53 protein-coding genes, 1 tRNA gene and 1 other RNA gene (1 of these 55 only partly in view) are annotated in these 56394 nt (G+C 64.8%); 25 read left to right on the forward strand and 30 right to left on the reverse strand.

What is annotated here, in order from left to right; all coding sequences use genetic code 11:
• A partial coding sequence (locus tag KXJ60_RS19735) for a UvrD-helicase domain-containing protein (RefSeq protein WP_291131761.1) occupies positions 1-2954 on the forward strand: 2954 nt, incomplete at its 5' end.
• Positions 2951-4237 (forward strand): TIGR03862 family flavoprotein, encoded by a 1287-nt coding sequence (locus tag KXJ60_RS19740; protein ID WP_291131763.1) that lies wholly within the window; start codon positions 2951-2953, stop codon positions 4235-4237. The genes KXJ60_RS19735 and KXJ60_RS19740, both read left to right, overlap by 4 nt.
• On the opposite strand, the gene KXJ60_RS19745 is transcribed toward KXJ60_RS19740, so the two are convergent.
• Complete coding sequence (locus tag KXJ60_RS19745; RefSeq protein WP_291131765.1) at positions 4207-4557, reverse strand: DOPA 4,5-dioxygenase family protein; 351 nt, start codon at positions 4555-4557, stop codon at positions 4207-4209. The genes KXJ60_RS19740 and KXJ60_RS19745 overlap by 31 nt on opposite strands.
• A 15-nt stretch (positions 4558-4572) precedes the next feature.
• Positions 4573-4669: signal recognition particle sRNA small type (gene ffs, locus KXJ60_RS19750), an RNA gene on the reverse strand.
• A gap of 75 nt (positions 4670-4744) precedes the next feature.
• Between ffs and dnaX the strand changes: the two genes are divergently transcribed.
• From dnaX to KXJ60_RS19775, 5 genes are all read left to right on the forward strand, one after another.
• The gene (gene dnaX / locus KXJ60_RS19755; RefSeq protein ID WP_291131767.1) at positions 4745-6658 is read left to right on the forward strand and encodes a DNA polymerase III subunit gamma/tau; all 1914 of its coding nucleotides are present in this window, start codon (positions 4745-4747) and stop codon (positions 6656-6658) included.
• Positions 6659-6694: 36 nt separating this feature from the next.
• Complete coding sequence (locus KXJ60_RS19760; RefSeq protein WP_066266019.1) at positions 6695-7027, forward strand: YbaB/EbfC family nucleoid-associated protein; 333 nt, start codon at positions 6695-6697, stop codon at positions 7025-7027.
• Positions 7028-7057: 30 nt separating this feature from the next.
• Positions 7058-7669, forward strand: coding sequence for a recombination mediator RecR (gene recR / locus KXJ60_RS19765; protein WP_291131769.1), 612 nt, complete (start codon positions 7058-7060; stop codon positions 7667-7669).
• A gap of 29 nt (positions 7670-7698) precedes the next feature.
• A complete protein-coding gene (locus KXJ60_RS19770; protein WP_291131771.1) occupies positions 7699-8103 on the forward strand; it encodes an MAPEG family protein in 405 nt (134 codons plus the stop codon).
• 200 nt (positions 8104-8303) lie between these two features.
• A complete protein-coding gene (locus tag KXJ60_RS19775) occupies positions 8304-9314 on the forward strand; it encodes an ABC transporter substrate-binding protein (RefSeq protein ID WP_291131773.1) in 1011 nt (336 codons plus the stop codon).
• Positions 9315-9328: 14 nt separating this feature from the next.
• On the opposite strand, the gene KXJ60_RS19780 is transcribed toward KXJ60_RS19775, so the two are convergent.
• Together KXJ60_RS19780 and gloB are read right to left on the reverse strand one after the other, a co-directional pair.
• The gene (locus KXJ60_RS19780) at positions 9329-10978 is read right to left on the reverse strand and encodes a transglycosylase SLT domain-containing protein (RefSeq protein WP_291131775.1); all 1650 of its coding nucleotides are present in this window, start codon (positions 10976-10978) and stop codon (positions 9329-9331) included.
• The gene (gene gloB, locus KXJ60_RS19785; RefSeq protein ID WP_291131777.1) at positions 10975-11748 is read right to left on the reverse strand and encodes a hydroxyacylglutathione hydrolase; all 774 of its coding nucleotides are present in this window, start codon (positions 11746-11748) and stop codon (positions 10975-10977) included. Before gloB ends, KXJ60_RS19780 begins: the two co-directional genes overlap by 4 nt.
• Positions 11749-11850: 102 nt before the next feature.
• On the opposite strand from gloB, the gene KXJ60_RS19790 reads away from it, so the two are divergent.
• The 4 genes from KXJ60_RS19790 to KXJ60_RS19805 all read left to right on the forward strand — a co-directional run bounded on the left by KXJ60_RS19790 (position 11851) and on the right by KXJ60_RS19805 (position 17536).
• Positions 11851-12639 carry a methyltransferase domain-containing protein gene (locus tag KXJ60_RS19790; protein ID WP_291131779.1) on the forward strand — a complete coding sequence of 263 codons (789 nt, stop codon included), beginning with the start codon at positions 11851-11853 and terminating at the stop codon, positions 12637-12639.
• Positions 12640-12678: 39 nt separating this feature from the next.
• On the forward strand, positions 12679-13113 hold the full coding sequence (gene rnhA, locus KXJ60_RS19795) for a ribonuclease HI (protein WP_291131781.1): 435 nt from the start codon (positions 12679-12681) through the stop codon (positions 13111-13113).
• Positions 13114-13252: 139 nt separating this feature from the next.
• Complete coding sequence (locus KXJ60_RS19800; protein ID WP_291131783.1) at positions 13253-14428, forward strand: efflux RND transporter periplasmic adaptor subunit; 1176 nt, start codon at positions 13253-13255, stop codon at positions 14426-14428.
• Between the two features lie 33 nt (positions 14429-14461).
• Positions 14462-17536, forward strand: coding sequence for an efflux RND transporter permease subunit (locus tag KXJ60_RS19805; protein ID WP_291131785.1), 3075 nt, complete (start codon positions 14462-14464; stop codon positions 17534-17536).
• Between the two features lie 67 nt (positions 17537-17603).
• Here KXJ60_RS19805 and glp read toward each other — a convergent pair whose 3' ends face one another.
• The 4 genes from glp to KXJ60_RS19825 all read right to left on the reverse strand — a co-directional run bounded on the left by glp (position 17604) and on the right by KXJ60_RS19825 (position 21581).
• Positions 17604-18881 carry a gephyrin-like molybdotransferase Glp gene (glp, locus tag KXJ60_RS19810; protein WP_291131787.1) on the reverse strand — a complete coding sequence of 426 codons (1278 nt, stop codon included), beginning with the start codon at positions 18879-18881 and terminating at the stop codon, positions 17604-17606.
• 20 nt (positions 18882-18901) lie between these two features.
• Entirely contained in the window at positions 18902-19525 is a 624-nt protein-coding gene (mobA, locus tag KXJ60_RS19815) for a molybdenum cofactor guanylyltransferase MobA (protein WP_291131789.1), read from the reverse strand.
• A gap of 10 nt (positions 19526-19535) precedes the next feature.
• Positions 19536-20651: a GTP 3',8-cyclase MoaA gene (gene moaA, locus KXJ60_RS19820; protein WP_291131791.1), complete on the reverse strand. Its 1116-nt coding sequence runs from the start codon at positions 20649-20651 to the stop codon at positions 19536-19538.
• A gap of 99 nt (positions 20652-20750) precedes the next feature.
• Positions 20751-21581, reverse strand: a complete 831-nt coding sequence (locus KXJ60_RS19825; RefSeq protein WP_291131793.1) for a metal-dependent hydrolase — start codon at positions 21579-21581, stop codon at positions 20751-20753.
• A gap of 110 nt (positions 21582-21691) precedes the next feature.
• Between KXJ60_RS19825 and KXJ60_RS19830 the strand changes: the two genes are divergently transcribed.
• Complete coding sequence (locus KXJ60_RS19830) at positions 21692-22333, forward strand: TetR/AcrR family transcriptional regulator (RefSeq protein ID WP_291131795.1); 642 nt, start codon at positions 21692-21694, stop codon at positions 22331-22333.
• Between the two features lie 15 nt (positions 22334-22348).
• Here KXJ60_RS19830 and KXJ60_RS19835 read toward each other — a convergent pair whose 3' ends face one another.
• Positions 22349-24412 carry a sodium-translocating pyrophosphatase gene (locus tag KXJ60_RS19835; protein WP_291131797.1) on the reverse strand — a complete coding sequence of 688 codons (2064 nt, stop codon included), beginning with the start codon at positions 24410-24412 and terminating at the stop codon, positions 22349-22351.
• Between the two features lie 303 nt (positions 24413-24715).
• Between KXJ60_RS19835 and ppa the strand changes: the two genes are divergently transcribed.
• Positions 24716-25252: an inorganic diphosphatase gene (gene ppa, locus KXJ60_RS19840; protein WP_291131799.1), complete on the forward strand. Its 537-nt coding sequence runs from the start codon at positions 24716-24718 to the stop codon at positions 25250-25252.
• 12 nt (positions 25253-25264) lie between these two features.
• On the opposite strand, the gene KXJ60_RS19845 is transcribed toward ppa, so the two are convergent.
• Positions 25265-26434, reverse strand: coding sequence for a GNAT family N-acetyltransferase (locus tag KXJ60_RS19845; protein WP_291131800.1), 1170 nt, complete (start codon positions 26432-26434; stop codon positions 25265-25267).
• A gap of 56 nt (positions 26435-26490) precedes the next feature.
• Here KXJ60_RS19845 and KXJ60_RS19850 point away from each other — a divergent pair, with 56 nt between their 5' ends.
• Positions 26491-28170, forward strand: a complete 1680-nt coding sequence (locus KXJ60_RS19850) for an NAD+ synthase (protein WP_291131801.1) — start codon at positions 26491-26493, stop codon at positions 28168-28170.
• Here the strand turns inward: KXJ60_RS19850 and KXJ60_RS19855 are convergent.
• Positions 28167-29189 carry an asparaginase gene (locus tag KXJ60_RS19855; RefSeq protein ID WP_291131802.1) on the reverse strand — a complete coding sequence of 341 codons (1023 nt, stop codon included), beginning with the start codon at positions 29187-29189 and terminating at the stop codon, positions 28167-28169. The two genes, KXJ60_RS19850 and KXJ60_RS19855, sit on opposite strands and share 4 nt — an antisense overlap.
• 98 nt (positions 29190-29287) lie before the next feature.
• Here KXJ60_RS19855 and KXJ60_RS19860 point away from each other — a divergent pair, with 98 nt between their 5' ends.
• On the forward strand, positions 29288-29626 hold the full coding sequence (locus tag KXJ60_RS19860; RefSeq protein WP_291131803.1) for a P-II family nitrogen regulator: 339 nt from the start codon (positions 29288-29290) through the stop codon (positions 29624-29626).
• Positions 29627-29644: 18 nt separating this feature from the next.
• Here the strand turns inward: KXJ60_RS19860 and KXJ60_RS19865 are convergent, their stop codons facing one another.
• The 3 genes from KXJ60_RS19865 to KXJ60_RS19875 are packed head-to-tail and all read right to left on the reverse strand — an operon-like array spanning position 29645 to position 31158.
• Positions 29645-30232: a TIGR00730 family Rossman fold protein gene (locus tag KXJ60_RS19865; protein ID WP_291131804.1), complete on the reverse strand. Its 588-nt coding sequence runs from the start codon at positions 30230-30232 to the stop codon at positions 29645-29647.
• 18 nt (positions 30233-30250) lie between these two features.
• Positions 30251-30649, reverse strand: a complete 399-nt coding sequence (locus tag KXJ60_RS19870) for a diacylglycerol kinase (RefSeq protein WP_291131805.1) — start codon at positions 30647-30649, stop codon at positions 30251-30253.
• Positions 30646-31158 carry an RDD family protein gene (locus KXJ60_RS19875; RefSeq protein WP_291131962.1) on the reverse strand — a complete coding sequence of 171 codons (513 nt, stop codon included), beginning with the start codon at positions 31156-31158 and terminating at the stop codon, positions 30646-30648. Before KXJ60_RS19875 ends, KXJ60_RS19870 begins: the two co-directional genes overlap by 4 nt.
• Positions 31159-31488: 330 nt before the next feature.
• Between KXJ60_RS19875 and KXJ60_RS19880 the strand changes: the two genes are divergently transcribed.
• The 7 genes from KXJ60_RS19880 (at position 31489) to KXJ60_RS19910 (ending at position 40824) form a co-directional block, all read left to right on the forward strand.
• Positions 31489-33264 (forward strand): acetolactate synthase 3 catalytic subunit, encoded by a 1776-nt coding sequence (locus tag KXJ60_RS19880; protein ID WP_291131806.1) that lies wholly within the window; start codon positions 31489-31491, stop codon positions 33262-33264.
• A gap of 112 nt (positions 33265-33376) precedes the next feature.
• Positions 33377-33868, forward strand: coding sequence for an acetolactate synthase small subunit (ilvN, locus tag KXJ60_RS19885; protein ID WP_291131807.1), 492 nt, complete (start codon positions 33377-33379; stop codon positions 33866-33868).
• 142 nt (positions 33869-34010) lie between these two features.
• Entirely contained in the window at positions 34011-35027 is a 1017-nt protein-coding gene (ilvC, locus tag KXJ60_RS19890) for a ketol-acid reductoisomerase (RefSeq protein WP_291131808.1), read from the forward strand.
• Between the two features lie 169 nt (positions 35028-35196).
• A complete protein-coding gene (gene pssA / locus KXJ60_RS19895) occupies positions 35197-36006 on the forward strand; it encodes a CDP-diacylglycerol--serine O-phosphatidyltransferase (protein ID WP_291131809.1) in 810 nt (269 codons plus the stop codon).
• 196 nt (positions 36007-36202) lie between these two features.
• Positions 36203-37891, forward strand: a complete 1689-nt coding sequence (leuA, locus tag KXJ60_RS19900) for a 2-isopropylmalate synthase (protein ID WP_291131811.1) — start codon at positions 36203-36205, stop codon at positions 37889-37891.
• A 39-nt stretch (positions 37892-37930) separates the two neighbouring features.
• A complete protein-coding gene (locus KXJ60_RS19905; protein WP_291131813.1) occupies positions 37931-39472 on the forward strand; it encodes a 2-isopropylmalate synthase in 1542 nt (513 codons plus the stop codon).
• 242 nt (positions 39473-39714) lie between these two features.
• Complete coding sequence (locus KXJ60_RS19910; protein WP_291131964.1) at positions 39715-40824, forward strand: serine hydrolase; 1110 nt, start codon at positions 39715-39717, stop codon at positions 40822-40824.
• A 66-nt stretch (positions 40825-40890) separates the two neighbouring features.
• Here the strand turns inward: KXJ60_RS19910 and KXJ60_RS19915 are convergent, their stop codons facing one another.
• The 13 genes from KXJ60_RS19915 to KXJ60_RS19975 form a co-directional block, all read right to left on the reverse strand.
• The gene (locus KXJ60_RS19915; RefSeq protein ID WP_291131814.1) at positions 40891-41691 is read right to left on the reverse strand and encodes an IclR family transcriptional regulator; all 801 of its coding nucleotides are present in this window, start codon (positions 41689-41691) and stop codon (positions 40891-40893) included.
• An 88-nt stretch (positions 41692-41779) separates the two neighbouring features.
• A complete protein-coding gene (locus tag KXJ60_RS19920; protein WP_291131816.1) occupies positions 41780-42529 on the reverse strand; it encodes an arginyltransferase in 750 nt (249 codons plus the stop codon).
• Positions 42526-43296 (reverse strand): leucyl/phenylalanyl-tRNA--protein transferase, encoded by a 771-nt coding sequence (aat, locus tag KXJ60_RS19925; RefSeq protein ID WP_291131817.1) that lies wholly within the window; start codon positions 43294-43296, stop codon positions 42526-42528. The genes KXJ60_RS19920 and aat overlap by 4 nt, the downstream gene beginning before the upstream one ends.
• Before the next feature lie 30 nt (positions 43297-43326).
• Positions 43327-43680 carry a VanZ family protein gene (locus tag KXJ60_RS19930; protein ID WP_291131819.1) on the reverse strand — a complete coding sequence of 118 codons (354 nt, stop codon included), beginning with the start codon at positions 43678-43680 and terminating at the stop codon, positions 43327-43329.
• Positions 43681-43739: 59 nt separating this feature from the next.
• A tRNA-Asn gene (locus KXJ60_RS19935) sits at positions 43740-43815 on the reverse strand.
• A 96-nt stretch (positions 43816-43911) separates the two neighbouring features.
• Positions 43912-44970 carry an NAD(P)/FAD-dependent oxidoreductase gene (locus tag KXJ60_RS19940; protein ID WP_291131821.1) on the reverse strand — a complete coding sequence of 353 codons (1059 nt, stop codon included), beginning with the start codon at positions 44968-44970 and terminating at the stop codon, positions 43912-43914.
• Between the two features lie 60 nt (positions 44971-45030).
• A complete protein-coding gene (gene fdxA, locus KXJ60_RS19945) occupies positions 45031-45360 on the reverse strand; it encodes a ferredoxin FdxA (protein ID WP_291131822.1) in 330 nt (109 codons plus the stop codon).
• A gap of 102 nt (positions 45361-45462) precedes the next feature.
• Positions 45463-46788 carry a GTP-binding protein gene (locus tag KXJ60_RS19950; RefSeq protein ID WP_291131824.1) on the reverse strand — a complete coding sequence of 442 codons (1326 nt, stop codon included), beginning with the start codon at positions 46786-46788 and terminating at the stop codon, positions 45463-45465.
• Between the two features lie 25 nt (positions 46789-46813).
• Complete coding sequence (cysD, locus tag KXJ60_RS19955; protein ID WP_291131825.1) at positions 46814-47773, reverse strand: sulfate adenylyltransferase subunit CysD; 960 nt, start codon at positions 47771-47773, stop codon at positions 46814-46816.
• Positions 47770-48519 (reverse strand): phosphoadenylyl-sulfate reductase, encoded by a 750-nt coding sequence (locus tag KXJ60_RS19960; protein ID WP_291131827.1) that lies wholly within the window; start codon positions 48517-48519, stop codon positions 47770-47772. The genes cysD and KXJ60_RS19960 overlap by 4 nt, the downstream gene beginning before the upstream one ends.
• Before the next feature lie 13 nt (positions 48520-48532).
• Entirely contained in the window at positions 48533-48925 is a 393-nt protein-coding gene (locus KXJ60_RS19965) for a DUF934 domain-containing protein (protein ID WP_291131829.1), read from the reverse strand.
• A gap of 10 nt (positions 48926-48935) precedes the next feature.
• On the reverse strand, positions 48936-50711 hold the full coding sequence (locus KXJ60_RS19970; protein ID WP_291131831.1) for a nitrite/sulfite reductase: 1776 nt from the start codon (positions 50709-50711) through the stop codon (positions 48936-48938).
• Between the two features lie 22 nt (positions 50712-50733).
• Positions 50734-51528, reverse strand: coding sequence for a sulfite exporter TauE/SafE family protein (locus KXJ60_RS19975; RefSeq protein WP_291131833.1), 795 nt, complete (start codon positions 51526-51528; stop codon positions 50734-50736).
• Positions 51529-51693: 165 nt separating this feature from the next.
• Between KXJ60_RS19975 and KXJ60_RS19980 the strand changes: the two genes are divergently transcribed.
• Positions 51694-52506 carry a hypothetical protein gene (locus KXJ60_RS19980; protein ID WP_291131835.1) on the forward strand — a complete coding sequence of 271 codons (813 nt, stop codon included), beginning with the start codon at positions 51694-51696 and terminating at the stop codon, positions 52504-52506.
• Here KXJ60_RS19980 and KXJ60_RS19985 read toward each other — a convergent pair.
• Positions 52503-53672 carry an FAD-dependent oxidoreductase gene (locus tag KXJ60_RS19985; protein WP_291131837.1) on the reverse strand — a complete coding sequence of 390 codons (1170 nt, stop codon included), beginning with the start codon at positions 53670-53672 and terminating at the stop codon, positions 52503-52505. The genes KXJ60_RS19980 and KXJ60_RS19985 overlap by 4 nt on opposite strands.
• 35 nt (positions 53673-53707) lie before the next feature.
• Positions 53708-53986 (reverse strand): oxidative damage protection protein, encoded by a 279-nt coding sequence (locus KXJ60_RS19990; protein ID WP_291131839.1) that lies wholly within the window; start codon positions 53984-53986, stop codon positions 53708-53710.
• 273 nt (positions 53987-54259) lie between these two features.
• On the opposite strand from KXJ60_RS19990, the gene KXJ60_RS19995 reads away from it, so the two are divergent.
• Both KXJ60_RS19995 and KXJ60_RS20000 read left to right on the forward strand, forming a co-directional pair.
• The gene (locus KXJ60_RS19995; protein ID WP_291131841.1) at positions 54260-55030 is read left to right on the forward strand and encodes a ferredoxin--NADP reductase; all 771 of its coding nucleotides are present in this window, start codon (positions 54260-54262) and stop codon (positions 55028-55030) included.
• 116 nt (positions 55031-55146) lie between these two features.
• Positions 55147-55638 carry a disulfide bond formation protein B gene (locus KXJ60_RS20000; protein WP_291131965.1) on the forward strand — a complete coding sequence of 164 codons (492 nt, stop codon included), beginning with the start codon at positions 55147-55149 and terminating at the stop codon, positions 55636-55638.
• Between the two features lie 24 nt (positions 55639-55662).
• Here the strand turns inward: KXJ60_RS20000 and argA are convergent, their stop codons facing one another.
• Positions 55663-56394, reverse strand: the 3' portion of a protein-coding gene (argA, locus tag KXJ60_RS20005; protein WP_291131843.1) for an amino-acid N-acetyltransferase. 609 nt of this gene lie beyond the right edge of the window; only the last 732 of its 1341 coding nucleotides appear in the window; the start codon falls outside the window, past its right edge; the stop codon is at positions 55663-55665.

The following is a 56394-nucleotide window of genomic DNA, read 5'->3' on the forward strand; positions in this document are numbered from 1 at the left end:
GGTTTGCCGCGCTGCTGCGCGGCGCGCCTTTGTCGGTGCTGCAGGAGTTGCAGCTGCCGGTGCAGTACGAACTGCTTGAAGACGATGCGCAGGCGATCGCGCAAGTCTGGCCGCGTTTTTATGCGGCGTTGGCGCGCGACCCTGCGGCTCGGCAGGACTTCATGGACAGTGTGGCGGTGCATGGCCGCCACCAGACCCTGGAAGCGCTCAAGAAGGCGTTGCAAAAGCGGGTGGAATTCGCGCTGGCCGATGCGGTCGGCGTGGTGGGGGCTTCGGTGGAGCCGTTTGCCGAGCGCTACCCCGCATTGGGAGATCTCGCGTTACCAGAGCTCGCACTGCTGGAGCCCCTGGCGCGCAGCCGGTGGCAGGCAAGGGCACAGGCGCTCGGGGTCGAGGCCAACAAGACGCCCAAGGACAGCGCGGCGAAGGTGATTGACGCCTTCGAACTGCCCGACGAGCCCGCCTTCATGGCGCGGCGCCTGGCGATGCTGCGCAAGGCGTTTCTGGTGGCGGATGAAGATCGGCTGAACAGCCGCCTGGCCAAGTACGAGGCGGCGCAAGCCGCCGAGGCCGAGCTCATCGAGCTGTGTGGTGCCGTGCGCCAGCACAAGGCCTGGAGCCATCACCAGCGCATGTCGCGGCTTGCTCGCGTGCTGCTCGCCAGTTTCGCGGCCTTCAAGCGTGAACGCGGCTGGGTCGACATGAACGACGTGGAGGGCGCCGCGCGCCGCCTGCTGGGCGACGCGGAACTGTCGGGCTGGTTGCAGCAGCGGCTTGATGCGCGGCTGCGCCATGTGCTCATTGATGAGTTCCAGGACACCAACCCGCTGCAGTGGCAGGCGCTGTACGGCTGGCTGTCGGCCTACGCCGGCGCTGGCCCCGGGGAGGCTCCCTGCGTGTTTCTCGTGGGTGACCCCAAGCAGTCCATCTACCGTTTTCGCCGCGCCGAGCCCCAGGTGTTCAAGGCCGCGCAGGCGTTTGTGGTGGAGGGCCTGGCCGGTGCACTGCTCAGTTGCGATCACACCCGCCGTTGCGCGCCTGCGGTGGTGGACGCGCTCAACGCTGCCATGGGCGAGGCCGTGCAGGCCGGTGAGTACAGCAGCGACTACCGCGCCCACACCACCGAGAGCACAGCCGCTGGTGACGTGCTCCGCCTGCCCCGGCTGCCGCGCAGCCTGCGCGAACCCGCTGCCGCAGGCGCTGACGGTCTGGTGTGGCGCGACAGCCTGACCACGCCACGCGTGTTGCCTGAAGACAGCATGTCCGCGCTGGAGGCGCGGCAGGCGGCCGACTGGGTGGCCGCCGAGATCGCCGATGGGCGCGTGCGGCCACAAGACATCATGGTGCTGGCGCGCCGCCGCGAACGTCTGGCCTGGATGCACGAGGCCTTGCGCGAGCGCGGCATCGCCAGCGAGCAGCCCGAAAAGCTGGAACTCGGCGAAGCGCCTGCGGTGCAGGACATGGTGGCGCTGCTCGACGCGCTGGTGTCCACCCGCCACGACCTGAGCCTCGCCCGTGCCCTCAAGTCGCCGCTGTGGGCATGGAGCGATGACGACCTGGCCCAGCTGGCCCGTCTGCGCCTGCGCGCGACGCCACCCAAAGGCGAGGGCGGTACCACCGCGCCGTTGAGGCCGTCGTGGTGGGACGTGCTGCAGGGCCTGGCCGATGCATCGGACGAGGCACTGGCTGCCTCCACCCAGTCGTCCGCGCAAGCCCATCGGTGGCGCGACACGGCGCAGCGCCTCGCCCTTTATCGCCAATGGCTGCTCAACCTGCCGCCGCACGATGCACTCTCGGCCATCTACGACCATGGCGACGTGCTGGCGCGGTATGCCCAGGCGGTTCCGGCCAGCCAGCGCGGCGCCGTGCTGGCTCAGCTGCGCGATCTGCTCACGCAATCGCTCGCTCAAGACGGCGGGCGTTTCCTCACGCCTTACCGGTTTGTGCGCGCCCTGCGGGCCGGTGGCATCAAGGCCACCCCCGTACAGACGCCAGGCGCCATCCGGCTGCTCACCATTCACGGCGCCAAGGGGCTTGAAGCCCACACCGTGCTGATGCTCGACACCGATACCGGCGCCTCCAGGCCCGAGAGCATGGGTGTGCTGGTGGACTGGCCGGGCGAAGCGCCGTTGCCGCGCCGTTTCGTGTTTCTGGCGAGCGAGAAATCGCCACCGGCCTGCGCGGTCGACGTGCTGGCGCAGGAGCAGCAGGCGCGGTCGCTCGAAGAGCTCAATGCCCTTTATGTGGCTCTCACCCGCGCCGAGCGTCGGCTGGTGATCTCCAGCTTCGAGCCGCATCAGCGCAGCGCCACAACCTGGTACGAACGCCTGCAGCCGCTGGCCACCGGGGTCGATGCCCCCGAGCCGGCGCACGACGTGGCGGGCGTCACCGTTCGGCACGCCGATGCGTTCACCCTGCCCAGCCTGCCCGCCGTGGCGCCCGAGTGCCTGCCAGGGGTTGTCGGTATGGACGCCACGCTGGAAGCCGACGCCATTACGCGCATCGGCCTGGCATTGCACCGCTTGCTGCAGTGGTATCCCACGCAGGCGCAAGCTTTCGAATGGACTGCGGAACACCTGCAGGCTGTGGCCCGTGAATTTGCGCTGGACGCTGCGCAGGCGCGTGAAGCCCTGGCCATGGCACGGCGCATCGTGGCCGGTGAAGCTGCGTGGGCCTGGGATGCTTCTGTGCTGAACCACTGGGGCAACGAGGTCGAGCTGTTCCACCAGGGCGAGTTGCTGCGGCTCGACCGCCTCGTGCGCCGCCGCCAGAGCGGCGAGTGGTGGGTGCTGGACTACAAAAGCGCCGCACACCCCGAGCGCCAGCCCGCGCTGCTCGCCCAGATGCAGGGCTATCGCGAGGCCATGGCCCAGGCGCGCCCCGGCGAGCCCGTGAGGCTGGCCTTCATCAATGCACAGGGCCGGCTCATCGAGCTGGTCGAGTCGCCCTCATGACCGACATCTCTTCCATGGCCTCTGACGTGGCCGTCATTGGCGGCGGCCCCGCTGGCCTCATGGCCGCCGAAGTGCTGAGCCGCGCTGGCCTGGCCGTGCATCTTTTCGACGCCATGCCCTCGGTGGGACGCAAATTTCTGCTGGCCGGCAAGGGCGGCATGAACCTGACCCATGCAGAGCCACTGCCCGCATTCGTGGCCCGCTACGGCACGCAGGCCGAGCGCTTGCGCCCGATGCTGGACACCTTTGGCCCACAGGCCGTTCGCGACTGGGCCGCTGGCTTGGGCATCGACACCTTCGTCGGCAGCTCGCAGCGTGTGTTTCCCACCGACATGAAAGCCGCGCCCTTGCTGCGCGCGTGGTTGCATCGGCTGCGCCACCCCGAGGGCTCGGGCGTGCCGGTGAGCTTTCACATGCGCCACCGCTGGATGGGCTGGCGTGGCGATGCCTTGACGTTCGAGACGCCCCAGGGCGTGTCGCAGGTGCGCGCCCGCGCCACCGTGCTCGCTCTCGGCGGCGTGAGCTGGTCACGCCTGGGATCTGATGGCGCGTGGGTGCCGAAGCTGCAAGCCGAAGGCATCGACGTGGCGCCGCTGCAGCCCAGCAACTGCGGCTTTGATGTGGATGGCGGCTGGAGCCCGTTCTTTCAGGAGCGATTTGCGGGGCAGCCTTTCAAGTCGGTGGCCGTTCGCGCCACCGACAGCCTGGGCCACACCTTTGGGCGCAAGGGCGAGTTCGTGGCCACCGCCACTGGTGTCGAAGGCAGCTTGATCTACGCGGTGTCGGCCTTGCTGCGCGACGAAATTGCGCGCCACGGCAAAGCCACCTTCGAGTTGGACTTGCTGCCCGACCGCAGCGCCGCACGCGTGCTGGCCGATGTGGCCCATCCCCGCGGCTCGCGCAGCCTCTCCAGCCACCTCAAGAGCCGCCTGGGGCTCGACGGCATCCGCATGGCCATCGTCAACGAACGTCTGGACAAGGCCACGCTGCACGACCCCGTGCGCCTGGCCGCAGCCATCAAGGCCTTGCCCATCACGCTGGTGGCGGCCAGACCGATTGACGAAGCCATCAGCACGGCTGGCGGCGTGCGCTGGGAGAGCCTGGACGAAGGTTTGATGGTGAAACGCCGCCCCGGCCTTTTCATTGCAGGCGAGATGCTGGACTGGGAAGCGCCCACGGGGGGCTATCTGCTCACCGCCTGCCTGGCCAGTGGTGTGGCAGCGGCCCACGGCACCCGCCGCTGGCTGGCTTCTCAGCCGAGCGCGTTCAGGTCGAGCGTGTAAGAGCGACCCAGCCACAGTGCACTGTCGCGGTGGTCGCTGAGCTCATCGCCCGTGTTGGGGTGGATGAACACATCCAGCGCACCGTGGTTGAGCGAGAGCCAGCTCACCACATAGGCAAATTCGCCGGCATCGAAAGCGAGCTGGTACGTCCAGGCGGGATGCGGGCCCACCGGCTTTTCATGGAAGCGCCCCATCTCGATGCGCCCACCCAGCTCGGCCGTGATGACCTCGCGCAGGGCCCAGGCAGCGTCCCGGCTTTCGGCGTCGAAATACACGTGGGCATGCCAGCTGGTGATGGAGGCAGGATGGCGCACGGACATGGTGGATTGGAAAAAGGTGACGAGCCTTGACCCCGGCACTGGATTCACAGTTAGGGCTGCTTGGTTCCCCACCTGACCCGGTTGGCCGCTTCACCATGCGGGAAGGCCCGTCGAGGGTCATTGTAGGCGATGCCACCCCTGCGGCGCTGGCCGTGTTGCCATACCCCCGCCGCTTAGAATCGTCCTCATGTCTTATGTCGTCCTGGCCCGCAAGTACCGCCCGCGCAATTTCACCGAAATGGTGGGGCAGGGCCATGTGGTGCAGGCGCTGTCCAATGCACTGACGACCCAGCGGCTGCACCACGCGTACCTGTTTACCGGCACGCGCGGTGTGGGCAAAACGACCGTGTCGCGCATCCTGGCCAAGTCGCTCAATTGCCTGGGCGCTGACGGGCAGGGCGGCATCACCGCCGAGCCGTGTGGCGTGTGCCAGGCCTGTACCGATATCGACAGCGGCCGCTTCGTTGACTACACCGAGCTCGATGCAGCTTCCAACCGCGGCGTGGACGAAGTGCAGGCTTTGCTGGAGCAGGCGGTCTACAAACCGGTGCAGGGCCGCTTCAAGGTCTTCATGATTGACGAGGTGCACATGCTGACCAACACGGCGTTCAACGCCATGTTGAAGACGCTGGAGGAGCCGCCGGAGTACCTCAAGTTCGTGCTGGCCACGACGGATCCGCAGAAGGTGCCGGTGACGGTGCTGAGCCGCTGCCTGCAGTTCAACCTGCGGCCGATGGCGCCCGAGACCGTGCTGGAGCATTTGCAGCAGGTGCTGCAGGCCGAGCAGGTGCCGGCCGATGTGCAGGCGCTGCGCCTGATCTCGCGCGCGGCGCGCGGCTCGATGCGGGATGCACTCTCGCTGACCGATCAGGCGATTGCGTTTGGTGGCGGTCAGCTGCAAGAGGCCACCGTGCGCCAGATGCTGGGTGCGGTGGACCGGTCGTATGTGCTGCGCCTCATCGATGCCTTGGCGCGTGGCGACGGCGCGACCGTGGTGGACACGGTGGATGCGCTGCGTCTGAACGGGCTGAACGCCGCGTCCACGCTGGAGGAAATGACCGGCGTGCTGCAACGCATGGCGGTGCTGCAGGCGGTGCCGGGCCGCGCCCAGGGCGACGGCCTGGAAGACCCGGACGAGGCGCAGATCGCGCAGCTTGCCCAGAGCCTGCCCGCCGACGAGACGCAGCTGCTCTACAGCCTGTGCCTGCATGGCCGTGGCGAACTCGGCCTGGCGCCCGACGAATACGCGGCACTCACCATGGTGCTGCTGCGGCTCATGGCGTTCAAGCCCGCTGCAGCGGCCGGTACCGCGACGGAAAAAAAAACTCTGAAATCCGCTGAGGCGCCTGCCGCACCGGCGGCCCCAGCGCCTGCAGCCACAGCCCGACCCATGCTCGCGGTGCCCGTGGTGGCCCCGCCCATGACCGACCGCCAGCCCCCTGCCGTACCGGCGGCTGCTTCGCCAGCCTCACCCATGGCGCCGGTCGCTGCGGTGCCGCCCCGCCAGGCAACGCGTGCCGAACCCACCGCACCAGTGGACGATGCTCCCTGGCCGGAAGACGACGGTCCGCCCTGGGAAGAGGCCGCTCCGGCGCCCCAGCGCGTCATGGCCATTCCGGTGCGCGACGCCGGCGAACCCGGGCCGATGGACCAACCGCAGCCGCGCGAAGCGCATGGCGCGCAGACCGTGTTGCCTGCCGCCCCAGGTGGCAGCGTTGAGGGCGACTTCTGGTTCGACGCGGTGATGCAGCTGGTGCGCGCCGAGGCCATCACCGCACTGGTCCGCGAGCTGGGCCTGCAGTCCCAGCTGGTGGCGCGCGACACGGGTGACTGGCTGCTGCGAGTGGAGCGCAGCTCCCTCAACCAGGGCAACACCCGCGATCGCCTGGCGGTGGCCCTGCAGTCCATCGGACACACCGTGCGCCTGTCGGTGGAAATCGGCAGCGTGACCGACTCCCCCGCGCGCCGCCTGGCCGCGCAGGCGGCCCGCCGCCAGCAGGAGGCCGAGGCGCACATCCTGGGCGACCCGTTCGTCCAGGCCATGATGCGCGACTTTGGCGGCAAAATCGTGCCCGGCACGCTCAAGCCCACCGCGGCCTGATCCCGTTCAATTCATTCGGAAACACCAAGGAAAACCATGTTCAACAAAGGACAACTCGCCGGCCTCATGAAACAGGCGCAGGCCATGCAGGACAACCTGAAGAAGGCTCAGGACGAGCTGGCCTTCATCGAAGTCACCGGCGAGTCGGGTGCGGGCCTGGTGAAGGTGCTCATGACCTGCAAGCACGACGTCAAGCGCGTCACCATCGACCCCAGCCTGCTGGCCGATGACAAGGACATGCTTGAAGACCTCGTGGCCGCCGCGTTCAACGCTGCGGTGCGCAAGGCCGAGGAAACCTCCGCCGAAAAGATGGGCAAGCTCACCGCTGGCATGCCGGGCCTGCCCGGCGGCATGAAGTTCCCGTTCTGATCACCGTCGCACGCGCTCCAACGCCGTCCGATGGCTGAAAACCACTCGCTTGAACTGCTGGTTCAGGCCTTGCGTCGCTTGCCCGGTGTGGGGGTCAAGTCGGCACAGCGCATGGCGTTTCACCTGCTGCAGCACGACCGCGAGGGCGCCCGGCAGATCGCGCGCGCACTGGAGCACGCCGCGGCTTCGGTGAAGCACTGCAACCTGTGCCACACCTTCACCGAAGACGATGTGTGCCACACCTGCCGCGATCCCCGGCGCGACCGTACCCAGCTCTGTGTGGTGGAAACCCCAGCCGATCAGGCGGCGATGGAGCGCACCGGTGCCTACAAGGGCTTGTTCTTTGTGCTCATGGGCAAGCTGAGTCCGCTCGATGGTGTGGGCCCACGCGACATTGGTTTGCAGAAGCTTTTCGATCGCATCAGCGCACCCGCCGAGCAGGGCGAGCCTGCGGTGCGTGAAGTGATCCTGGCGACCAATTTCACCGCCGAGGGGGAAACCACGGCGCATGTGATTGCGCAGGCGCTCAAGGGCCGCACGGATGTGCAGGTCACGCGGCTGGCGCGCGGGGTGCCGGTGGGCAGCGAGCTCGAATACGTGGACCTGGGCACCATCGCCCATGCCCTGGTCGACCGGCGCTGAACGGCGCCTCACTGAATGGAAAGTGTCCGATGAAACTCGCTGGATTGACCGTGGCGTACTGGGCGGTGTTGGTGGCGGCGTTGCTGCCCATCGGCTGTGCGTGGCTGGCGAAGTCGGGCCAGATGACCCGCCCGCGCCGCGAGGGGGGGCTCGACAACCAGCACCCGCGTGAATGGCTGGCCCGCCAGACCGACTGGCGCGCCCGCGCCAATGCGGCGCAGGCCAACAGCTTCGAGGCGCTGCCGCTCTTCATCGGTGCCGTGATCATTGCGCACCAGCTCGGCGCCTCGCAGGTGCGGGTGGACGTGCTGGCGTTTCTGTTTGTGGTGCTGCGTGTGCTCTACATCATGATGTACGTGGCCAACATGGCCAACGCGCGCAGCCTGGTGTGGGCCGCGGCGCTGCTGGTGAACATCGCAATCCTCTTCGTCTGACGCGTCGCGCAGCGGCGCTGTTACATCGGCTTGCAGTTGCTCGGTACAAACCCGCTCGGGATTGGTCCCGATGCGGTTTTCGGTGGCGCCCCCTAGTCTCAAGGCTCATTCAGAACAATGCGCCGAGAGAGGAACACCGGGTCATGTGGAGTCGCCGTCAATGGGGTCGTGCCTGTGCATGGGGCGCTGTGGCTGCCGCCATGCCGTCTGTGCGCGCGCAACCGGCTTCTGCCACGGTGCCCAGTGCGCCCACGCCACCGCGCGGGGCCACCCGGCTGGCGATTGCGGTGGATCACCGCGCGTCTTTCTGCTACCTGCCGCTGACCATTGCCGAGCGCCTGGGGTATTTCGCCCAGGAAGGGCTGGATGTGGAGTTGCGCGAGTTTCCGGATGCGCTGCAGTCGCTGCAGGCCGTGCAGGGCGGCGTGGCACATGTGCTGTCGGGCTCGTACGCCAACACCATCGCACTGCAGGCGCGGGGTCACAGCTTCCAGTCGTTCGTCTTGCAGGGCCGCACGCCCCAGGTGGTGGTGGGTGTTTCGCTGGAGACCATGGGGCATTACCGCAGCCTGGCCGACCTGCGCGGGCGTCGCGTGGGCGTGATGACGAACAGCGCAGCGTCGCTGCGCGTGGCCAGTCTTGTGCTTGGCAAGGCCGGCCTGCGCGCGTCAGACGTGCAGTATGTGCCGCTGGGCAACCCCGCCGCTGCGGTGCAGGCTTTTCGCCGTGGCGAGCTCGATGCCATCAGCAGCAACGACCTGACCGTGACACAGCTTGAGCAGATGGGGGCCCTCAGGGTGGTGGCGGACACGCGCAGCACACGAGGCACGACCGAGGTGTTTGGCGGTCCCATGCCGTCCGGCTGCCTCTGTGTGCCCACGGCGTTTCTCACGCAGTACCCCAAGGCCACCCAGGCACTGGCCGACGCCATGGTGCATGCGCTCAAGTGGCTGCAGACGGCCGGGCCGTCCGACCTCATCAAGGCGGTGCCCGAGCGCTATTTCCAAGGTGACCGGGCGCTGTACCTGGCGGCGTTCACCCGCGTGCGCGAGGCCTGGACGGCCGATGGCCTGATGCCCGAGACCGGGCCGGCCACGGCGGCCCGCATGCTGGCGCAGTTCGAAGAGCCGGGCTCGCTGCAGCGCGTGGACCTGGCGCAGACCTTCACCAACGATTTCGCGCGCAAGTCCAAGACCCGCTTCCGGGCCTGAGGTCTCTGCGCCGTTCAGTTCTTCTTGTCGGACTTGCCGCTGGAGGCCACGCGCGTCTTGCCTGCGCTGTTCGTGGTCTTGGCCTTGGCTTTGACGGGCTGGCGTGCGCTGGGCGCTGCCTTGCGTGAGGCGGTGACCGTTGTCTTCGAGGACGCTTTGCGGTTGTCGTTTGCCTTGGCCACCGCCGCGCGCTGGGGCAGCATGAGCGTGATGCTCTGGCCGGGCTTGAGGGCTGCGTTCACGGCCAGCTTGTTCCAGCCGGCCACGCTGACCGGGCTCACGCCGTAGCGGTTGGCCAGGCGCGTGAGGTTTTCGCCCTTGCGCGCCTTGACGGTGGTGCGCCGCAGGACCACCTCGGGCTGGAAGCTGATCTGCCCGTTGTCGGCGACGTGCACGGGCACGTCGCTGCTGCGTTTGTCGGAGCGGTGCACCAGCAGGCTGGAGCCGGCTCGCACCTGCATGCGCGGCGGGATGTTGTTGACCGAACGCAATTCGGATTCGCTCATGCCGACGCGGGTGGCGGCTTGCGCCACGGTCATGGTGGTGGGCACGACCCAGGCCGTCCAGCTGGCGAGCGGGCCGGTGTGGTGCTGCAGGTTGCGCTGGAAAATCACCGCGTTGTCCCAGGGCAGCAGCACGTTGGGGGTGCCTGCGGCCATCACCACCGGTTGGCGCAGGGAGGGGTTGAGCGCGCGGAAGTCTTTTTCGTCGACCTCGGCCAGGCGCGCAATCAGGGCAACGTCCATGTCGCGCTGCAGGGTCACGGTGTCGAAGAACGGGTGGTTGCCGATGAGCGGCAGCGTGGTGTTGTAGGCCTGTGGCCGCGCCATGATGTTCTTCACCGCCTGGAGCTTGGGCACGTACATGCGCGTCTCCAGCGGCATGTTCAGGTCGGTGTAGCCGGTGGGTTTGCCTTGGCGCTGGTTGGTGGTGATGGCGCGGTTGACGTTGCCCTGGCCCCAGTTGTAGGCCGCCAGTGCAAGGTGCCAGTCTCCGAAGCGGCCATAGAGCTGCTGCAGGTAGTCCAGCGCGGCACGGGTCGAGGCGAGCACGTCGCGCCGGTCGTCGCGAAACACGTTCTGCTTCAAATCGAACGACTCACCCGTCGCGGGCATGAACTGCCACATGCCGGCCGCGCGCGCGCTGGAGACCGCCTGCGGGTTGAATGCGCTTTCGATGAAGGGCAGCAGGGCGAGCTCCATCGGCATGTTGCGGCGCTCGATCTCCTCAACGATGTGGAAGAGGTAGCGGCTGGAGCGCTCGGTCATGCGCTGCATGTAGTCGGGCCGCGTGGCGTACCACTGCTCGCGGTCGCGCACCAGGTCGCCCTCGAGGTCGGGCATGGCGAAGCCCCGGCGGATGCGATCCCACAGGTCGGCGGGGGCGGCCAGGGTGACGACGCCGGGCAGGTTGGTGTCGGCCGTGCCGATGGTGCTCAGGGGCGTGTCGTTTGGCAGCCGGTAGGACGGCAGGCGGGGCGCCGGCGCGGCAGGCGACGCGGGGGCGGTGCCGGCGCTTGGGGTCGGTGCGCTGCTGGCGCTGTCAGGTGGCAGGGCGGTGGTGGCGCAACCGGTGACCAGCAGGGTCAGGGTGGTGAGGGCGGTGGTCAGCCAACGGCGGCTGAGCAGGGACACAGAGCGGGCAGGGGATGAGGCAAGGGTCATCGGAAGACGTTTTTCCATTCGCGAAGCGTGGCGAAGACCGACACGGCATCGAAGGGGGTGCCCGGCGCGTGCGCCTGGGCGGACCGCACGACGGCGGCTTCGCCGGTGCGCAGAAATGGGTTGATCTGTTTCTCCAGCCCGATGGAGCTGGGCAGCGTGGGAAAGTTCTGGGCGCGCTGCGCCTCGCAGCGGGCGTTGTAAGCGGCGAGCTCGGTGTTGCCAGGCTCCACCGCCAGTGCGAACTTCAGGTTGGACAAGGTGTACTCGTGCGTGCAGCACACACGGGTGTCGGCCGGCAGGGCGGCCAGCCGCGTGAGCGAATCCAGCATCTGTGCGGGCGTGCCTTCGAACAGGCGACCGCATCCGCCCGAAAAGAGCGTGTCACCGCAGAACAGCAGCGGCGCGCCGTCCATGGCCGGTGTGTAGTAGGCAATATGGCCCGCGGTGTGGCCTGGCACTTCCATGACCTCGAACCGCAGGCCAAGCGCCTCAACGCTTTCATCGGCACCCACGCGCTGCAGCGGCTCGGGCATGGGCTCGTAGGCGGGGCCGATCACGCGCGCACCGGTGGCCTCGCGCAGCTGCGCCACACCGCCGGTGTGGTCGGCGTGGTGGTGGGTGATGAGGATGGTGTCCAGGCGCAGGCCCCGTTGCTCAAGCCAGCGGGCCACGCCTTCAGACTCGCCAGGATCGACCACCAGGGCCCGTTGGCCATCGTGCAGGGCCCAGATGTAGTTGTCGCTGAAGGCGGGGATCGGGATGAGTTGCATGGGGTGTTTTCCGGGGCAGGGCGTGTAGAGTGCGGGCTGGCCTTCCCGGGGGTTTGCAGTGTCGCAGACTTCCCTTCGGAGCTGGCACCGCCCCCACTGCACATGAGCGAAAAAATTATAGGGTTGACCGAGTGGTTCGCGACCGCGCCAGGCCAGTACCTGCTGGCGTGGGAGCAGGCGCAGTTCGACCTCGCCGTGGCCGACCTGTTTGGCTACAACGCGATGCAGCTGGGGCTGCCCGAGCTCGACGCCCTTCAGGCCAACCGCATGCCGCACCGCTGGCTCGCGTTGCCGGAAGTGCTGCCGACCCCAGCCCACCACGGGGCGGCGCCGGCGCCGCGCTTGGCGCTCATCACCGACGCGGCCGCGCTGCCGTTTCCGCCCGCCAGTCTGGACCTGGTGGTGCTGCCCCACACGTTGGAACTCAGTGCCGATCCACACCATGTGCTGCGGGAGGTCGAGCGGGTGCTCGTGCCTGAAGGACGGGTGGTGATCTCCGGCTTCAATCCCACCAGCCTGTGGGGCCTGCGCCAGGCGCGGGGCCGACTGTGCGGACGGCTGGGCATTCGGGCGTTTGGCGCCTCCAGCCTGTATCTGCCCGAAGCGGGGGATTTCATCGGCTCGTGGCGCATGCGCGACTGGCTGAGGCTGCTCAGCTTTGAAGTAGAGTCGGACCGCTTTGGCTGCTACCGCCCTGCGATGCGCACCGAAGCCTGGCTGCAGCGCTACGCGTGGCTGGACCGCGCCGGTGCGCGCTGGTGGCCGATTTTCGGCGCCGTGTATTTCGTGGTGGCGGTCAAGCGGGTGCGCGGCATGCGTTTGCTGGGCCCCGCGTGGAAACCACGGCGTGCCACGTCGGCAGCGCCGGTCTCGGTTGCCAACCGGCACTGATGCCGCCACCGAACCATTTTTCTTTCAGGAGTTTCGTTTTTGAACCATGTGGTGATCTACACCGACGGTGCCTGCAAGGGCAACCCAGGACCCGGTGGCTGGGGCGTGTTTCTCCGTTCGGAGGGCTTCGAAAAAGAACTGTGGGGCGGTGAGCGTGAGACCACCAACAACCGCATGGAACTCACGGCGGTGATCGAGGCACTGACTGCCCTCAAGCGGCCTTGCCGCGTGTCCCTGTTTCTGGACAGCGAGTACGTGCGCAAGGGCATCACCGAGTGGATTCATGGCTGGAAGCGCAAGGGGTGGGTGACGGCCGCCAAACAGCCGGTGAAAAACGCCGACCTCTGGCAACGACTCGATGCGCTGGTGCACGGCGGCGTGCACCAGATCGAGTGGCACTGGGTCAAGGGCCACGCGGGCGACCCCGGCAACGAGCGCGCCGACGCGCTGGCGAACCGCGGCGTGCCGGGCTGACGCGCAGCCACCCCTGAGCCCACTCGGGCAGGCCGCTCCGGCCTCGCGGTGAAGAACGTCCACTGCTACATTTCGTTGCATCAAACGGTCCCTTGCCGCTGCATGGGGCGTGAAATCCTTTCCCGGGGCAATGAAATCCATGGCGAACAAAGCGCTTTACGTGGTGGTGGCCGTTGTCGGCATCGGTGCGGCCTCCGGCGCTGCGTGGTGGTTTCAGCAGGGCGGTGCGAAGGCGCCTTCGACGACGGCGACCACGGCAGCCCCTGGCGCTGGTCCTGCAGCGCCGGGCAGAGGCGGGACGCCTGGTGTGGAGGTGGTCCGCGTCAAGACCCTGAAACTGCAGGACGACGCGCAGGCGGTGGGCACCTTGCGTTCAAGGCAGAGCGTCACGCTCAAGCCGGAAGTGAGCGCGCGGGTTTCCCGCATCGCCTTTGCCGACGGCGCACAGGTCAAGGCCGGGCAACTGCTGGTGCAGCTGGACGACACGCTGCAGCGCGCCGAGCTCAGCCAGGCACAGGCCCAACTGTCCATTGCCCGCGCCAACCTCAAGCGCAACCAGGAGCTGGTGGCGCAAAACTTCGTGGCGCAGCGAGTGGTGGACGAGAGCCAGGCCAACCTGCAGGTGGCCGAAGCGCAGGTGGCGCTGGCCGATGCGCGCCTGCAGCGCATGCGCATCACCGCCCCTTTTGCCGGCACGCTGGGGCTGCGCAGCATCAACCTCGGCCAATATGTGGCGGTCGGTGACGGTCTGGTGAACCTGGAAGACACCTCGGTGCTCACGGTGGACTTTCGCCTGCCTGAGCGCTACCAGACGCGCCTGGCGCCGGGGCAGCCGGTGCAGGTGCAGCTCGATGCGCTGCCTGGTCGCACATTCGAGGCCAAGGTGCTGGCCGTGGACCCGCTGCTGGATGCCAACGGTCGCTCGATCTCGGTGCGCGCGGTGATGCCGCCCACGCCAGGCAATGTGTTGCGTCCGGGCATGTTTGCCCGCGTGCTGACCATCTTCTCCGTCGACGACGCGGCACTGGTGGTGCCCGAAGAGGCGCTGGTTCCGCAGGGCGGCAAACAGTTCGTGTTCAGGCTGCAGGCGCAGGGTGAAGGCGATGCGCGCAAGCTGCTGTCGCAGCGCGTGGAGGTGGAGCTGGGCGTGCGGCGGGGGGCCGAGGTGCAGATCGTCAAGGGGCTCGCGCTGGACGACACGGTGGTGGTCGCCGGCCAGCAGCGGCTGCAGCGCGACGGCACGGCCGTGCGCGTGCTCGACATGAGCCGCCCGGCGCCAGGCGCACCGGCTGCGCCCACCCGCACCGGCGGTTGAGCCGCACCCCGCACGCCACCCGGAGTTCCCGCCATGCAATTGCCTGAAATCTCGATTCGCCGTCCGGTGTTTGCCACCGTCCTGTCGCTGCTGATCCTGCTGGTCGGGCTGGTGTCGTTCAACGGCCTGACGGTGCGCGAGTACCCGAAGATCGACGAGCCCACCGTCACGGTCACCACCACCTTCGGCGGGGCCTCCAGCGAGGTGATCGAGTCCCAGGTCACGAAGATCCTCGAAGACTCGCTGGCCGGCATCGAGGGGGTGGACGTGATCACCTCCATCAGCCGCGCGGAGCAGAGCCAGATCACTGTGCGCTTCAAGCTCGAGCGCGATCCCGACTCCGCCGCTGCCGATGTGCGCGACAAGGTCAGCCGTGTGCGCCAGCGGCTGCCGCAGGGGATTGACGAGCCCGTGATCGCCAAGGTGGAGGCCGATGCGCAGCCGGTGGTGTTCCTGGCCATGATCTCGGAGACCCACACGGCGCTGCAACTCAGCGATTTCGCCAACCGGCTGGCCAAGCCGCAGCTGCAAACCGCGCCGGGCGCCGCCGATGTGCGCGTGTTCGGCGAACGCAAGTACGCCATGCGCGTCTGGCTCGATCCCGACCGCCTGGCCGCCTACCGCCTGACCGTGCAGGATGTGGAAGACGCGGTGCGCCGCTCCAACCTCGAGGTGCCAGCCGGGCGCATCGAAAGCACGCTGCGCGAGTTCAACGTGACCGCTGCGACCGACCTGCGCACACCGGCACAGTTCGCCGACATTGCGCTGCGCAACGTGAACGGGCAGACGGTCCGCCTGGGCGATGTGGCCCGCGTGGCCGAGGCGGCACAGGATGAGCGCACGTTCATCCGCCTCAATGGCCGCGAAGGCGTGGCGCTGGGCGTGATCCGCCAGGCCACGGCCAACCCGCTGGAGCTGTCTGCCGCCGTGCGCGCCATGCTGCCCAAGATCACCAGTGACCTGCCACCCGGCGTGACGCTGGAGGTGGCCAACGACAACTCGGTGTTCATCGACCGCTCCATCAAGGCCGTGTACACCACGATCGCGGAAGCCGTGGTGCTGGTCGCGCTGGTGATCTTCGTGTTTCTGCGCACGCTGCGCGCGTCCATCATTCCGCTGGTCACCATCCCGGTGAGCCTGATTGGCGCCTTCGCGCTCATGGCGCTGTTTGGTTTCTCGATCAACACGCTGACGCTGCTGGCGCTGGTGTTGGCCATCGGGCTGGTGGTGGACGATTCCATCGTGGTGCTGGAGAACATCTACCGCCACATCGAAGAGGGCCTCAAACCGTTCGATGCCGCCATCAAGGGTGCGCGCGAAATCGGTTTTGCGGTGGTCGCCATGACGCTCACGCTGGCGGCCGTGTACGCGCCACTGGCGTTCACCCCCGGGCGCACCGGGCGCCTGTTTGCCGAGTTCGCGCTGGCGCTGGCCGGTGCGGTGGTGGTCTCGGGCTTCGTGGCGCTCACGCTGTCGCCCATGATGTGTTCCAAGCTGCTGCGGCACAACCCGAAGCCTTCGCGCTTTGACCGCGGCATGGAGCGTGTGCTCAACGGCATCACGCGGGGCTACAGCCGCGTGCTGGCCGCTTCCCTGCGGGTGCGCTGGCTGGTGGTGGCCGTCATGGTCGCCAGCGCGGCCGGCAGCTGGCTGCTGCTGCAAAACACGCGGCAGGAACTCGCGCCCATCGAAGACCGGGGGGTCATCCTGGCGTCCATCAACGGGCCCGACGGCGCCACGCTCAGCTACACCCGCCGCTACTCCGACGCCATCGAACGCCTGGGCGCGGAATACCCCGAGTTCAACACCATCTTCAGCAACGTGGGCAACCCGTCGGTGGCGCAGGGCAGTGTGTTTCTTCGGGCCAAACCGTGGGAAGAGCGCACGCGCACGACGCAGGAAATCGCCCGCGAACTCGGCCCCCGCATGGCGGCGCTGCCGGGCGTCAGCGCCTTTGCGATCACGCCACCGTCGCTGGGGCAAGGCTTTCGCGAGCGGCCGATCAACTACGTGATCGTGACCTCGGACTCCTACGAAAACCTCTCCGCCACCGTGCGCAAGTTCCAGGACGAGCTGGCGAAGAACCCCAAGTTCGTGCAGGTCGATACCGACCTGCGGCTGAACAAACCCGAGATCCGCATGGACGTGGACCGCGAGCGCGCGGCCGACATGGGCGTGAACGTGGACGCCATCGCCCGCACGGTGGAGACCATGCTGGGCGGGCGCACCGTGACGCGCTACAAGCGCAACGGCGAGCAGTACGACGTGGTGGTGCAGACGGTGTCGGTCAACCGCAGCACGCCCGACGACATCGACCGCCTCTTCGTGCGCGGACGTGGCGACGCCATGATTCCGCTGGCCGCGCTGGTCAAGACGCGCGAGGTGGTGGTGCCGCGCGAGCTCAACCACTTCGGCCAGCGCCGCAGTGCCTCCATCACCGCCAACCTGGCGCCGGACTACGCGCTGGGCGAGGCGCTGCAGTTTCTGGACAAGACGGCGCGCGAGATTCTGCCGCCGGGGTACACGACCGACCTCAACGGCCAGAGCCGCGAGTTCCGCAGCTCGTCGGGTTCGCTGGCCATTGTGTTCGTGCTCTCGCTGCTGTTCATCTTCCTGGTGCTGGCGGCGCAGTTCGAGAGCTTTGTCGACCCGCTCATCATCATGCTCAGCGTGCCGCTGTCCATGTTGGGCGCCTTGCTGGCGCTCAGGTTCACCGGGGGCACGCTCAATGTGTTCAGCCAGATCGGGCTGATCACGCTGGTCGGGCTGATCACGAAGCACGGCATCCTGATCGTGGAATTTGCCAACCAGATGCGCGAGCAGGGTATGGACAAACTGGCCGCCGCCCAGCAGGCCGCTGCGCTGCGGCTGCGCCCCATCCTCATGACCACCGGCGCCATGGTGCTGGGCGCGATCCCGCTGGCGCTGGCGTCGGGGGCCGGGGCGGAAAGCCGCCAGCAGATCGGCTGGGTGATCGTGGGCGGCATGAGCCTGGGCACGCTGCTCACCTTGTTCGTGGTGCCCACGATGTACACGCTGCTCTCGTGCATGAAGACGCACCAGCCAGAGCCTGCCCCAGCGGTGCACGATGTGGCGGCCGCCAAGTAGGGCCTGCACCTCGGCCACAAAAAAGCCACGGCATGCCGTGGCTTTTTTCTGGGTGTGTGCCGCTGGGTCAGACCACGCCGTCGAACATCATCACGTCCACCGCGTCACCCACCGCCACGCTGCCCTGGCCGTGGTGCAGCACGATCAGGCCGTTGGCCTCCACCATCGAACGCAGCACGCCCGAACCCTGGTTGCCGGTGGTGCGCACCGAGAGCGAACCATCGGGCTCGCGCTGCACGATGCCGCGCTGGTACTCGGTTCTGCCCGGCTTCTTGCGCAGGGCTTCGGCGCTGCGCGCCTGCAGCAGCACGGGCGGGCGGGCGGTGCCGCCCATGAGGCGCTGCAGGGCAGGGCGAACGAACGCGAGGAAGGTCACCATGACCGCCACGGGATTGCCGGGCAGGCCAAAGAGCAGGGCGCTCTTGCCCGCTTCGGTGATGCGGCCGACCGCCATGGGGCGCCCGGGTCGCATGGCCACGCGCCAGAAAGCCACGTCGCCCAGCTGCTTCATCATGGCCTTGGTGTGGTCGGCCTCGCCCATGCTCACGCCACCGCTGGTGATGATGGCGTCGGCCTGCGCAGCGGCCTGGCGAAAAGCCGCCTCCAGCCGGGCGGGCTCGTCGGGCACCACGCCCATGTCGATCACATCCACTCCCAGGCGCGTGAGCAGGCCGAACACGGTGTAGCGGTTGCTGTCGTACACGGCGCCTTCGCGCGGGGCCTCGCCCAGGCTCAGGATCTCGTCGCCGGTGGAGAAATACGCCACGCGAATGCGCCGAAACACCTGCACGCCGGGCAGTCCGAGGCTGGCGATCAGGCCGAGTGCGGCGGGGCCCAGTGTCTGGCCGCGGGCCAGCGCAGGCTGGCCGGCCATCAGGTCTTCGCCCAGCAGGCGGCGGTTGTCGCCCGAGCTCACCACACCGTGTGGCACCACGATGTGATCGCCCTCGGTCTTCACGAACTCCAGCGGCACCACGGTGTCCAGCCCGGCGGGCATGATGGCGCCGGTCATGATCTTCAGGCACTCGCCCGGGCCCACCGGGCTCGCCCAGGCCTTGCCCGCAAATGCGGTGCCCACCACGCGCAAGCTCAACGGTTCGTTGGCGCGCAGGGCGGCGCTGTCGAAGGCGAAGCCGTCCATGGCCGAGTTGTCGTGTGGCGGCACGCTGATGGGCGAGACCACGTCTGCGGCGAGCACCCGCCCCAGGGCGTCGAACACGGGCCGCGTTTCGGTCTCGCCGACGGGTTCCACCAGGCGCGCAAGAAAGTCGTTGACGCGTTCGGCGCTGATGGCCTGAGGGTCGTAGCCCTGCAATTCGGCCGCGATCTGCTCGATGGTTTTCATGGGCAAACAGGGCCGGGCGCTCAGCGCCGCTCCAGCGCGTGCAGCTCGGCCAGCGTGTTGGTGTTGAAGAAGGCCTGGGGGTCGTCGTCCGGCCGGTCAAACGGCACGATCACCGTGCGGTGCTGGTCCGTCCAGCGGTCGATCTTGCGGCCCCCGGCCTGCGTGAAGACCACCAGGCTCTCCAGCAGTTCGAGGCGCAGCAGGCAGAACACGGGCTGCGGGCGCAGCTGGCCGTCTTCTTCGCGGGCGGCGGCCATGGCGATTTCGGTGCCCTCGTCTTCAAAGGCCTGGGCCAGGCGCTCGGCCAGGTCGAGCGGGAAGAGTGGCGTGTCGCAGGGCACGGTGAGCAGGTAGGGGGTTTCGCAGCGCTCCAGGCCCGTCAGGAAACCGGCCAGCGGCCCCGCGAAATCGTTCAGGGTGTCGGGCCACACCGGCATGCCAAAGGCTTCGTAAGCACCCAGGTTGCGGTTGGCGTTGATCATCTGGTCGCCCACCAGACCGCCTTGCTGCATCTGCAGTCGCAGCAGGGCGTGCAGCGCCAGCGGCGTGCCGTTGAAATTCTGCAGGCCCTTGTCGACACCGCCCATGCGCGTGCCCCGGCCACCGGCGAGCACGAGGCCCGTGATTTGATGCGGTTGGATCATGTGTGTGCGCTCAGCCGCCGATGTAGCTCATCTCGACGCGCCGCGTGCCCGCACCGGCGTCGGGCGGCAGGCTGGCGCGCAGTTCGGAATAGCGGTCGCTGCGGCCCTGCCAGATGGCGGCGATGGCGCTGGCCAGCTGGGCGTCGGTGGCGTTGCCACGGATGAGTTGGCGCAAATCGTGACCCTGGCTGGCAAACAGGCAGAGGTAGAGCTGGCCTTCGGTGGAGAGGCGGGCGCGGTTGCAGTCGCTGCAGAAGGCCTGCGTCACGCTGCTGATCACGCCGATCTCGCCCGAGCCATCGGCATAGCCCCAGCGTTCAGCGGTTTCCCCGGGGGCTGAGGCGTCCAGCTGCACGAGCGGCAGTTCGGCATGGATGCGGCGCACCACGTCGGCGCTGGGCAGCACCTCGTCCATGCGCCAGCCATTGGTGGCGCCCACGTCCATGTATTCGATGAAGCGCAGCACGATGCCCGTGCCCTTGAAGTGGCGCGCCATCGGCAGGATTTCCTGGTCGTTCGTGCCGCGCTTCACCACCATGTTGACCTTGATCGGACCGAGGCCTGCTGCCTGTGCGGCGGCAATGCCATCGAGCACGTCGGCCACCGGAAAATCCACGTCGTTCATGGCGCGGAAGGTGGCATCGTCCAGCCCATCCAGGCTGACCGTGACGCGCTGCAGGCCCGCGGCCTTGAGCGCCAGGGCCTTGCGTGTGAGCAAGGAGCCGTTGGTGGTGAGCGTGATGTCCAGCGGCTGGCCCTCCACCGTGCGCAGCGCCGCGAGCTGTTCAATGAGGATTTCGAGGTTCTTGCGCAGCAGGGGTTCACCGCCGGTGAGCCGGATCTTCTGCACACCATGCGCCACAAACTGGCGCGCCACGCGCGTGATTTCCTCGAAGGTCAGCAGCGAGCTGTGGGGCAGGTAGGGGTAGTCCTTGTCAAAGATGTCCTTGGGCATGCAGTAGCTGCAGCGGAAGTTGCAGCGGTCGGTCACGCTGATGCGCAAATCGCGCAGCGGGCGGCCCAGGGCATCGCCCAGCAGACCGGTGGGTGCGGTGAGCTCGTGGGGGATGCGGGCCGCCACGGACACCAGGCGCTGGTCGATCAGGGGAATGACGCGTTCGGACATCCGGCAATTATGGGCGAGCGGTGGGTGTGTGGCCCGGACACCCACGGGGGTACCTCGCGGCGCATGAGGGCATTGCCGCGCCTGCGCCCCACAGAACACTCAGGCCGGTTCGGCCTGGCCCACGCGTTTGAACTGGGCGGAGTTGTCGCGCAGCCAGTGTGCAGAGAGCTCGCTCTCTTGCTGGGTGGGGTGGAAGTCGGCGCGAAAGTAGGCCAGCCAGGGCTTGAAGGTCACGCGAAGCAAGCCTTCGCGACCCAGCATGTGGCGCACACCGCTGCGCCAGGTGCTCCAGCGCCAGAGTGTGCCGTCGCGCCGGAGGTTGTTCACGGTCTGGCGCAGCGTGTCGGTGAGAAACACCAGCGTGATGCGGCGCATCCAGGTCTTGCGCCATGCATGGCTGCCCCCGAGGGCCTGGTACAGGTCAAACGCCGTGCACTTGTGCTCGGCCTCCTCAGCGCTGTGCCACAGCCACATGGTCTTGAGGCGCGGCTCGCAGCCGTCGAGCACATGGGGGTGCGCCAGCAGCCATTCGGCAAACAAGGCGGTGAAGTGCTCGTTGGCCGCCGTGATGGCCAGGCTGTGGCGCGGATCGGTGCCTTCGAGCAGCGCCATGCGATCGCGGGCACGCGGTTCCCAGTCGTTCACCAGACCGTGCTTGGCGATCTGTGCGTTGAACAGCGCGTGGATGCGGCGGTGCGTGGCTTCCTGGCCCACGAAGCCCTGCACCTCAGCGTGCAATGGGGCCTGTTGCTCCGGTGGCAGGGCCTTCAAGCCGTTGCGCACCGAGTCGATGAAGAACTGCTCGCCGACGGGAAAGCTCATCGACAGGGCGTTGAACCAGGCGGTGAGGAACGCGTCGCCCGCGCACCAGTGGCGCGCCACGGGTTGTTCCAGATCGATCAGCAGGCGGCGGACAACGAGTTCGGTCATGGTGTGGGTGTTGGTAAAGTGGATTGGTACGGCTCGGTACCATGGCGCGTATGGTGCGGGCTTGCGGCCTGTCTGTCAAGCACACAGGGCAGGGCCTAAGATGCCCGGCCATGACGCTGAAAACCTCTCATGCCCCGGACGCCGACCCCAGTGAGCACCGCGCGCGCCTGCTGCAAGCCATGGCCAGCGTCGCGGCGTCTCAGGGTTTCGCGGCCACATCGATTGCCGCCATCGTGGCCGAAGCGGGGGTCTCCAAGCGCACCTTCTATGAGCACTTTGCCGACAAGGACGCCTGCTTTCTCGAGCTGTACCGCGCGGCAAGCGCCTCGGCGCTGCGCACCCTGAGTGATGCGGTGCAGTCCGATCGCCCGTGGCAGGACCAGGTTGAGCATGCGCTGGGGGCGTACCTCGCGCACCTGGCGGGTGGAGCGCAGCTGCTGCGCATGCTGTTCGTCGAGATCCACCACCTCGGGCCTGCGGGAGCGCAGGTGAGGCGCGAGGTGATGCAGCACCTCGCCGATTTCATGTTGCGCACCATCAATGCGCAGCGCACGGTGCTCACCTCCACCATGGCCGTGGCGGCGGTCGGGGGCATCCAGGAGCTGGTGCTGCTTGCCATCGAGCGCGGTGAGGCCGCACAGCTCGGCGAGCTCACAGCCAGTGCCAGTGCCGTGGTGCGCCTGCTGGCCGGAGCGCCGGCAGCCCCCGCCACCAACGCGCAGAAAAAAGGCCCGCCGAAGCGGGCCGATTGACGGGGCGCTTGGGGATCAGGCCGCCAGCGGCAGCAGCGGCACGATCAGCAGCGCCACGATGTTGATGATCTTGATCAGCGGGTTCACGGCGGGGCCGGCGGTGTCCTTGTAGGGGTCGCCCACGGTGTCACCAGTCACGGCGGCCTTGTGGGCCTCGCTGCCTTTGCCACCGTGGTGGCCGTCTTCGATGTACTTCTTGGCGTTGTCCCAGGCGCCACCGCCCGTGCACATGGAGATCGCCACAAAAAGGCCCGTGACGATGGTGCCCATCAGCAACCCGCCCAGCGCCTTCGGACCCAGGAACACGCCCACCAGGATCGGCACGACCACCGGCAGCAGCGACGGGATCACCATCTCCTTGATGGCGGCGGTTGTCAGCATGTCCACCGCGCGGCCGTACTCCGGCTTTGACGTGCCTTCCATGATGCCGGGGATTTCCTTGAACTGGCGGCGCACTTCCACCACCACCGAACCCGCAGCGCGGCCCACCGCTTCCATGGCCATGGCGCCAAACAAGTAGGGAATCATGCCGCCGATGAACAGCCCGATGATCACCATCGGGTCGCTCAGGTCAAAGCGCACTTGATGGCCATAGGTCTCCAGCTTGTGCGTGTAGTCGGCAAACAGCACCAGGGCCGCCAGACCTGCCGAGCCAATGGCGTAGCCCTTGGTCACGGCCTTGGTGGTGTTCCCCACGGCGTCGAGCGGATCGGTGATGTCGCGCACGCTGCTGGGCAGTTCGGCCATTTCGGCGATGCCGCCGGCGTTGTCGGTGATGGGGCCATACGCATCCAGCGCGACCACAATGCCGGCCATGCTGAGCATGGCGGTGGCGGCAACAGCGATGCCATACAGGCCGGCCAGCTGGTAAGAGGCGACGATGCCCACGCAGACGAACAGCACAGGCCAGGCGGTGGAGCGCATCGACACGCCAAGGCCCGCGATGATGTTGGTGCCGTGGCCAGTGGTGGATGCCTGCGCAATGTGCTTCACCGGTGAGTACTGGGTGCCGGTGTAAAACTCGGTGATCCACACCAGCGCGGCGGTCAGCACCAGACCGACAGCGCATGCGCCAAACAGACGCAGCTGGCTCCCCGTGGCGGTGATGGCGTTGTCCGGAATGATCCACGCGGTGACAAACCAGAACGCGATCAGCGACAGCACACCCGCGATGGCCAGGCCCTTGTACAGCGCGGGCATCACGTTTTTCATGCCCGGACTGGCCTTGACGAAGAAGCAGCCCACGATGGACGCAAGGATGGACACGCCACCGAGCACCAACGGATACAGCACGGCCTGTGTGGGTGCGGCAGTGACCATGAGCGCGCCGAGCACCATGGTGGCAATCAGCGTGACCGCGTAGGTCTCGAAAAGGTCGGCCGCCATGCCGGCGCAGTCGCCCACGTTGTCACCCACGTTGTCGGCGATCACCGCCGGGTTGCGCGGGTCGTCTTCCGGAATGCCCGCCTCGACCTTGCCCACCAGGTCGGCGCCGACATCGGCGCCCTTGGTGAAGATACCGCCGCCCAGTCGGGCAAAGATGGAGATCAGCGATGAGCCAAACGCAAACCCGATCAAGGGGTTGAGCAGCTTGGCGAGGTTGGAGGCTGGCGTGAGGTTGCCATTGCCCACCAGGAACCAGAAGAACCCGGCCACGCCCAGCAGCCCCAGGCCCACCACCAGCATGCCGGTGATGGCGCCGCCGCGAAAGGCGACGTCCAGCGCCGGGCCGATGCCACGGGTGGCCGCTTGCGCCGTGCGCACGTTCGCCCTCACCGAAATGTTCATGCCGATGAACCCGCATGCGCCCGAGAGCACCGCCCCCAGCACGAACCCGATGGCGGTCGGGCCATCCAGGAAGACACCGATGAGGATGGCCAGCACCACGCCGACGATGCCGATGGTTTTGTACTGTCTGGCCAGGTAAGCGGCCGCACCTGTCTGTATGGCCCCGGCGATTTCCTGCATGCGGGCATTGCCCGCGTCCTGAGAAAGAATCCAGCTGCGGGACCAGAAGCCGTAGACGACGGCCACCAGTCCACACACCACTGCAAAGATCAGCGCAGATTGTCCAACCATGAAAAGTTCTCCTGCTTGTTTCGACTTGGAGGGGGCAACGCCTCCGGGGCTGCCCCCGCTGCGTTGCTTCCTCGCTGCCGGTTTGCGCTGCGTTGCACAGCGTTGAAACAGGGCGATTGGCCAACACCGTGAATTTAGCGGCATTCCGCGCTCGGCAACCGTTTGCGGTCCGGGAAGTCAGCTTGGAATCAGTAAAATCAGGGTAAATCCCAAGCGCGCCAATCCACTGCGGCGCACGCTTGCGTCTCGCGGCAGTCTTCTGCCCCGACGACCCCACGTTTTCAACCAACCTTCGTCATCAACATGTCCCTTGACAACGTCACCCCTGGCAAAAACGTTCCGGAATCGTTCAATGTGATCATCGAAATCCCGATGAACGCCGACCCGATCAAGTACGAAGTGGACAAGGACACGGGCGCGATCTTTGTGGACCGTTTCATGAGCACGGCCATGCACTACCCCACCAACTACGGGTACGTGCCCCGCACCATCTCCGGCGACGGCGACCCGGTCGACGTGCTGGTGATCACGCCCGTGCCGCTGATCCCCGGTGTGGTCGTGCCTTGCCGCGCCATCGGCATCTTGAAGATGCAGGACGAAGCCGGCGAAGACGGCAAGGTGCTGGCCGTACCGACCGACAAGATCCTGTCGATCTACACCCAGTGGCAAAAGCCCGAAGACCTCAACCCAATGCGGCTGAACACCATTCAGCACTTCTTCGAGCACTACAAAGACCTGGAGCCCGGCAAGTGGGTGAAGGTACTGGGCTGGGAAGGCAAGGATGCCGCCCACAAGGAAATTCTGGACGGCATCGCGAACTACAACGCGAAGCAGGGCTGATCGCCCGTTTCCTCAAGGCGCTGCCTTGAGCGGATTCCTCAAGGCCAGGTGATCGAGGTACTCCCCGATGCCCTGGCCTTCGCGCTCCAGAAAGCGCTCGACCGCCTCCGCAAAGGAGGGATGCGCCAGCCAGTGGGCGCTGGTGGTCTTGACCGGCAGCAGTGCCCGGGCCATCTTGTGCTCGCCCTGGGCACCGCCCTCGAACCGGTCAAAGCCGTGGGCGATGCACCAGGCCAGAGGCTGGTAGTAACACGCATCGAAGTGCAGGCAGTCCACGCGCTCCAGCGCGCCCCAATACCGGCCATAGGCGACCCGCGCTTGCTCGTCGATACCGATCAGGCTGCAGGCGATGGGTTGTCGTTCCCGCTCCGCAACGAACAGCAGCCAGTGCGACGGCATGTTTTGAGCCACCTGGCGGAAGAAGTCGCGGTTCAGGTACGGCGCGTTGCCATGTTCCAGGTACGTGCGCTCGTAGCAGCGGTAGAAAAAGTCCCAGTCGGTGTCTGCGATGTCCTGGCCGCGTGACCATCTGAAGACCACGCCGGCCTCCTGCACCTTGCGGCGCTCCTGCCGGATCTTTTTGCGCTTGTCCTGTTGAAGGCTCGCGAGGAAGTGCTCGAAATCGTTGAACCTCGAGCCGAGCCCGTCGGCGTTGGTCCAGTGAAACTGGACCGTGTGGCGCAGCATCAGGCCCGCTGCCTCGCAGGCCGCCACGTCCTGTGGCTGCGCAAACAGCACATGCAACGAGGACAGGTCCTCCGTCCTGGCGTGCTCGATCAATGCCCTGACCAACGCGGTGCGGGAGGCAGCGTCGCGCGCGAGCAGGCGCGCGCCGGGAACAGGGGTGAACGGCACGGCCACGAGCGCCTTGGGGTAGTAGTCCAGGCCGTGCTGGGCATAGGCATTGGCCCATGCCCAGTCGAACACGTACTCGCCGTAAGAATGGCTCTTGAGGTACATCGGGCAAGCCGCCTGCAGCTCGCCGGCACGCCACAGCGTCACATATTGAGCCTGCCAGCCTGTCTGTGCGCGCGCGCTGCCACTCTGCTGCATGGCGCACAGGTACTCATGGCGCATGAAAGGGCTGGGGTCCGGCTCCTGCAGCAGCAAGGAATTCCAGGCTTGCGCGGGAATGTCCAGCGGTGACGCCAGAACCCGGATGACATAATCGTTTTCAGCCAAGCACGGCTCCCGCCCACCGCGTGTTCGCGGTCTTTCCAGCAAGGTTTCCACACCCCATGACTCTCTCCATTTGCGTGGCCCAGCTCAATTTTGTGGTGGGCGACATGGTGGGCAATGCCCGGAAAATCGTCGACGCCGCCACGCAGGCTTACCAGCGCGGTGCACGGTTGCTGCTCACGCCCGAGTTGGCGATCTGCGGTTATGCGGCCGAAGATTTGTTTCTCAGGCCCGCGTTCATCGACGCTTGTGATGATGCCCTCAAACGCGTTGCTAATGAGACGGCACACCTCAAAGGCCTGCACATCGTGGTGGGACATCCGGCCCGCGCCGTGGGTGGTGCAGACGAGCGGCGCGAGCGCAGCGTGGCCGTGGCGCATCTCTACAACGCTGCGAGCGTGCTGAGCGACGGCCGCGTGACGCACACCTACGCCAAGCGCGAGTTGCCCAACTACCAGGTGTTTGACGAGCGCCGCTATTTCGTACCGGGGCAGGCGCCATGTGTGATCGACGTGGGCGGTGTGCGCGTGGGTGTGCTCATCTGCGAAGACGCCTGGTTCGATGCACCAGCCGCCGATGCCAAGGCCGCTGGCGCTGAGCTTCTGGCGGTGATCAATGCGTCACCTTTCCACGCGGGCAAGGGCGGAGAACGCGAGGCGACCATGCGCGAGCGCGCGCGCGCGACGGGGTTGCCCCTGGTGTACGCGCATCTGGTCGGGGGGCAAGACGAGATCGTGTTCGAAGGGCGCAGCTTCGTGCTGGGGGCGGACGGTGCGTTGGCCGGGCGCGCGGTGAGCTTTGAAGAAACCCTGTTTGACATCGCCCTCACGCGGCAAGGTGCGGGCTGGGACATTTCCGCCACCACCGATCGAGCCCACAGCCCCGAGGCCGACCTGTGGCACGCGCTGGTGCTTGGCGTGCGCGATTACCTCGGGAAGAACGGCTTCCCCGGTGCGATCCTCGGGCTGTCGGGTGGCATCGACTCGGCCCTGGTGCTGGCGATCGCGGTCGATGCGCTTGGCGCAGACCGCGTGCGCACGGTCATGATGCCGTCACCCTATACCGCCGACATCTCATGGATTGACGCGCGCGACATGGCCGCCCGTTTGGGTGTGCGCTACGACGAGATCGCCATCGCACCGCAGTTCGAGGCCTTCAAAGCCAGCTTGGCACAGGAGTTCGCCGGCCTGCCGGAGGACACCGCGGAAGAGAATCTTCAGGCACGCATCCGCGGCACGTTGCTGATGGCGCTGTCCAACAAGTTCGGCAGCATCGTCCTGACCACGGGCAACAAGAGCGAGATGGCCACCGGCTACTGCACCCTCTATGGCGACATGGCGGGCGGGTTCGCCGTCATCAAAGACGTGGCCAAGACCATGGTTTTCAAGCTAGCCCGCTGGCGCAACGCCCACGACCCATATGGCACCGGCACGAATCCGATCCCGGATCGCATCATCACGCGTCCACCCAGTGCCGAACTGCGCCCCGACCAGAAAGACCAGGACAGCCTGCCCGAGTACGACGTGCTGGATGCCATCATTGAACGCTACATGGAGAACGACCAGAGCCCGGACAGCATCGTGGCGGCGGGCTTTGCGCGGGCGGACGTGGACAAGGTGGTGCGTTTGATCCGCATCAACGAATACAAGCGCCGCCAGGCCCCGGTGGGCATCCGCGTCACGCACCGCAGCTTCGGCAAGGACTGGCGCTACCCGATCACGAGCAAGTACCGGGCTTAAACCGCCCGCAGCGAGAGTACCGCGCGCATCTCGCCCACTTCTCTGCCCGCTGCGTTTTTGAAAGGCGGTGGCGTCAGACTGGCCAGCGCCTCTCGGCTGGCATCGTCGAGCCACCCGAGTTGCTCCAGAACGGACACCATCGCCACCATCAAGGGCGCGAGCAGGCCGTCGCTCACCTTGGCGGCGATACCGATGCCCCGGCTGAAGCTGGCGAGCACCTGCACGCCATCGGCGCCCACTTTGCTCACCCAGTCCCCGCGCCCTGCCGTCATGAGTGTCAGATCGTTGCGGCGCTGACCGCTGACGAGCTCGGGATGCCGGCTCATCGCGCGGGCGATGCGCAGCGGCGCGTGACCATAGACCGCATCGGGCACCTCCTGCGTCAGCCGCGCGAAAGCATGCGCCAGCGCCCTCAGGGGCAGCGCGTAGTTCGGCGCGCTGCAGCCGTCGATGCCGCTCACCAGCTGCGGAACGGGCACGCTCGAGAAGTGGCTGACGCTGGCGGCGATCTGTTGCTGCACCGGGTGATGGAGATCGAGGTAGTCAACCGCGTTGGCGTCCAGCGCACGGGCCAGCAGCAGCATCCCCGTGTGCTTGCCGGAGCAGTTGTGGTGCAGCGCTGAATATCGCGCATCGGGTTCGGGCGACGTGCCCGTGGCGCCAAAGAAGAACGGCACATGCGTGCCGCAGGCCAGGGCGGATTCAGAAGCGCCGATCTTGTGGAGCAAGGCGGCGACGCGCTCGACGTGCATGGGCTCGCCACTGTGGCTGGCACAGAGCAGGGCCACGTCGGCGTCGTCCAGGCGGTACCGATCGCCAGCGTGTGCGATCAATGGCATGGCCTGAAAGGGCTTGAGCGAGGAGCGCGTGAAGAGAGGCGTCTCCACATCGCCCACGCTGGCCAGCAGCTGCCCGCCCGCGCTCACCACAGCCACGGATCCGTGGTGGACATTCTCCGGGTGTCCACCGCGAAAAGTCGCGGTGATCGGAACATAGTTGGGCAATGGGACTGAGGGCATGGCGGACTCGCGGGGTTGACCCTGCAGTGTACGAACGCCCATCAAAGGCTTGGGCATAATGAATCGATACGCCTGTTCGCAAAGCTCTGGAGACCCACATGAAGCAAATCACCGCCGTCATCAAACCGTTCAAGCTCGAAGAGGTGCGCGAAGCACTGGCTGAGCAAGGCGTGACCGGTCTGACGGTGACGGAGGTCAAGGGCTTCGGTCGGCAAAAGGGCCATACCGAGCTTTACCGCGGTGCCGAGTACGTGGTGGATTTTCTGCCCAAGGTCAAGGTCGAAGTGGTGGTGAAGACCGCCGACGTGGACCGCTGCGTCGACGCCATCATTCGCGCCGCGCGCACCGGGAAGATCGGCGACGGCAAGATCTTTGTGACCTCGGTTGAGCGTGTGGTTCGTATTCGCACCGGCGAAGAAGACGAAACCGCCGTCTGAGAAAGCGCCGCGCGCCGCTCAGATTGCCTCGATGCGCGGCTCGGGTGCGAGCCCCGCCGCCTGTACCAGCTCAGGCAAAAGCGTTGACGCATCCCGCCCCACGCGGATGAGCTCCATCTGCCAGGGGTTCATGAACTGCTGCTCGACGCCTGTGCGCAGGAAGGCTTCGAGGCCATCGTAGTAGCCGGCGGTGTTGAGCAATCCCACCGGCTTGTCGTGGTATCCGAGCTGGCGCCACGTCCACACCTCGAAAAACTCTTCAAACGTGCCGATGCCACCAGGCAAGGCCACGAACGCGTCGGCACGCTCGGCCATCATGCGCTTGCGCTCGTGCATGGTGTCCACCACATGCAATTCGGTGCAGCCATGGTGCGCCCATTCTTTTTCCACCAGGGCCTTGGGAATGATCCCGATCACGCGCCCGCCAGCTTGCAGTGTGGCTTCCGCCACGATGCCCATCAGGCCGTTGCGGCCGCCTCCGTACACCAGCTGGCCGCCACGGCTGCCGATCCATTGGCCCACGGCGCGAGCCGCATCGGCGAAAGCGGGGTGCGCGCCCGGGCGTGAACCACAGTAGACGCAGAGAGAGAACGTGGGTGTGGTCATTGCTGTGTTGCTTTTCAATCAGGCCCAGTGCGCCCAGATGGCTGCCGTCCATACGCCTGCACAAACGAGCAGGCTCAACAGCACGGCGGCGCTGCCCATGTCCTTGGCGCGTTTGGACAGGTCGTGCCATTCGGGGCCGATGCGGTCAATGGCCGTCTCAATCCCGGTGTTGAGCAACTCGACCACCATCACCAGCACGACCGAAGCCACGAGCAACGCGGTTTCCACCCATGTGTTCCCGATCCAGAACGCAGCGGGGATCAGAACCATGGCCGCCAGCGCTTCCTGGCGAAATGCGGTTTCACCCCAACCGGCCCGCAGTCCGTCCAGCGAGTAGCCGAATGCGTGTGTCATCCGTGTCAGGCCTGTGCGCCGCTTCTGGGCGTCGACCGGTTCGTGCTGCTCTTGCGTGCTCATCGGTGGGCAGTGTTCGGTTTTTTGAGTGGAACGCTGTCGGCCGGGGCCGCGTGAATCAATCGTGTGCCGGCGATGGCGTCATGGAGGAACTGGCGCTGCGGATGGAAGCGCGAGAGCAGGGCCCAGATGACAATCCAGCCGCACAACAGCACCGTCATCTCCCCGCCTGGCAGCCCTGCAAGGCCCGACACGGCCAAGGGCGGCAGCAACCAAAGCCACGCCACCAGGTACCGGAGCAAGGCACGGGCTTGCGTCAGCGGGTGGCCGGTGCGATCCACGACGCGGATGTGCCAGGTTTTCATGGCCAGTGTCTGACCTTTGGCCCAGAACCATGCGAAATAAATGCCGAAGACCACGAACAGGAACGCCTGCTGCGCGTGTCGGTTGTCCAGGGCGTGGCGGGTCTGCGTGAGGGTTGAGAAGAGGTAGCCGGCGATGAACACAACGCCAAACATCAGCATGCCCTCGTAGAGCCAGCAAGCCATGCGACGCCGCAGCGAAGGTGCCATGAGCGCAACGGCGGGGCTCGTGGAGGGTGAAGCAGAGGTGTGGATGTCAGCGGGCATGCGGCGTGAAAGGGGGCGGCAGATGGAGCGTTGAATTGTCTCATTGCGGCACGGCATGCAGGCTTTTTGACGGCAGCCGAATCCCGCCGCGCAGAAAAGCGGTGTTGCAGTGCGATAATCCGCGCTGCAATTCAAAACAAGGCAAACGGATCAGGGTCCGGCGGGGTATGTGTCCGCTCATGGCCATTGGTCTCAAGTCTCGAAATCGCTTCACAAGAGCTGGTCAAGAGGCACCCAAGGTTTTTCGTCAGAGAAATTCTCGAAAGGTTCATCATGGAAATCACCAAGGCCGAACTGGCCTCGGCTGCTGCCGCCTCTGGCGCAGCCACACAAGAACTCCGCGGCGCAGAAATCCTCATCAAGGCCCTCCAGGCCGAAGGTGTGAAGTACATCTGGGGCTATCCCGGCGGCGCCGTGCTCCACATCTACGACGCGTTCTACAAGCAAGACACCATCCAGCATGTGCTGGTGCGCCACGAACAGGCTGCCGTTCATGCGGCGGACGGTTACGCACGCGCCACGGGCGACGTGGGCGTGGCGCTTGTCACCTCCGGCCCGGGCGTGACCAATGCCATCACCGGCATTGCCACGGCCTACATGGACAGCATCCCGATGGTGATCGTCACCGGTCAGGTGCCCACTGCGGCCATCGGCCTTGACGCCTTCCAGGAGTGCGACACCGTCGGTATCACCCGTCCCATCGTCAAGCACAACTTCCTGGTGAAGGACGCGCGCGACATGGCCATGGTGATGAAGAAGGCATTTCACATCGCCCGCAGTGGTCGGCCGGGCCCGGTTGTGGTGGACATCCCGAAAGACGTGTCCTTCAACAAGGTGCCCTACAGCGGGTACCCCGAGTCTGTGGAAATGCGCTCCTACAACCCCGTGCGTAAAGGGCATGGCGGACAGATCCGCAAGGCGCTGCAATTGCTGCTGACGGCCAAGCGGCCCTATATCTACACCGGTGGCGGTGTGCTGCTGGGCAATGCGACCAACGAGCTGCGCACCCTCGTGGACATGCTCGGCTACCCGGTGACGAACACGCTCATGGGCTTGGGCGCCTACCCCGCCTCCGATCGCAAGTTCCTCGGCATGCTGGGCATGCACGGGACGATCGAAGCCAACAATGCCATGCAGAACTGCGATGTGCTGCTGGCCGTGGGAGCGCGCTTTGACGACCGTGTGATTGGCAACCCCAAGCACTTCGCTCAGAACGAACGCAAGATCATCCATATCGACATCGACCCGTCGAGCATTTCCAAGCGGGTCAAAGTGGACGTGCCGATTGTGGGTGACGTGAAAGACGTGCTCACGGAGCTCATCAGCATGGTGCGCGAAAGCGCCGTTCGTCCCGATGAAAAGTCGCTGGCCGACTGGTGGACCACCATCGAAGCCTGGCGCTCAAAAGACTGTCTGAAATACGACCGTGCGAACACGGACGTGATCAAACCGCAGTTTGTGGTCGAAACGCTTTGGAACATGACCAAAGACGCGGATACCTACATCACGTCTGACGTAGGCCAACACCAGATGTGGGCCGCGCAGTACTACCGTTTTGATGAACCGCGTCGCTGGATCAATTCGGGCGGTCTTGGCACCATGGGTGTGGGCATTCCTTACGCGATGGGCATCAAGCTGGCAAAGCCTGACAGCGAGGTCTTCTGCGTGACCGGGGAGGGCTCGGTGCAGATGTGCATTCAGGAGCTGTCGACCTGTCTGCAATACAACACGCCGATCAAGGTCGTGGCCCTGAACAACCGGTATCTCGGCATGGTGCGGCAGTGGCAGGAAATCGACTACGAAGGTCGGTACAGCCACAGCTACATGGACGCGTTGCCCAACTTCGTCAAGCTTGCGGAGGCTTATGGGCATGTCGGCATGCTGATCGAGCGTCCCCAGGATGTGGAGCCCGCGCTGCGTGAGGCGCGCAAGCTCAAGGACCGCACGGTCTTCATGGACTTCCGCACCGACCCTACCGAGAACGTGTTCCCCATGGTTCAGGCGGGCAAAGGCATCACCGAGATGCTGCTCGGGTCCGAAGACCTCTGACCTCTCACGAAGCGGCGAGGTCCTCGCCGCTTCATCCCTCAGACGAATCTATTGTCCGCCGAGCTCGCGCATTACCGTGCGCGAGGGAGGGCGGCGAAAAGAGGAATCGAATATGAAACACATCATTGCAGTACTGCTGGAAAACGAAGCCGGCGCCTTGTCCCGTGTGGTGGGGCTGTTCTCGGCCCGCGGCTACAACATCGAGTCGCTCACGGTGGCTCCTACCGAAGACCCCAGTCTCTCGCGCATGACCATTCAGACCACCGGGTCCGATGACGTCATCGAGCAGATCACCAAGCATCTCAATCGCCTGATCGAGGTGGTCAAGGTGGTGGATCTCACGGAAGGCGCCTACACGGAGCGCGAGCTCATGATGGTCAAGGTGCGGGCCGTCGGCAAGGAGCGCGAGGAAATGAAGCGCATGGCCGACATCTTCCGTGGCCGCATCATCGACGTCACAGAGAAGAGCTACACCATCGAACTTACGGGTGACCAGAGCAAGAACGATGCTTTTCTGGAGGCGATTGATCGTTCAGCCATCCTGGAGACCGTGCGCACAGGCGCCAGTGGCATTGGCCGAGGTGAGAGAATCCTGCGCGTTTGAAATTTTCGGGGCTCAGCCTTTCGCCCGTTCGAGCTGAGCCTGTCGAAGCCCCGGTGTGCATCCGTTGCGGGCCGAGGTACCGAGAGCCCTTCGACAGGCTCGATGAGAACGGCACAACCCATCAAACTTATTGGAGCAATGCATGAAAGTTTTCTACGACAAAGACTGTGACCTGTCCCTCATCAAAGGCAAGACCGTGGCCATCATTGGCTACGGAAGCCAGGGCCACGCTCACGCCCAAAACCTGAATGACAGCGGCGTGAAGGTGGTCGTCGGTTTGCGCAAGGGCGGAGCGTCCTGGGACAAAGTCGGCAAGGCCGGCTTGACGGTCCAGGAGGTCAACGATGCGGTAAAGGCCGCTGACGTGGTCATGATTCTGTTGCCCGACGAGCAGATTGCCGAGGTCTACAAAAACAACGTCGAGCCGAACATCAAGCAGGGTGCTTCGCTCGCGTTCGCTCACGGCTTCAACGTGCACTACAACCAGGTCGTGCCTCGCGCCGATCTGGACGTGTGGATGGTCGCTCCCAAGGCGCCCGGTCACACCGTTCGCAATACCTACACCCAAGGTGGTGGGGTGCCTCACCTGATCGCGGTGCACCAGGACAAGTCGGGCAAGGCCCGCGATCTGGCCTTGAGCTACGCCATGGCCAACGGTGGCGGCAAGGCCGGCATCATCGAGACCAACTTCAAGGAAGAAACCGAGACCGACTTGTTCGGCGAGCAGGCCGTGCTGTGCGGTGGCGCTGTCGAGCTGATCAAGATGGGCTACGAAACGCTCGTCGAAGCAGGCTACGCCCCTGAAATGGCTTACTTCGAATGTCTGCATGAGCTCAAGCTCATCGTCGACCTGATCTACGAAGGTGGTATCGCCAACATGAACTACTCGATCTCCAACAACGCGGAGTTCGGCGAGTACGTGACTGGTCCTGAAGTCATCAACGATCAGTCGCGCGTGGCGATGCGCAATGCGCTCAAGCGCATCCAGAACGGTGACTACGCCAAGATGTTCATTCAGGAAGGTCGCTTGAACTACCCGAGCATGACGGCGCGTCGCCGCAACACGGCAGACCACAGCATCGAGGTCGTGGGTGCGCAGTTGCGCGCGATGATGCCCTGGATTGCCAAGAACAAGCTGGTCGACCAGACGCGCAATTGAGTTTGCCTGACCGCGCGGCGCGCGGCCTATCGACAAGGGTCACTTCGGTGGCCTTTGTTGTTTTTGGCGTGGCCGTTCACTGCCTTACACTGCGGCTTTCTGCGCAGATGGGCTGTCGCAGCGGGGCCTTGGCCCACCTTACGACACAGAAGCGAAGAGACACTCCTCCATGCATGACGGATCCGACCCCCAGATGACCCAGAGTGACGAGCGGCCTCGGCGACCCAAAGGCATCTACATGGTGCCGAACATGATCACGCTGGCCGCCCTTTTTGGCGGCTTCTATGCCGTTGTGATGGCTATGAATGGCCGCTACGACCTCGCCACAGTCGGCATCTTTGTGGCGATGGTGCTCGATAGCCTGGATGGTCGTGTGGCCCGACTGACCAATACCCAGAGCGCGTTTGGTGAGCAGATGGACTCGCTCTCAGACATGGTGTCCTTCGGTGCTGCGCCAGCGCTGATTGCGTACGAATGGACTCTGCGTGACATCGGTCGCTGGGGCTGGATCGCTGCATTTGTGTATTGCGCGTGCGCGGCCCTGCGATTGGCTCGGTTCAACGTGAACACTGCGGTGGTGGACAAGCGCTACTTTCAGGGGCTGCCGTCGCCTGCTGCCGCTGCGCTCGTTGCGGGTTTCATATGGCTTATGACCGAGCTGGCCATTCCTTCGCAGGATGTCACGTGGGCCATGTTCGTGATCACGCTCTACACGGGGTTGACGATGGTGACCAACGTCCCCTTCTACAGCTTCAAGGATCTGAGCCTGAAAAAGAGCGTGCCGTTTGCGGCGATCGTTCTTGTGGCGTTGGGCATTGCGGTGATCAACATTCACCCGCCGACGGTGCTGTTTGGACTTTTTGTCGTGTACGGCCTGTCGGGTTATGCGGTGTACTTTTGGCGCAAGGCAAAAGGGCGCCCGACGAGTGTCATCAGCACCTCAACCGATGAACCCGATGAGCGCGGGCTTCACGATTGAGGCGATCCTTTATCTCGCCTCCGCTCCTTGTGGTACATTTTGCGCATGAGTTTCCTCGCGCTTGACCTACTACTGGATGTCCATCACGGGCACACTTGGTAGCGCGCGCGCATTCCATTCAAAACGGCCCGTTTGCACCTGCAGCGGGCCGTTTGTTTTTTGGGGCTGCAGGTTTCCGTAACATCGAAAGAGCACCATGTTGAAGCAGCCGTCCACGAAGTACCCCGCATTTCGGCCGATCGGTCTCAAGGATCGCCAGTGGCCTGATGCCGTCATCACCCAGCCACCCGTCTGGCTGAGCACCGACCTGCGCGATGGCAATCAGGCGTTGATCGAACCGATGGACATCGAGCGAAAGATGCAGATGTTCGAGCTGCTGGTCAACATCGGCTTCAAGGAGATCGAGGTGGGGTTTCCCTCGGCCTCTCAAACCGAATTTGATTTCGTGCGGCGCCTGATCGACGAGGACCTTATTCCTGATGACGTCACGATCCAGGTGCTGACGCCAGCGCGCGAGTCGTTGATTGTTCGAACCTTTGATGCTTTAAGGGGCGCACCACGCGCCATCGTGCACCTCTACAACGCGGTTGCGCCTGTGATGCGTCGCGTGGTGCTGGGGATGGACGAAGACCAGATCGTGGAGTTGGCAACGACACATGCCCGCATGTTCCAGGAGCTTGCGGCGAAGCAACCGGATACCCGCTGGACCTTCCAGTACTCGCCCGAGATGTTTTCGGGCACCGAATTGGCGTTCTCCAAACGGGTGGTCGATGCAGTTACAGCGGTGTGGCAACCCAGCGTTGATCACAAATGCATCATCAATCTGCCATCGACGGTGGAGCACAGCACGCCCAACATCTTTGCCGACATGATCGAGTGGATGCATCGCCACCTTGAGCGTCGCGAGGCCATCGTGCTGTCCGTTCACCCGCACAACGACCGTGGAACCGGCACAGCCGCTGGTGAGTTTGCACTGATGGCCGGAGCAGATCGCCTTGAGGGCTGTCTTTTTGGCAGTGGAGAGCGCACAGGCAACCTCGATCTCGTCAATGTGGCTCTGAATCTCTACACGCAGGGCGTTTCACCCGGGCTTGATTTCTCTGACATCGATGAAGTCAGGCGGATCGCCGAGCGGTGCAACCAGTTGCCCGTGCACTGTCGTCACCCCTACGTGGGCGAGCTGGTGTACACCTCGTTCTCCGGGTCTCACCAGGATGCGATTCGCAAGGCCTTCGCGGCACAACGCGATGGTGATGCCTGGAGCATTCCCTACCTTCCTGTCGATCCGAAAGATCTTGGTCGCAGCTATGAGGCGGTGATCCGAGTCAACAGCCAGTCGGGGAAGGGCGGGATTGCCTATTTGCTGGAGAGCGAATATGGGCTGGAGTTGCCACGTCGGTTGCAGATCGAGTTCAGCCAGTTGGTGCAGGCTGTGATGGATGCCAATGGCAAAGAGCTGTCAGCGCCTGACCTTTGGCATATCTTTGACCGCGAATATGGTCTCACTCAAGCGCTTGCCCTTGATCAACCCGTGATGCAAGATGCGCAGCACCAGAAGGTTCGCGTCACCACGCGTGTGCCTATGGCAGGTGAGCTGGTGTTCGTGGACGGTGTGGGCAACGGTCCCATCGATGCGTTTGTGAATGGGCTCAACGCGGCCTTGGGTTGCCATTTGCGTGTACTGGACTATCACGAGCATGCTGTAGGCGAGGGTGCGACGGCCCGTGCCGCGGCTTACGTCGAAATCAGCGTGGACGGAAAGCCTGCGCGCTTTGGGGTAGGCATGGATGCCAACATCGTTTCCGCATCCTTCAAAGCGATCGTGTCCGGTTTGCAGCGCGCCTCGGCCGCTCGTTCCCCTGTATCTGAAGTCCAGGCTGCCTGAGGCCAGCCAGTTTTCCAATTCCTCACCACGGAGTGCTTTATGAGCGACAAACTCATCATTTTTGACACCACCTTGCGCGATGGCGAGCAGTCGCCTGGGGCATCCATGACCAAGGACGAGAAGTTGCGCATCGCGCGCCAGCTCGAACGTCTCAAGGTGGACGTGATCGAAGCGGGTTTCGCCGCGAGTTCCAACGGCGATTTCGAATGCGTTCAGGCCATCGCAAACACCATCAAGGAATCGACCGTGTGCTCGCTGGCACGAGCGAACGATCGCGACATCGCAAGGGCGGCAGAGGCGCTCAAAGGAGCCCAGCGCGCCCGTATTCACACCTTTATTGCCACCAGCGCACTCCACATGGAGAAGAAGCTGCGCATGACGCCTGAGCAAGTGCTCGAGCAGGCTGTGCAATCGGTGCGCTTCGCCCGCAATCTGGTCAGTGATATCGAGTTCAGTCCAGAAGATGGCTATCGCAGCGACCCCGACTTTCTTTGCCGCGTGCTCGAGGCTGTCATCAACGAGGGTGCAACCACCCTGAACATCCCCGATACAGTGGGCTATGCGATTCCCGAGCTCTACGGTGAGTTCATCCGCAATCTGCGCGAACGCATTCCAAACGCCGACAAGGCCATCTGGTCGGTGCACTGCCATAACGATCTGGGCATGGCGGTTGCAAACTCACTGGCCGGCGTGAAGATCGGTGGCGCGCGTCAAGTCGAGTGCACGATCAACGGCCTGGGTGAGCGCGCGGGCAATTGTTCCCTGGAAGAAATCGTTATGGCCGTGCGCACACGGCGGGATTATTTTGGTCTTGATGTGGGGGTTGACGCGACGCAGATCGTGCCTGCCAGCCGCATGGTCAGCCAGACCACGGGCTTTGTCGTCCAGCCGAACAAGGCGGTGGTCGGTGCAAACGCCTTTGCGCACGCCAGTGGCATCCACCAGGACGGCGTTCTCAAGGCGCGCGATACGTACGAAATCATGCGCGCAGAAGACGTGGGCTGGAGCGCCAACAAGATCGTGTTGGGCAAACTCAGTGGCCGCAACGCATTCAAGCAACGGCTGCAGGATCTCGGCATCGAGATGGAGTCCGAGAGCGAGATCAACACCGCCTTCGCCGCGTTCAAGGAGCTGGCTGACCGCAAGAGCGAAATCTTTGACGAGGACATCCTCGCGCTGTGCAGCGACGAAAGTGTGACCGCAGAAAAGGAGCAGTACGGACTGGTGTCGCTCAAACAGCGCAGTGAAACCGGGGAGCGCCCTCATGCGTGCGTGGTGTTCAGCGTGAACGGCAAGGAGATCCAAGGGGAAAGCGATGGCAATGGTCCCGTCGATGCGTCCTTGAAAGCGATCGAAAACCACGTCAAGAGCGGCGCCGAACTCGTCCTGTACTCGGTCAATGCCATCACCAGTGGTTCCACCGAGAGCCAGGGTGAGGTCACGGTGCGGCTGCAACACAGCGGCCGCGTGGTCAACGGCGTTGGCGCAGACCCCGACATTGTCGTGGCGTCGGCCAAGGCCTACCTGAGTGCTCTGAACAAGCTGCACAGCAAAGCCGACAGGGTGGCCGCACAAGGATAAAAAAGCTATAAAAATCAGGAACTTAGTGATTCATGCTTCTTGATCCGCAGAAATGACACCAAAAGTAGCATCTGTTCTACCGATCATTGAAGACAATATCCCAAGCTTTTGATATTGCTAGTTTTTTTCTCAATGCCTATACTCCACTCCTGCGCAATTCCCGTGGCTGGAGTGGACTCATGATGATCACCGTCGATCGCTTTCGAAAAATCCTGGCGAGTGCCGCGGTGGCCGGTTGGGTGATGCTCGGCGTGATGCCCCTTCCCGCGCAAGCTGCCACCACCACCAAATCAGCAAAGAAGGTGGTCGTGGCGAAGAGCGCGCCGCCACGCGCAGTGGCGGCTGCCAAAAAGGCTCAACCCAAAGTCGCGCAAAGCGCGAGCCGCAAGGCGGCGGTCGTGGCTGTGAAGCAGCCGCGCCGCGTCAAGGTTCAACTGGCTGCAGGCAAGTCGGGCACTCTGCACAAAGTGGCTGTGCAGCGCAAGGTGGCTCCTTCGGCCCAGCCTTCAGTGGTGCGCGCCGCTGTCGCGCCCAGGCTGTCTGAAGGTGAGCGGCAGGGCTTACGGTCCATGCTGGATCCGCTCGAACTCAATTCAAGCGTTGCACTGGTGGTCGATCAGGATACGAATGAGGTGTTGTTCAGCAAGAACCACTCGGCCGTGTTGCCGATTGCCTCGCTCACCAAACTCATGACGGGGTTGGTGATCGCCGATGCCCATCTGAACATGCAGGAGATGATCACCATCACGCAGGAGGATGTGGACACCTACAAAGGCAGCAGTTCGCGGCTTGCGGTTGGTAGCACGCTCAGCCGCGGCGAAATGATGCACCTGGCGCTGATGTCGAGCGAGAACCGGGCGGCCCATGCGCTCGGACGCACCTATCCTGGCGGCCTTTCTGAATTTGTGCGCCTGATGAACAAGAAGGCGAGCGAGATCGGCATGACCGACACCCGCTACGTGGAGCCAACGGGCCTCTCCAGTTCCAACCAGTCCAGCGCCCGTGACTTGGCCACGCTGGTATCCGTTGCTTACGAGCGCCCCATTCTTCGAAGCCTGTCGACGTCGCCCAGCTATGAAGTGGACTTGGGGCGCCGCACGCTGCACTACAACAACTCCAATGGCCTGATCAAAAATCCCGCATGGGACATTGGTCTGCAAAAGACGGGTTACATCTCGGAAGCGGGTCGTTGCCTGGTGATGCAAGCCAAGGTGGCTGGTCGTCAACTCATCATGGTTTTTCTGGATTCGACCGGGAAGATGAGCCGAATGCAGGATGCAGAGCGTGTTCGACGTTGGGTCGAGGTGCAGACGAATGTGCATCCAGTCGCGCATGCAAGACCGCAAGGTTGAGCGCAGAGTTGCAATAGAAAAGGGCCCTAACGGGCCCTTTTTATTTGCGGCTCCAGCGTGCCGATTTCACCGGCCCACGGTCGAGACGGGAGTGCGAGGGCAGCCCAGCGCTGCAGAGATTTCCGCAGCGGTGGACCGAAGCTTGGGCACCCAGCTTTCATCGATGCGGTCAGCCGGGGCGGAGATGGAGAGGCCTGCCACCAGCTTGCTCTGATCGTCATAGATGCCCGCAGCCATGCACCGAACGCCCAATTCGAGCTCTTCGTTGTCGCGTGCGATGCCTGCCTGTCGGCATTGGGTGAGTTCGCGCTCCAGCATGCTCAGATGCGTGAGGCTGTTTCGGGTGTTACCGGCCAAGCCTGTGCGGGTCGCATAGGCGCGAACGCGTTGAGGCTCGTCGTCTGCCAGGAAGAGTTTTCCCACGGATGTCAGGTGCAGGGGGGCGCGCCCGCCAATGGCACGCACCACTTGCATGCCGGAGCGCTCGCTGTAGGCGCGCTCCACATAGACGATCTCGTCACCTTGGCGCACGCTCAAATTGACCGGCTGCTGGATCAACTTGTGCAACTCTCGCATGGGCACCAACGCCGCATCGCGTACGCTCAGTCGCGCCTTCACCAGATTGCCGAGTTCCAGAAGCCTCATTCCCAGCCGATAGCTGCCTGCTTCTGGCCGGTCCACGAATCGCCCGATCGTCAAGTCGTTGAGGATGCGATGCGCAGTCGAGGGGTGGAGGCCGGTTTTCTCGCTGATCTCTTTGAGAGACACCGGCTCTTCACGGGACGCCAGCACCTCCAGCAGGTTGAACATGCGTTCGATCACCTGGACGGTGGGCGTGGCGGGCAATGTCTCGGAGCGTTTGGTCATGGCGTCATTGGGTAGAGCGCGATTTTACAAGATGAAATACTCGAGCTCAATCCGCACCTGGGCCTCACTGAGTGCCACAGAAAAATTGCTACGCAGGCAGCGACGTCTTCTGGACCCAGTGCCCGCCGAGCAGCAGTTCGTGTGGCGCGAAGCCGGCCTTGTAGTTCATCTTGCTGCTCTGACCAATCCAGTAGCCCAGGTACACATGGGGCAAATCCAGTGACCGTGCCTGATCGATTTGCCACAACACGCTGTATGTGCCGTAGCTGGCCTTGTCGTCTGGCTCATAGAAGGTGTACACGGCCGACAGGCCATCGTTCAGCACATCGACGATCGACACCATCTTGAGTGTTGAAGGACCCCCATCAACGGACGGCTCATGGAACTCCACCAAGCGCGAATTCACCCGGCTCTGCAGCAGGAACTGCGTGTACTGATCAATGCTGTCGTGGTCCATGCCGCCGCCAGCGTGGCGGCTGTTCTGATACCGAAGATAGAGTTGGTAGTGTTCCGGGATGAAGCACAGCTTCAGAACCCGTGTGGTGAGGTTCTCGTGGAGTTTCCTCGCGCGCCGCTGACTGCGAGTGGGCGTGAACGTGGCCACAGGCACGCGAAGAGGTATGCAGGCTTGGCAGCCATCGCAATAGGGGCGGTAAGTGAACATCCCGCTGCGACGAAAACCGTGGGTGACCAGGTCGGAGTAGGCGTCGTTGTGGATCAGATGGCTGGGCGTGGCGACTTGCGAACGCGCCTGCCGATCTGGCAGGTAGCTACAGGGGTAGGGCGCAGTGGCGTAAAACTGCAGCGCCTGGAGCGGGAGTTCTTTGAGAAGGGTCACGCGCGAGGACCGTCGTCAGAGAGGATGTGCTGCCAGTATACGGGTTGAAACTCCCACTCAGGCCTAGCGTGCATGACCGCGAGACCGACGTGCTGGCAGAACTCTGCGCGTGGCATGAGCTGACCTCCCAGTGAGGCCAGGTGCGCCGTGTTCTGCTGGCAATCGATCAACGGCACTTCGTGTGCGCGGCAAAAGGCAATCAAGGCGCTGAGAGCTATCTTGGATGCATCGCTCTGGCGGCTGAACATGGACTCGCCGAACACCATCGAACCCAGGTTGATGCAATACAGCCCACCAACCAGCTCACCGTCGATCCAGGTCTCGACGCTGTGGGCCAGTCCGGCGGCGTGCAGCCTCACATACGCCTCTTCCATGGCGGGCAGGATCCAGGTCCCGAGCTGTCCATCGCGCTTCGTGTGGGCGCAGGCTTTGATGACCCGTTCGAAGTCGTGATCCATGCGGATGTCAAGGCGTTGCTCTCGCAGCAATCGCAGAATGGTTTTGCGCAGCGAACGGTGCAGTCGGAAATTCGAAGTCTCAAGCACCATGCGGGGGTCGGTGCTCCACCACAGAATGGGTTGACCGGCGCTGTACCAAGGGAAAATGCCGCGCGCGTAGGCGGCTGTCAATGTGGGCACGTCGAGTACACCACCCGCCGCAAGAAGGCCGGGCGCCGGGTCTGCCGGACCCCAGGCATGTTCTACGGGGGGAAATGCCTGCCCCGGTTCGAGCCAGGGCAACGCTCGGTGCGGTGGAGTGTGTGACATGCCCGCTATTGTGCGCGGCCGTTGAACATTTCAGTAGGCTGTGCGCGATGTGCGCCGAACCACCCACCAGGCGACGGCCCCCATGGCTATGCCGATGCCGTCCGCGGCGAGATCCCACCACTCGCCATATCGCCACCCCGTGGCGGCCTGTGCCAGTTCAATGGCGCCTCCGTAGGCAAGCAGATACGCGCACTTTCTGATGGGGTCGCGGGGGTAGGCCAGCAGGGCGAAAAAGGCCAGGCACCCAAAGCCGACAGCGTGCTGGGCCTTGTCCCAGATATTGAAGCTTTGAGCGGGCAGCAGTGCCACAGGGAGAAGCGACCCCACCGTGATCGCAACAAGACAAAGCCAGAAGAACGCCTTGACAAGGATGCTGCTGCGCATGGAGTGCTCGCTGAAACGACAAAGGCCTTCAGATGAAGGCCTTTGTGATGTGTGTTGGGTGGCTCCCCGACCTGGACTCGAACCAGGGACCTGCGGATTAACAGTCCGTCGCTCTACCGACTGAGCTATCAGGGAACAGCCTCGAATTATAGCTTCGTTTTTCTGCTTTTTAGACGGTGCTGAAGTTTTGCAGGAATTTTGTCTGGCGCGCTTCTTCGCGCGCAGGCCCGGTCAGTCGGGCGATGGAGGCGACACGCCCAATGCCTTGTGCAGCCGAGGGCTTGTCGTGGTGTATTGAAGCATCACGTTTTTGCCCGGAAAGATGATGGGTGCTGCGCCGAAGGCGGCGAGCGCACACTCATGAAAACCGGACAGGATGAGCTTCTTTTTGCCCGGGTAGGTGTTGATGTCGCCCACGGCGAAGATGCCAGGTACGTTCGTCGAGAACTTCTCTGTGTCAACGAGCAGTTGCTTTCGCTCGATGTCCAGGCCCCAGTCGGCGATGGGGCCGAGTCTGGGAGAGAGCCCAAAAAACACGAGCAGCACATCAGCTGGCACCAGCCGCTTTTCTTCATCGGGGCTTGTCACTTCAACCGCAGACAGGCGCTCACCAGTCTCTTCAAAGTCCGTGACCTGACCGACGAGAAACGCCATCTCACCGCGTTCGCACAAGGCCTTTACCTTGCTCACTGTGGCGGGTGCTGCTTGAAAACTGTCGCGCCGGTGGATCAGTGTGACGCTCAGCGCTCGGTGTGTCTCGTGCTCCACAAAATACAGTGCCCAGTCCAGCGCTGAATCGCCACCGCCCACGATGACCACGCGCTTGCCCGCAAAACGACTGGGTGCCGCGACGCGGTAGAACAGCTGCGTGTTGTCGAACTTCTCCAGGCCACCCAGCTTCAACGGACGGGGTTGAAACGCCCCCACTCCTGCGGCAATGAAGATGGTCTTGGTCAGAAACCGCGTGCCCTTCGACGTGACGACGTGAAAGCGGTCATCCGCTTCCTGCCGCACCTGGACGACTTCCTGCTCCAGGTGGAAGTGGGCGCCGAACGGTCGGATCTGCTCCAGCAGCCGCTCGGTGAGCTCGCGACCCGTGCACACGGGCAGACCCGGGATGTCGTAGATGGGCTTGTCGGGATAGAGCTCGACAGGCTGGCCGCCTGCGTAGGGCAGGGCATCTATCACGTGTGCCCGTATGTCGAGCAAACCCAGCTCAAACACCTGGAACAGACCCACGGGGCCGGCGCCGATGACCACGGCATCGGTCTCGATGAGCGTCCCCGTCAAGGTCTCGATCGACTCATCCCGCACGGCGCTTGGGCCTTGTTCCGGCATCAACAGCGGAGGTCAGCGCACCAGCTCTGGCAGCTTGCCCGTGCGATCTTTCCAGTCGTCTGCGTCGTCCAGCGGGGCCTTGCGCTTGGTGATGCTTTTCCAGCCGGGCAGCTTTGCCAGATCGGCATTGAGCTGGATCATGTGCTGCTGGTCTTTGGGGAGGTCTTCCTCCGCGTAGATGGCGCTGACCGGACATTCGGGAATGCAGACCGCGCAGTCGATGCATTCGTCGGGGTCAATCGTGAGGAAGTTGGGGCCTTCGCGGAAGCAGTCCACAGGGCAGACGTCCACACAATCGGTGTATTTGCAGCGGATACAGGCTTCGGTGACAACGTGGGTCATGGTGGTGATGGAATCGCGATGGAACCCCGGATTTTAGGCCGTCCCTGAACCCGGGGCGCTGACATGCCCTTGAGCAGGGCAGTCGATAGGGAATGGACGGTTTCAGTGCACCAGCAGGGCGCCAGAGGTGCGGTGGCTCGCGGTGTCCACCAGAACCAAAGACCCCAGCGTGCGTGAGCGGGCAAACGGCAGCGTCACCAACGGTTCCTGCAACGACAGCTCGATGTGGCCGATCGCATTGGGTTCGAGCTGCGTGGCGTCTTCTTCGGCCAGGGTGTGAATGTCCAGGCGGTGCACGATGCGCTTGACCTTGGCCTTGACCCAGCGGTGACCGTGCAAGGCCCAGTACACGCGGCCGGGCGCCAGCGTTTCGTCATCCAGCCATGCGATCGTTGCGCGAATCTCGCGGCTGCCGGTGAGTGTGGCGGGTGCATCGTTCTCTTCTACGGCGAGCAGCCAGTCGCCGCGCGACACGTCGACTTCACGGTCCAGCACGATGCCGGCGCTGTGGCCCGCCAGCACCGCCTGCGGGTGGCGCACATGGTTGAGCACTTGTGCGACCACTGCGGTTTGCCCGTTGGGCATGATGCGCACCGGCTGCCCTGGTTGCACGCCGCCCGTGGCGACGCGACCCCAGAACACGCGCCGCCCTTGCGACGTGTCGGCCGAGCTGCTGAACTTCTCGACCCACTGCACGGCAAACGCGAAAGGCAGCGTGCTGTCCGCCGGTGTGACCGGCAGGCTTTCGAGGATCTTCAGCAGGGTGGGGCCGCTGTAGCCGCACCAGTGGGCCTCTTCGCTGGTGTCCACCACATTCCAGCCTTTCAGCGCGGAAACGGGAACAACGGCGGTCACCGGGATGCCTGCCTGCTCTGCAAACGTGCGAAGCGCGTTTTCGATGTGCAGGAATGCCTTGGTGCTGTCTTCAACCGCATCGAGTTTGTTGACGGCGAACACCACGGAAGGCACGCGAAGCAGCTTCAACAACAGGCTGTGTCGTCGCGTTTGCGGCAGGAGCGCAAGGCCGGCATCGGTCCACGCGAGCTTTGTCGCATCGACGAGCACGACAGCTGCGTCGGCGCTGGAGGCCGCGGTGACCATGTTGCGCGTGTATTGCTCGTGACCGGGCGCATCTCCGATGATGAACTTGCGCGCTTCGGTGCTGAAGTACCGGTAGGCCACATCGATGGTGATGCCTTGCTCGCGTTCGGCCGAGAGGCCGTCGGTGAGCAGGGCGAGATCGGTCTGACCATGGCGCTGCACGCCAGCCAGGTGGTCTTGCAGCACCGCCTTGCTGTCGACCAGCAGCCGGCCAATCAGTGTGCTCTTGCCATCGTCCACGCTGCCGCACGTGATGAGGCGCAGCGCTGAACGCGTATCGACGGGCCCGTTGGCAACGGTTGGGGTGGGGGTGGGGGTCGTGATCATGTCGGCATCCGGTATGTGAAGCGGCTCAGAAGTAGCCGTCTTTCTTGCGTTTTTCCATCGAGGCGTCGGACGTCTTGTCGTCCATGCGGGTCGCGCCGCGCTCGCTGACCTCGGCGGCCAGGGTCTCGATCACGATGTCGTCTGCGGTGGCCGCCAGGCTTTCGACCGGGCAGGTGCAAGTGATGTCACCCACGGTTCGAAAACGCACGTCGCGCAGTTGCACTTGTTCGCCATCGCGCGGCGGGGTGAGTTCGGTCACGGGGACCAGCAGGCCGCGGCGATCCACCACTTCGCGCTGGTGGGTGTAGTAGATCGACGGCAGGGCAATGTTTTCGCGTGCGATGTATTGCCACACGTCGAGCTCGGTCCAGTTGCTGATGGGGAACACGCGGAAGTGCTCGCCCATGTGCAGGCGGGTGTTGAACAGCGTCCAGAGTTCGGGGCGTTGGGCCTTGGGTTGCCATTGGCCGAAACTGTCGCGATGGCTGAAGATGCGCTCCTTGGCGCGCGCCTTCTCTTCGTCACGCCGCGCGCCACCGATGAGGGCATCGAAACGGAATTCCTCGATGGCTTCGAGCAGGGTCACGGACTGGTGCACGTTGCGGCTCTCACCGGGGTGCGCCAGGCGAACGGTGCCGCGCGCCATCGAGTCCTCGACACTGCGCACGATCAGCTCTGCGCCCAGCTCCTTGGCGCGCAGGTCCCGGAAGTCCGTCACCTCCGGAAAGTTGTGCCCGGTGTCAATCATCAGTAGCGGGTAGGGGATGCGCCCGGCGCCAAAGGCTTTCTCGGCGCACTTGAGCATGACGAGCGAGTCTTTGCCACCCGAGAAAAGCAGGGCGGGGCGTTCGAACGCAGCGGCAACTTCACGCAGGATGAAAATGGTCTCTTCTTCCAGGGCGTCCAGGTGGGCATTGCTCAGCTGGTGGTCGTTGGCGTGTTGCAGGGCTGCCTGGATCACGGCGGATTCGGTGCGGGCGTTCATGCTGGGGTCCGTTCGATGGTCGATACGAGGGGTTCGGTGGCAGGCTGCACATGCAGCCCGCATTCCTTGGCGCTTTCCTGTTCCCACCACCACCGGCCAGCGCGAAAGTCTTCGCCGACGCTGATGGCGCGCGTGCAGGGTGCGCAGCCGATGCTGGGGAAAAACTGGTCGTGGAGCGCGTTGTAGTCCAGCTGATGCGTGGCAATGAAGTGCCAGACATCGCCCCACGTCCATTCAACGATGGGACTGACCTTGATGCGATCGGGCTCCTGCACGATCTCGCCGACCTCGGCGCGCGCGTTGGATTGCTCGCGCCGCAAACCGGTGATCCAGCCCTGGTGGCCCGCCAGCGCACGGGCGAGCGGCTCCATCTTGCGGATGTCGCAGCAGGCCTTGCGCAGCTCGATGCTCTGGTACATGGCTTCTTCGCCGTTTTTGCGCACGAATTGGATGACCGACTCCTGACGGGGCCGAAACACCTGCACGCTCATGCCGTAGCGCTGTTCGATCTTCGGAATCAGGGCAAGGGTTTCTGCGTGCAGCTTGCCGGTCTCCAGCACGAACACGCTGGCCTGGATGCCCGCCAGGTGCATGAGGTGGGTGACCACCATGTCTTCCGCGCCGAGGCTGGAGGCTTGTGTCAGCTTCGGGTGGCTGGCGGCCGTTTCTTGCAGGAGCGCGATGCTGCGCTCGACTTTCGCCGTGAAGTCGGCGGAAGGGCGGTTGTAGAGGGCGATGGCGGTCATGGCGGTGTGGCGCTCAGGCGGTGGCGGCGAAATGCGGCGCTGTGCGCACGGCATCGCCCTGGTAGAAGGCCGGATAGTGATCGAGCAGCGACTGGCCATGCTCGAGGTTCTGGTCGGCGCGCAGCACGGCCTGGCTGAAGCCGCTGCGCTGCATCTGCAGCAGCTGATCGATCAGCACGTCGCCCGTGGCCCGGATCTGCCCTGAAAACCCCAGGCGGCGGCGCAGCAGGAAAGCCTGGCTGAACGCCCGGCCGTCGCTGAATTTGGGGAAGTGGAGCTCGATCACCTGAATGCCGCCAAGATCGGCATCCCGTGGGTCGGCGTCGTTGGTGATGGACAGGCGCTGCGCCTCGGCCTCGGTGGCCACGAAGGTGTCGGCTTTGAAGAGTTCCAGTTTCTGGGTCATGGGTCGGTCCTCAGGCCGTGGCTCGGGCCGTGCTGGTGCGCACCGCGTTCGCGGCGAGCTTGAAGGGGTCGGCGCCCGTGCGGCGCAGGGTGGCCACAAAGGTTTCGGTGCCGTGGCGTTGCGTGCGGTAGGTGTCGAGCAGGGCCTCGATCACGTCGGGCACTTCGCTCGCAGCGAACGAAGGGCCGATCACCTTGCCTGGCGTGGCTTCGCCGGACAGACGCGTGCCGTCCGAGCCGCCCAGCGTGACCTGGTACCACTCCTGGCCGTCCTTGTCGACGCCCAGGATGCCGATGTGGCCGCTGTGGTGGTGGCCGCAGGAGTTGATGCAGCCACTGATGTGCAGATCGATCTCGCCGAGGTCATGCAACTCGTCGAGGTCTTTGTAGCGGCCCAGAATGGCTTGGGCCAGCGGCAGCGACCGCGCGTTGGCGAGATCGCAGAAATCGCCGCCGGGGCAGGCAATCATGTCGGTGAGCAAGCCGATGTTGGGCTTGGCCAGACCCAGACGACGCGCCTCACGCCAGAGCTCGGGCAGCGCATCGCAACGCACCCATGGCAGCAGCAGGTTTTGCTCGTGCGTCACGCGGGCTTCACCAGCAGAGAAACGCTCGGCCAGATCGGCCGCACGCTCCAGTTGCTCGGCGGTGGCGTCTCCCGGCGCTTGACCAAAGCGCTTGAACGACAGCGTGACCGCGCGCAAATCGGGGTTCTGGTGGGGCTTGACGTTCTGCTGCAGCCAGCGGCTGAACTCCACATCGTCTTCTGCGGCAGCCTTGAGGATGTGGGCAATCTTGGCGTCGGCGCTCTTGCGGTCGCACTGCAGGGCGGGCGGCACGAAGAAGGCGCTCACCCGGTCCAGTTCGGCCTGGCTGATGGTGTGAGGCGCGCCATCGCGCTCGATGATGTCGCGGTACTCGGCTTCCACCTGATCGATGTACGCCTGACCCTCGGCCTTCACGAGGATCTTGATGCGGGCCTTGTAGATGTTGTCACGGCGGCCGAATCGGTTGTAGGCGCGCACCACCGCTTCGAGGTAGTTCAGGATCTGGTTCCACGGCAGGAACTCGCGAATCACGGAACCGATGATGGGTGTGCGGCCCATGCCGCCACCCACGCGCACCTGGAAGCCCAGTTCGCCGTCCACGTTGCGCAGCAGGCGAAGGCCGACGTCGTGCCAGGGCGTGGCAGCGCGGTCTTCACGCGCTCCGGTGATCGCGACCTTGAACTTGCGCGGCAGGAAGGCGAACTCGGGATGCAGCGTGCTCCACTGGCGCAGGATTTCCGCGAATGGCCGCGGGTCCGCCACTTCGTCTACCGCGATGCCGGCCAGTGCGTCCGTGGTGATGTTGCGGATGCAGTTGCCGCTGGTCTGGATGCCATGCATGCCCACGCTGGCCAGCAGGTCCATGACGTCGGCCGAGCGGGCCAGCGGGATCCAGTTGTATTGCACGTTCTGCCGCGTGGTGAAGTGGCCGCAGCGATCGGGCAAGGTGGGCACTTCAGACAGGCCCGCGTTGGCTTTGGAGACGTCGTGGTCTTCCTTGTGGTCAAACTCCCGCGCAATGCGGGCCAGCACGCGCAGCTGCGGGCTGGAAATCTCACCGTAGGGCACGGCCACGCGCAGCATGGGTGCAAAGCGCTGCACGTACCAGCCGTTCTGCAGGCGCAATGGCTTGAACTCGTCTTCTTTCAGCGAGCCTGCCTGCCAGCGGGTGAGCTGGTCACGGAACTGGTTGGCGCGCAATTGCACGAACTGGCGGTCAAATTCGGTGTATTGGTACATCGTCGTCGTGGGTCTACGGAAATCAGAGGGCGATCAATTTGAGGCCGGCGTAGGCCAGCAACACGGAAAGGGCGGAGCGAACCACGCGCTCTGGCGTGTGGCGCATGAGACGCGTGCCGAGCCAGATGCCCGGCAGCGAGCCGGCGAGCAGCTTGGCCAGCAGCGGCCAGTCCACCGAGCCCAGGCTTGCGTGGCCCAAGCCCGCCACCAGCGTGAGCGGCACGGCATAAGCGATATCAGCAGCCACGATGCGCGGCAGCGGCAGCAGAGGGAACAGCAGCAGCAGCACCGACACGCCGATGGCGCCCGCGCCCACCGACGTGAGCGTGACCAGCGTGCCGATCAGCGCGCCAAACAGCACGGGCAGGCTCCAGTGGCGCGCACGTGTGGCCCGCTGCAACGCCGCGCTGTCGGCCACATGGCGTGTCATCTGCTTGCCACGCGCTGCCTTGTAGAGCATGGCTGCTGCGGTGAGCAAGAGCGCCACACCCAGTGTGTTCGTCATCAGCGATTGCACAGTCGCACTCGCCGGGCCGAGCTGGCGGAGCACCCACAGCGTTGCCACGGCGGCGGGCAGGCTGCCCGCGCTGAGCTGACCCACGACCCGCCACGGCACCAGCTTCTGCCTCGCCAGGCTGACCGTGCCACCCATTTTGGTGAAGGCGGCAAAGAGCAGGTCCGTGCCAACGGCCAGGTAGGGTTTGACGCCGAAGAAGAAGATCAGGATGGGCGTCATGAGCGAGCCGCCACCCACACCGGTGAGACCCACGATGAGTCCCACAGCGAATCCGGCCAGGATGATGGCGATGTCAGGCATGGCCGAGACTGTAGAGATGCATCGATATATCCCAAACGATTTTTTGCTCATGGGGATATATCCAGGCGGCATATGCAAATGCGCGATGTGCCGAATCGCACGCCTGCCGCCCGCTTGTCATGCTTTTGCCGCCGGGTATCGGTCTGACGGGCTTACCATCCGCGCATGCAAAAGCAGCGCATCCTTGTCAGTGTGGTCGGGTTTTCCGACGTGGAGCGCCATGCGTTGAACACCGTTTTCCGGTTGTCCCAGGAGCGAGAACTTTCGTATGCACCCTGGGTGCCCATGGCCGCTCCCGGAACGGTCATTCCTTCCGGCGTGGCACAGGTGGCGCTGGTGGATGGCGAAAGCCTGGAGGCTGTGCTGTCCCATGCGAAGGAAATGCCCGCCGGCCAGCGCCTTATCTGGGTGGGTCCGGACGCGCCGGAGCACGCCTGGCGCGTGTTGTCACGCCCCATCGAGTGGGCCGCTGTGTTGCACGACCTCGACCTGGTATTTGCTGCGCGCCAGATCGATTCAGGTCTGCTGGATCTGGATGTGACGGCGCCGGCCCCGCTGGATCTAGACCTCGATATGGACATGGGTGAGTCCGGCGACCTGGTCCGGCGCGCATTGGTGGTCGGTGCCGAAGACCAGGAGGGCACCTACTTGCGCTCGCGCCTGGCCTTGGTGGGCGTGGGGCACACGGACGAAGTGGTCGACACGCAGGGAGCGCTCGAACTCATGGAGCGAAACCGTTACGTTTGCGGCGTTTTCAATCTGGACGATCACCGCGTCGACGTCTGGTCTCTGATGCGCCATTTTGTGAGCCGCAATCCGCAGGCCCTCACGTTGGCGACGACGGAGCTCGCGGGACCGCTGGCAGGCTGGTGGCGCCGCCGCCGGGTGCGCCGCGATGTCCACCGCGTCGGTATCACGGCCCTGCTGGAGCGGCCTTTCCAGCCGCGGCAGGTGTCCCAGTGGCTGGACCTTATTTAACTGGACGGCTGGCGTCGGGCCTGTTTCCAGGCGAAGCGCGCCGGGTCGAGCGCCCGCAGCAGTTCTTCATCTTCCTCTAAGGCCTTCTCGCGGTCCATCATGGCGGCGAGGCGGCTGGCGCACCAGGCCGCGAGCGTGATGCCGCGCGATCCCAGGGCGCTCAGCATGTAGAGCCCAGGCTGGCGCGGCACGTCGGAGATGGGCACCTGACCTCGCCGGTTCCCGGCGGTGGCCATGCGGGCGTACAAGGCGTCGACATCGGGCAGGCCGCCCACCAGCGGCAAGCGGTCAAGAGACGCACACCGCACCTGCGCCCAGCCCTGCAGCATGCCCTGGCGCAGGTCGTCGCGAAGGCGCTTCGCAGCAGTGGGGCAGAGCGCGTCCAGGTGGGTCGCGTTGTGCTCGTGGGCTGTCAAGGTCAGGTCGCTGGTGTTCACGCCGCGTTCATAGGTCGAGCCCATGGCCCACATGCGCGCCGGCCACTCGGGAGGCAATCCCGTGTCCTCATACAGGGGGATGTAGACCCCGTTGTCTCGTTGTGGCCGCTCGGCCAGGGGCGTGGTGCTCTGCGCGCCCAGGCTCATCTGGCCTTTGACGGGGCGCAAAGGCAGGGCATCGGCAGGCATCAGCGCGGACCCTCTGGTCAGCAGCTCGTGGCTGCCGAAGGCTGCCGTGACCACCACCGCATCGGCCCCGGCCACGAGATCACCCACGGCGTTGAACGCTTGCCACCCGGCGGACGTGGGCAACAGTTGTTGCACGCCGGTGTGCCAGTGGGTGGTGAGCATGCCCAGGCTATCGGCTTCGGCCAGCCAAGCTTCCACGAGTGCGCGCGGGCGCACCATGGCCGCTGGCCAGCGGCCGGGGTCGTGCCCGCGGTTGTCGACCTCGCAAATCTGCCAGCCTTGCCCCTGGGGAACCCCCCGTTCCAGCTCCGCGCGCGTCGCCGCCACGCCCCGTTCGCTGAGGCGTGAGAGCGGTGTGGGTGCGCGTGTGATGTGGGGGCTGAGCATCCCGACGGGCAGAGCCGACGCCCCCTGTGCCGGGCCATCGGCGGCGTCCACCAGCGTGATCTTCCACCCACGTCGCGCCAGGGCGGCGCACACGGCGGCACCCGCCAGGCCGGCACCGATCACCAGGGCGTGACGAGACGGGATGGGGGACACGGGGATTGGCGCGGCAGCCTGACCGCGCCAGGGATTCATTGGCCCGGCGTGGGGGGCACGTAGCCGGCAGCCGCGTCAGCGCCTTCGCCAAAAAAGTGCTTCTCCATCTGACGCGCCAGATACTGGCGAGCGCGCGCATCGGCCAGATTCAGGCGGTTTTCATTCAGGAGCATGGTCTGGTGCTTGAGCCAGGCCGCCCAGGCTTCCTTGCTCACGCTCTCGTACAAGCGTTTGCCCATCTCGCCCGGATAAGGGGGGAAGTCCAGGCCTTCGGCTTCCTTGCCAAGCTTGATGCAGTGAACGGTGCGTGCCATGGTGATCCTCGGATGGGTTAGATGGATTGGTTATATCGAACGGAAGAAATTATTCGTTCCCGGCCCAGCCGATCGTCGGCATGATGCGGGGCTCTTCGTTCTGCGGCGCAGTTCGCCGGCGGTGGGTGCGGGGCTTTCGGCGCCCGGAAAGCCCGCCACTGTAGCAAGGTTTCGGAGCCCGCCATGCCGGTAGGGCCTGCCGTTCACCCCGCCAGCCGCCGGGCTCGAGGCGACTTTTTACAATACCGGGGTTCGACCCCATCAGGATTTCTCATGAGTGCATTTCTGGAAGAGCGCGTGCTCAGCGTTCATCACTGGACCGACCGGCTGTTCAGCTTCACCACCACGCGCGACACGGCGCTGCGTTTCTCCAATGGGCACTTCACCATGATCGGCCTGCGCGTGGACGGCAAACCCCTGCTGCGCGCTTACAGCATCGTGAGCCCGAACTACGCTGACCATCTGGAGTTTTTGAGCATCAAGGTGCAGGACGGCCCGCTGACCTCGCGCCTTCAGCACATCCAGGTGGGCGACACGGTGATCGTCGGCCGCAAGCCGACCGGTACTTTGCTGGTCGACTACTTGCTGCCGGGCAAGCGCCTGTACCTGCTGGGCACGGGCACCGGGCTGGCGCCTTTCCTCAGCATCGTGCGTGACCCCGAAACCTATGAGCGCTTTGAGCAGGTCATCGTGGTGCACGGGGTGCGCCAGGTGAACGAGCTGGCCTACCGCGACCTGCTCTCGAACGACCTCGTCAAGGACGAGATCCTGGGTGAGCTGGTGCAGGGCAAGCTGCTCTACTACCCCACCGTGACGCGCGAACCCTTTGTGCACCAGGGCCGCATTCCCCAGCTGTTGGGCGAAGGCGTGATTGCCAAAGACCTGGGCCTGCCTGCTTTCAACGCCGCCGAAGACCGCGTGATGATCTGCGGCAGCCCCGAAATGTTGCGCGACCTCAAGGCACTTTGCGAGAAGACCGGCCTGAAGGAAGGCAACACGACCACCCCGGGCGATTTCGTGATCGAACGCGCCTTCGTGAGCTGAGGCGGGGGAACTTGCGGCAGAGAGCTTGGCTCTCTGCCTCGTGCCGCGCGTGAAGCGCGGCCTCTCCATTTTCAGGATCTCCTTTGAACGCCTCCGTCTCTTCCGGCCTTTTCTCGCTGCTGGGTCAGCAGCCCCGCCGCATTCTCGGCCTCGTGGCCGCCGCCTGTGTGGCGATGCTGGCATTCGGGCTGTACCTCCAGCATGTCGTGGGTCTGGAGCCGTGCCCTATGTGCATCGTGCAGCGCTATGCACTGGTGGCGGTGGCGGTGATCGCCGGCATCGCTGCCTTGTTGCGCCGCCCGGTGGCTCGCCATACCGGGGTGGTACTGATGGGTGGGTTTGCGGCGTTTGGTGCCTTTGTGGCCGCGCGCCAGAGTTGGCTCCAGTGGAACCCGCCCGAGATCATGACCTGCGGGCGCGATTTTTTCGGAATGATCGAGGCCTTTCCCCTGCGCCGCGCCATCCCGATGATCTTTCGGGGCTCGGGTGACTGTTCGGTGATCGACTGGACCTTTCTGGGTCTGTCGATTGCCAACTGGTCTTTCCTGTGCTTCTCGGCCATCGCCCTGCTGGCCGTGGCCTTGTGGGTCAAACGCCCCGCTGCCTGACCGGGTGCAGGCCCTCGCGGGCCGTCAGTTGAGCTTTTTCACCAGCACCTGGCTCTTGCGGTCCCAGTTGTACTTGCGCTTGCGCGCTTCAGGCAGCCAGTCGGCGCTGACCTGCACAAACCCCCGCTTGATGAACCAGTGCATGGTGCGTGTGGTGAGCACGAAGATGCTTTGCAGCCCCTGCGCCTTGGCACGGGCCTCGATGCGCTTGAGCAGCCGTTCACCATCGCCCTGGCTCTGCGTGTCGGGCGATACGGTAAGTGCGGCCATCTCGCCGGTGCGAGCTTCGGGGTAGGGATAGAGCGCCGCGCAGCCGAAGATCACGCCGTCGTGTTCGATGATGGTGTAGTAGCCCGCGTCGCGCTCGATCTCGGTGCGGCTGCGCTTGACCAGCGTGCCGTCTTTCTCGAACGGTTCGATGAGCGCCACGATGCCGCTCACGTCGTCCATGGTGGCCTCGCGCACGCTCTCCAGTTTTTCGTCCACCACCATGGTGCCGATGCCGTCGTGGGTGTAGATCTCCAACAGCAGTGCGCCGTCCACCGCGAACGGCAGGATGTGGCTGCGTTCCACGCCACCTTCGCAGGCGCGAATGCAGTGCTGCAGGTAGAAGGCGGTGTCGGTGGGCTGCGTGGGTGCCGGCAGGGCGGCCAGCATTTTCTTCGCGTCGGCCAGTGGCAGTTCGGTGTCGATGTCGCTGTCGGGGTCCTGGTGATCGACACGGATGCCGGGCACCTCGGTGAGGAACATCAGTTT

It is taken from the genome of Hydrogenophaga sp., from assembly GCF_019264445.1.
In the GTDB taxonomy this organism is placed as follows: domain Bacteria; phylum Pseudomonadota; class Gammaproteobacteria; order Burkholderiales; family Burkholderiaceae_C; genus Hydrogenophaga.

Coding starts and splice junctions, on each gene's coding strand:
- KXJ60_RS19975 (WP_291131833.1), bottom strand. CDS start 51,528: ATGCCTGACATCGCCATCATCCTGGCCGGATTCGCTGTGGGACTCATC.
- glp (WP_291131787.1), bottom strand. CDS start 18,881: ATGAAAACCATCGAGCAGATCGCGGCCGAATTGCAGGGCTACGACCCT.
- KXJ60_RS19965 (WP_291131829.1), bottom strand. CDS start 48,925: ATGACCCAGAAACTGGAACTCTTCAAAGCCGACACCTTCGTGGCCACC.
- moaA (WP_291131791.1), bottom strand. CDS start 20,651: ATGTCCGAACGCGTCATTCCCCTGATCGACCAGCGCCTGGTGTCCGTG.
- KXJ60_RS19770 (WP_291131771.1), top strand. CDS start 7,699: ATGAAACTCGCTGGATTGACCGTGGCGTACTGGGCGGTGTTGGTGGCG.
- ilvN (WP_291131807.1), top strand. CDS start 33,377: ATGAAACACATCATTGCAGTACTGCTGGAAAACGAAGCCGGCGCCTTG.
- KXJ60_RS19860 (WP_291131803.1), top strand. CDS start 29,288: ATGAAGCAAATCACCGCCGTCATCAAACCGTTCAAGCTCGAAGAGGTG.
- recR (WP_291131769.1), top strand. CDS start 7,058: ATGGCTGAAAACCACTCGCTTGAACTGCTGGTTCAGGCCTTGCGTCGC.
- KXJ60_RS19865 (WP_291131804.1), bottom strand. CDS start 30,232: ATGACCACACCCACGTTCTCTCTCTGCGTCTACTGTGGTTCACGCCCG.
- KXJ60_RS19740 (WP_291131763.1), top strand. CDS start 2,951: ATGACCGACATCTCTTCCATGGCCTCTGACGTGGCCGTCATTGGCGGC.
- KXJ60_RS19915 (WP_291131814.1), bottom strand. CDS start 41,691: ATGACCAAACGCTCCGAGACATTGCCCGCCACGCCCACCGTCCAGGTG.
- KXJ60_RS19855 (WP_291131802.1), bottom strand. CDS start 29,189: ATGCCCTCAGTCCCATTGCCCAACTATGTTCCGATCACCGCGACTTTT.
- KXJ60_RS19875 (WP_291131962.1), bottom strand. CDS start 31,158: ATGGCACCTTCGCTGCGGCGTCGCATGGCTTGCTGGCTCTACGAGGGC.
- KXJ60_RS19980 (WP_291131835.1), top strand. CDS start 51,694: ATGCAAAAGCAGCGCATCCTTGTCAGTGTGGTCGGGTTTTCCGACGTG.
- KXJ60_RS19995 (WP_291131841.1), top strand. CDS start 54,260: ATGAGTGCATTTCTGGAAGAGCGCGTGCTCAGCGTTCATCACTGGACC.
- KXJ60_RS19970 (WP_291131831.1), bottom strand. CDS start 50,711: ATGTACCAATACACCGAATTTGACCGCCAGTTCGTGCAATTGCGCGCC.
- fdxA (WP_291131822.1), bottom strand. CDS start 45,360: ATGACCCACGTTGTCACCGAAGCCTGTATCCGCTGCAAATACACCGAT.
- KXJ60_RS19805 (WP_291131785.1), top strand. CDS start 14,462: ATGCAATTGCCTGAAATCTCGATTCGCCGTCCGGTGTTTGCCACCGTC.
- KXJ60_RS19880 (WP_291131806.1), top strand. CDS start 31,489: ATGGAAATCACCAAGGCCGAACTGGCCTCGGCTGCTGCCGCCTCTGGC.
- cysD (WP_291131825.1), bottom strand. CDS start 47,773: ATGAACGCCCGCACCGAATCCGCCGTGATCCAGGCAGCCCTGCAACAC.
- KXJ60_RS19950 (WP_291131824.1), bottom strand. CDS start 46,788: ATGATCACGACCCCCACCCCCACCCCAACCGTTGCCAACGGGCCCGTC.
- KXJ60_RS19800 (WP_291131783.1), top strand. CDS start 13,253: ATGGCGAACAAAGCGCTTTACGTGGTGGTGGCCGTTGTCGGCATCGGT.
- leuA (WP_291131811.1), top strand. CDS start 36,203: ATGTTGAAGCAGCCGTCCACGAAGTACCCCGCATTTCGGCCGATCGGT.
- dnaX (WP_291131767.1), top strand. CDS start 4,745: ATGTCTTATGTCGTCCTGGCCCGCAAGTACCGCCCGCGCAATTTCACC.
- KXJ60_RS19825 (WP_291131793.1), bottom strand. CDS start 21,581: ATGACCGAACTCGTTGTCCGCCGCCTGCTGATCGATCTGGAACAACCC.
- KXJ60_RS19930 (WP_291131819.1), bottom strand. CDS start 43,680: ATGCGCAGCAGCATCCTTGTCAAGGCGTTCTTCTGGCTTTGTCTTGTT.
- KXJ60_RS19910 (WP_291131964.1), top strand. CDS start 39,715: ATGCTCGGCGTGATGCCCCTTCCCGCGCAAGCTGCCACCACCACCAAA.
- KXJ60_RS19830 (WP_291131795.1), top strand. CDS start 21,692: ATGACGCTGAAAACCTCTCATGCCCCGGACGCCGACCCCAGTGAGCAC.
- KXJ60_RS19870 (WP_291131805.1), bottom strand. CDS start 30,649: ATGAGCACGCAAGAGCAGCACGAACCGGTCGACGCCCAGAAGCGGCGC.
- KXJ60_RS19960 (WP_291131827.1), bottom strand. CDS start 48,519: ATGACCGCCATCGCCCTCTACAACCGCCCTTCCGCCGACTTCACGGCG.
- KXJ60_RS19835 (WP_291131797.1), bottom strand. CDS start 24,412: ATGGTTGGACAATCTGCGCTGATCTTTGCAGTGGTGTGTGGACTGGTG.
- gloB (WP_291131777.1), bottom strand. CDS start 11,748: ATGCAACTCATCCCGATCCCCGCCTTCAGCGACAACTACATCTGGGCC.
- pssA (WP_291131809.1), top strand. CDS start 35,197: ATGCATGACGGATCCGACCCCCAGATGACCCAGAGTGACGAGCGGCCT.
- KXJ60_RS19850 (WP_291131801.1), top strand. CDS start 26,491: ATGACTCTCTCCATTTGCGTGGCCCAGCTCAATTTTGTGGTGGGCGAC.
- KXJ60_RS19775 (WP_291131773.1), top strand. CDS start 8,304: ATGCCGTCTGTGCGCGCGCAACCGGCTTCTGCCACGGTGCCCAGTGCG.
- KXJ60_RS19790 (WP_291131779.1), top strand. CDS start 11,851: ATGAGCGAAAAAATTATAGGGTTGACCGAGTGGTTCGCGACCGCGCCA.
- KXJ60_RS19760 (WP_066266019.1), top strand. CDS start 6,695: ATGTTCAACAAAGGACAACTCGCCGGCCTCATGAAACAGGCGCAGGCC.
- KXJ60_RS19745 (WP_291131765.1), bottom strand. CDS start 4,557: ATGTCCGTGCGCCATCCTGCCTCCATCACCAGCTGGCATGCCCACGTG.
- aat (WP_291131817.1), bottom strand. CDS start 43,296: ATGTCACACACTCCACCGCACCGAGCGTTGCCCTGGCTCGAACCGGGG.
- KXJ60_RS19905 (WP_291131813.1), top strand. CDS start 37,931: ATGAGCGACAAACTCATCATTTTTGACACCACCTTGCGCGATGGCGAG.
- mobA (WP_291131789.1), bottom strand. CDS start 19,525: ATGATCCAACCGCATCAAATCACGGGCCTCGTGCTCGCCGGTGGCCGG.
- ppa (WP_291131799.1), top strand. CDS start 24,716: ATGTCCCTTGACAACGTCACCCCTGGCAAAAACGTTCCGGAATCGTTC.
- KXJ60_RS19990 (WP_291131839.1), bottom strand. CDS start 53,986: ATGGCACGCACCGTTCACTGCATCAAGCTTGGCAAGGAAGCCGAAGGC.
- ilvC (WP_291131808.1), top strand. CDS start 34,011: ATGAAAGTTTTCTACGACAAAGACTGTGACCTGTCCCTCATCAAAGGC.
- KXJ60_RS19780 (WP_291131775.1), bottom strand. CDS start 10,978: ATGACCCTTGCCTCATCCCCTGCCCGCTCTGTGTCCCTGCTCAGCCGC.